The sequence below is a fragment of the Streptomyces sp. NPDC046939 genome (genome assembly GCF_040644575.1).
Lineage (GTDB): Bacteria > Actinomycetota > Actinomycetes > Streptomycetales > Streptomycetaceae > Streptomyces.
In genome coordinates this window covers 55,051-110,949 of record NZ_JBEYWV010000002.1, presented here as the reverse complement: position 1 = coordinate 110,949, position 55,899 = coordinate 55,051, and the positions used below count along the sequence as shown (strand labels likewise).

Annotated in this window: 53 protein-coding genes and 1 pseudogene (2 of these 54 cut by a window edge); 29 read left to right on the top strand and 25 right to left on the bottom strand. The window is 72.9% G+C overall.

Annotation, left to right across the window (positions count from 1 at the left end; genetic code table 11):
• The 4 genes from ABZ877_RS02785 to ABZ877_RS02770 form a co-directional block, all read left to right on the top strand.
• On the top strand, positions 1–2,354 hold the 3' portion of the coding sequence (locus tag ABZ877_RS02785; RefSeq protein WP_361063206.1) for an ABC transporter permease. It extends 211 nt beyond the left edge of the window; the window shows 2,354 of its 2,565 coding nt (coding positions 212–2,565); its start codon lies beyond the left edge, outside the window; the stop codon is at positions 2,352–2,354.
• Positions 2,355–2,434: 80 nt separating this feature from the next.
• Positions 2,435–2,959 carry a GNAT family N-acetyltransferase gene (locus ABZ877_RS02780; RefSeq protein WP_361063204.1) on the top strand — a complete coding sequence of 175 codons (525 nt, stop codon included), beginning with the start codon at positions 2,435–2,437 and terminating at the stop codon, positions 2,957–2,959.
• A 185-nt stretch (positions 2,960–3,144) separates the two neighbouring features.
• A complete protein-coding gene (locus ABZ877_RS02775; protein WP_361063201.1) occupies positions 3,145–4,479 on the top strand; it encodes a hemolysin family protein in 1,335 nt (444 codons plus the stop codon).
• The gene (locus ABZ877_RS02770; protein WP_361063199.1) at positions 4,476–5,489 is read left to right on the top strand and encodes a hemolysin family protein; all 1,014 of its coding nucleotides are present in this window, start codon (positions 4,476–4,478) and stop codon (positions 5,487–5,489) included. Before ABZ877_RS02775 ends, ABZ877_RS02770 begins: the two co-directional genes overlap by 4 nt.
• Before the next feature lie 18 nt (positions 5,490–5,507).
• Here ABZ877_RS02770 and ABZ877_RS02765 read toward each other — a convergent pair whose 3' ends face one another.
• Positions 5,508–5,759: a holin gene (locus ABZ877_RS02765; RefSeq protein WP_361063196.1), complete on the bottom strand. Its 252-nt coding sequence runs from the start codon at positions 5,757–5,759 to the stop codon at positions 5,508–5,510.
• A 170-nt stretch (positions 5,760–5,929) separates the two neighbouring features.
• On the opposite strand from ABZ877_RS02765, the gene ABZ877_RS02760 reads away from it, so the two are divergent.
• The 3 genes from ABZ877_RS02760 to mug all read left to right on the top strand — a co-directional run bounded on the left by ABZ877_RS02760 (position 5,930) and on the right by mug (position 8,837).
• Positions 5,930–6,706, top strand: a complete 777-nt coding sequence (locus ABZ877_RS02760) for an SGNH/GDSL hydrolase family protein (protein ID WP_361063192.1) — start codon at positions 5,930–5,932, stop codon at positions 6,704–6,706.
• Positions 6,707–6,840: 134 nt separating this feature from the next.
• Positions 6,841–8,289, top strand: a complete 1,449-nt coding sequence (gene purB, locus ABZ877_RS02755) for an adenylosuccinate lyase (RefSeq protein ID WP_361063189.1) — start codon at positions 6,841–6,843, stop codon at positions 8,287–8,289.
• Positions 8,286–8,837, top strand: coding sequence for a G/U mismatch-specific DNA glycosylase (mug, locus tag ABZ877_RS02750; RefSeq protein WP_361063859.1), 552 nt, complete (start codon positions 8,286–8,288; stop codon positions 8,835–8,837). The genes purB and mug overlap by 4 nt, the downstream gene beginning before the upstream one ends.
• Positions 8,838–8,846: 9 nt before the next feature.
• Here the strand turns inward: mug and ABZ877_RS02745 are convergent, their stop codons facing one another.
• The 4 genes from ABZ877_RS02745 to ABZ877_RS02730 form a co-directional block, all read right to left on the bottom strand.
• Entirely contained in the window at positions 8,847–9,650 is an 804-nt protein-coding gene (locus tag ABZ877_RS02745) for an SAM-dependent methyltransferase (RefSeq protein WP_361063186.1), read from the bottom strand.
• Between the two features lie 141 nt (positions 9,651–9,791).
• Positions 9,792–10,211: a hypothetical protein gene (locus tag ABZ877_RS02740; RefSeq protein ID WP_361063183.1), complete on the bottom strand. Its 420-nt coding sequence runs from the start codon at positions 10,209–10,211 to the stop codon at positions 9,792–9,794.
• Positions 10,212–10,292: 81 nt separating this feature from the next.
• On the bottom strand, positions 10,293–11,027 hold the full coding sequence (locus tag ABZ877_RS02735; RefSeq protein WP_361063856.1) for an ABC transporter permease: 735 nt from the start codon (positions 11,025–11,027) through the stop codon (positions 10,293–10,295).
• 69 nt (positions 11,028–11,096) lie between these two features.
• A complete protein-coding gene (locus ABZ877_RS02730) occupies positions 11,097–12,023 on the bottom strand; it encodes an ATP-binding cassette domain-containing protein (RefSeq protein WP_361063180.1) in 927 nt (308 codons plus the stop codon).
• A gap of 107 nt (positions 12,024–12,130) precedes the next feature.
• Between ABZ877_RS02730 and ABZ877_RS02725 the strand changes: the two genes are divergently transcribed.
• The 3 genes from ABZ877_RS02725 (at position 12,131) to ABZ877_RS02715 (ending at position 15,331) form a co-directional block, all read left to right on the top strand.
• Complete coding sequence (locus tag ABZ877_RS02725; protein ID WP_361063177.1) at positions 12,131–13,348, top strand: histidine kinase; 1,218 nt, start codon at positions 12,131–12,133, stop codon at positions 13,346–13,348.
• Between the two features lie 48 nt (positions 13,349–13,396).
• A complete protein-coding gene (locus ABZ877_RS02720; protein WP_361063174.1) occupies positions 13,397–14,047 on the top strand; it encodes a response regulator transcription factor in 651 nt (216 codons plus the stop codon).
• A 129-nt stretch (positions 14,048–14,176) separates the two neighbouring features.
• The gene (locus ABZ877_RS02715) at positions 14,177–15,331 is read left to right on the top strand and encodes an ROK family transcriptional regulator (RefSeq protein ID WP_361063171.1); all 1,155 of its coding nucleotides are present in this window, start codon (positions 14,177–14,179) and stop codon (positions 15,329–15,331) included.
• A 344-nt stretch (positions 15,332–15,675) separates the two neighbouring features.
• Here ABZ877_RS02715 and ABZ877_RS02710 read toward each other — a convergent pair whose 3' ends face one another.
• Together ABZ877_RS02710 and sigJ are read right to left on the bottom strand one after the other, a co-directional pair.
• Complete coding sequence (locus ABZ877_RS02710) at positions 15,676–16,437, bottom strand: GntR family transcriptional regulator (RefSeq protein ID WP_361063168.1); 762 nt, start codon at positions 16,435–16,437, stop codon at positions 15,676–15,678.
• Between the two features lie 251 nt (positions 16,438–16,688).
• A complete protein-coding gene (gene sigJ, locus ABZ877_RS02705; protein WP_361063165.1) occupies positions 16,689–17,570 on the bottom strand; it encodes an RNA polymerase sigma factor SigJ in 882 nt (293 codons plus the stop codon).
• A gap of 217 nt (positions 17,571–17,787) precedes the next feature.
• Between sigJ and ABZ877_RS02700 the strand changes: the two genes are divergently transcribed.
• Positions 17,788–18,618 carry an alpha/beta fold hydrolase gene (locus ABZ877_RS02700; RefSeq protein ID WP_361063162.1) on the top strand — a complete coding sequence of 277 codons (831 nt, stop codon included), beginning with the start codon at positions 17,788–17,790 and terminating at the stop codon, positions 18,616–18,618.
• Positions 18,619–18,654: 36 nt separating this feature from the next.
• Here ABZ877_RS02700 and ABZ877_RS02695 read toward each other — a convergent pair.
• Positions 18,655–19,491: pseudogene (locus ABZ877_RS02695) on the bottom strand (DMT family transporter); the annotation flags it as partial.
• 96 nt (positions 19,492–19,587) lie between these two features.
• On the opposite strand from ABZ877_RS02695, the gene ABZ877_RS02690 reads away from it, so the two are divergent.
• The 3 genes from ABZ877_RS02690 (at position 19,588) to ABZ877_RS02680 (ending at position 24,004) form a co-directional block, all read left to right on the top strand.
• Entirely contained in the window at positions 19,588–21,012 is a 1,425-nt protein-coding gene (locus ABZ877_RS02690) for a PLP-dependent aminotransferase family protein (RefSeq protein ID WP_361063159.1), read from the top strand.
• Positions 21,013–21,070: 58 nt separating this feature from the next.
• Positions 21,071–22,654 carry an alkaline phosphatase D family protein gene (locus ABZ877_RS02685; protein ID WP_361063156.1) on the top strand — a complete coding sequence of 528 codons (1,584 nt, stop codon included), beginning with the start codon at positions 21,071–21,073 and terminating at the stop codon, positions 22,652–22,654.
• Between the two features lie 108 nt (positions 22,655–22,762).
• Entirely contained in the window at positions 22,763–24,004 is a 1,242-nt protein-coding gene (locus ABZ877_RS02680) for a GNAT family N-acetyltransferase (RefSeq protein WP_361063153.1), read from the top strand.
• Here the strand turns inward: ABZ877_RS02680 and ABZ877_RS02675 are convergent.
• A complete protein-coding gene (locus ABZ877_RS02675) occupies positions 23,937–25,154 on the bottom strand; it encodes a PLP-dependent transferase (RefSeq protein ID WP_361063150.1) in 1,218 nt (405 codons plus the stop codon). The two genes, ABZ877_RS02680 and ABZ877_RS02675, sit on opposite strands and share 68 nt — an antisense overlap.
• Positions 25,155–25,213: 59 nt before the next feature.
• Here ABZ877_RS02675 and ABZ877_RS02670 point away from each other — a divergent pair, with 59 nt between their 5' ends.
• The 3 genes from ABZ877_RS02670 to ABZ877_RS02660 all read left to right on the top strand — a co-directional run bounded on the left by ABZ877_RS02670 (position 25,214) and on the right by ABZ877_RS02660 (position 28,299).
• Positions 25,214–25,702: an Lrp/AsnC family transcriptional regulator gene (locus tag ABZ877_RS02670; protein ID WP_361063147.1), complete on the top strand. Its 489-nt coding sequence runs from the start codon at positions 25,214–25,216 to the stop codon at positions 25,700–25,702.
• 19 nt (positions 25,703–25,721) lie between these two features.
• Positions 25,722–27,422 carry a DUF885 domain-containing protein gene (locus ABZ877_RS02665; protein ID WP_361063144.1) on the top strand — a complete coding sequence of 567 codons (1,701 nt, stop codon included), beginning with the start codon at positions 25,722–25,724 and terminating at the stop codon, positions 27,420–27,422.
• 76 nt (positions 27,423–27,498) lie between these two features.
• Positions 27,499–28,299 carry an ATP-grasp domain-containing protein gene (locus ABZ877_RS02660; protein WP_361063141.1) on the top strand — a complete coding sequence of 267 codons (801 nt, stop codon included), beginning with the start codon at positions 27,499–27,501 and terminating at the stop codon, positions 28,297–28,299.
• 9 nt (positions 28,300–28,308) lie between these two features.
• On the opposite strand, the gene ABZ877_RS02655 is transcribed toward ABZ877_RS02660, so the two are convergent.
• Positions 28,309–28,797 carry a rhodanese-like domain-containing protein gene (locus tag ABZ877_RS02655; RefSeq protein ID WP_361063138.1) on the bottom strand — a complete coding sequence of 163 codons (489 nt, stop codon included), beginning with the start codon at positions 28,795–28,797 and terminating at the stop codon, positions 28,309–28,311.
• Positions 28,798–28,946: 149 nt separating this feature from the next.
• Between ABZ877_RS02655 and ABZ877_RS02650 the strand changes: the two genes are divergently transcribed.
• Positions 28,947–29,414, top strand: a complete 468-nt coding sequence (locus tag ABZ877_RS02650; RefSeq protein ID WP_361063135.1) for an Lrp/AsnC family transcriptional regulator — start codon at positions 28,947–28,949, stop codon at positions 29,412–29,414.
• Positions 29,415–29,419: 5 nt separating this feature from the next.
• On the opposite strand, the gene ABZ877_RS02645 is transcribed toward ABZ877_RS02650, so the two are convergent.
• The 6 genes from ABZ877_RS02645 to ABZ877_RS02620 all read right to left on the bottom strand — a co-directional run bounded on the left by ABZ877_RS02645 (position 29,420) and on the right by ABZ877_RS02620 (position 37,714).
• Positions 29,420–29,755: a hypothetical protein gene (locus ABZ877_RS02645; protein WP_361063132.1), complete on the bottom strand. Its 336-nt coding sequence runs from the start codon at positions 29,753–29,755 to the stop codon at positions 29,420–29,422.
• A gap of 28 nt (positions 29,756–29,783) precedes the next feature.
• Positions 29,784–32,816: an SMC family ATPase gene (locus ABZ877_RS02640; RefSeq protein ID WP_361063129.1), complete on the bottom strand. Its 3,033-nt coding sequence runs from the start codon at positions 32,814–32,816 to the stop codon at positions 29,784–29,786.
• Entirely contained in the window at positions 32,813–33,976 is a 1,164-nt protein-coding gene (locus ABZ877_RS02635) for an exonuclease SbcCD subunit D (RefSeq protein WP_361063126.1), read from the bottom strand. Before ABZ877_RS02635 ends, ABZ877_RS02640 begins: the two co-directional genes overlap by 4 nt.
• An 86-nt stretch (positions 33,977–34,062) precedes the next feature.
• Positions 34,063–35,364, bottom strand: coding sequence for a ThuA domain-containing protein (locus tag ABZ877_RS02630; protein WP_361063123.1), 1,302 nt, complete (start codon positions 35,362–35,364; stop codon positions 34,063–34,065).
• Between the two features lie 93 nt (positions 35,365–35,457).
• Positions 35,458–36,840, bottom strand: coding sequence for a ricin-type beta-trefoil lectin domain protein (locus ABZ877_RS02625; protein ID WP_361063120.1), 1,383 nt, complete (start codon positions 36,838–36,840; stop codon positions 35,458–35,460).
• Positions 36,841–37,093: 253 nt separating this feature from the next.
• The gene (locus tag ABZ877_RS02620; RefSeq protein WP_361063117.1) at positions 37,094–37,714 is read right to left on the bottom strand and encodes a YigZ family protein; all 621 of its coding nucleotides are present in this window, start codon (positions 37,712–37,714) and stop codon (positions 37,094–37,096) included.
• Between the two features lie 128 nt (positions 37,715–37,842).
• Between ABZ877_RS02620 and ABZ877_RS02615 the strand changes: the two genes are divergently transcribed.
• From ABZ877_RS02615 to ABZ877_RS02585, 7 genes are all read left to right on the top strand, one after another.
• On the top strand, positions 37,843–39,807 hold the full coding sequence (locus ABZ877_RS02615; RefSeq protein ID WP_361063114.1) for an amino acid transporter: 1,965 nt from the start codon (positions 37,843–37,845) through the stop codon (positions 39,805–39,807).
• Between the two features lie 117 nt (positions 39,808–39,924).
• The gene (locus ABZ877_RS02610) at positions 39,925–40,332 is read left to right on the top strand and encodes a CoA-binding protein (protein ID WP_361063111.1); all 408 of its coding nucleotides are present in this window, start codon (positions 39,925–39,927) and stop codon (positions 40,330–40,332) included.
• Positions 40,333–40,424: 92 nt separating this feature from the next.
• Positions 40,425–41,687, top strand: coding sequence for a DUF4145 domain-containing protein (locus ABZ877_RS02605; protein WP_361063108.1), 1,263 nt, complete (start codon positions 40,425–40,427; stop codon positions 41,685–41,687).
• The gene (locus ABZ877_RS02600) at positions 41,684–42,538 is read left to right on the top strand and encodes a carbohydrate kinase family protein (RefSeq protein ID WP_361063105.1); all 855 of its coding nucleotides are present in this window, start codon (positions 41,684–41,686) and stop codon (positions 42,536–42,538) included. The genes ABZ877_RS02605 and ABZ877_RS02600 overlap by 4 nt, the downstream gene beginning before the upstream one ends.
• A complete protein-coding gene (locus ABZ877_RS02595) occupies positions 42,535–43,161 on the top strand; it encodes a 2'-5' RNA ligase family protein (RefSeq protein WP_361063102.1) in 627 nt (208 codons plus the stop codon). Before ABZ877_RS02600 ends, ABZ877_RS02595 begins: the two co-directional genes overlap by 4 nt.
• Positions 43,158–43,949 carry an inositol monophosphatase family protein gene (locus ABZ877_RS02590; protein ID WP_361063099.1) on the top strand — a complete coding sequence of 264 codons (792 nt, stop codon included), beginning with the start codon at positions 43,158–43,160 and terminating at the stop codon, positions 43,947–43,949. The genes ABZ877_RS02595 and ABZ877_RS02590 overlap by 4 nt, the downstream gene beginning before the upstream one ends.
• Positions 43,950–43,958: 9 nt before the next feature.
• Positions 43,959–45,209, top strand: coding sequence for a hypothetical protein (locus ABZ877_RS02585; protein WP_361063096.1), 1,251 nt, complete (start codon positions 43,959–43,961; stop codon positions 45,207–45,209).
• 3 nt (positions 45,210–45,212) lie between these two features.
• On the opposite strand, the gene ABZ877_RS02580 is transcribed toward ABZ877_RS02585, so the two are convergent.
• The 3 genes from ABZ877_RS02580 to ABZ877_RS02570 form a co-directional block, all read right to left on the bottom strand.
• Positions 45,213–46,112: an NAD(P)-dependent oxidoreductase gene (locus ABZ877_RS02580; protein ID WP_361063093.1), complete on the bottom strand. Its 900-nt coding sequence runs from the start codon at positions 46,110–46,112 to the stop codon at positions 45,213–45,215.
• Positions 46,113–46,256: 144 nt separating this feature from the next.
• Positions 46,257–46,817: a YbaK/EbsC family protein gene (locus tag ABZ877_RS02575; protein WP_361063090.1), complete on the bottom strand. Its 561-nt coding sequence runs from the start codon at positions 46,815–46,817 to the stop codon at positions 46,257–46,259.
• Positions 46,818–46,894: 77 nt separating this feature from the next.
• Positions 46,895–47,467: an XRE family transcriptional regulator gene (locus ABZ877_RS02570; protein ID WP_361063087.1), complete on the bottom strand. Its 573-nt coding sequence runs from the start codon at positions 47,465–47,467 to the stop codon at positions 46,895–46,897.
• 93 nt (positions 47,468–47,560) lie between these two features.
• On the opposite strand from ABZ877_RS02570, the gene ABZ877_RS02565 reads away from it, so the two are divergent.
• Complete coding sequence (locus ABZ877_RS02565) at positions 47,561–48,442, top strand: EamA family transporter (protein ID WP_361063085.1); 882 nt, start codon at positions 47,561–47,563, stop codon at positions 48,440–48,442.
• Between the two features lie 307 nt (positions 48,443–48,749).
• On the opposite strand, the gene ABZ877_RS02560 is transcribed toward ABZ877_RS02565, so the two are convergent.
• Positions 48,750–49,991, bottom strand: a complete 1,242-nt coding sequence (locus ABZ877_RS02560; protein WP_361063853.1) for an MFS transporter — start codon at positions 49,989–49,991, stop codon at positions 48,750–48,752.
• A gap of 131 nt (positions 49,992–50,122) precedes the next feature.
• Positions 50,123–50,863, bottom strand: a complete 741-nt coding sequence (locus ABZ877_RS02555) for an acyltransferase (protein WP_361063081.1) — start codon at positions 50,861–50,863, stop codon at positions 50,123–50,125.
• Between the two features lie 118 nt (positions 50,864–50,981).
• Here ABZ877_RS02555 and ABZ877_RS02550 point away from each other — a divergent pair, with 118 nt between their 5' ends.
• Positions 50,982–51,518, top strand: coding sequence for a gamma carbonic anhydrase family protein (locus ABZ877_RS02550; protein WP_361063078.1), 537 nt, complete (start codon positions 50,982–50,984; stop codon positions 51,516–51,518).
• 16 nt (positions 51,519–51,534) lie between these two features.
• Here the strand turns inward: ABZ877_RS02550 and ABZ877_RS02545 are convergent, their stop codons facing one another.
• The 3 genes from ABZ877_RS02545 to ABZ877_RS02535 all read right to left on the bottom strand — a co-directional run bounded on the left by ABZ877_RS02545 (position 51,535) and on the right by ABZ877_RS02535 (position 53,106).
• Complete coding sequence (locus ABZ877_RS02545) at positions 51,535–52,185, bottom strand: DedA family protein (protein ID WP_361063075.1); 651 nt, start codon at positions 52,183–52,185, stop codon at positions 51,535–51,537.
• Positions 52,186–52,410: 225 nt separating this feature from the next.
• Positions 52,411–52,584: an antitoxin gene (locus ABZ877_RS02540; protein WP_361063072.1), complete on the bottom strand. Its 174-nt coding sequence runs from the start codon at positions 52,582–52,584 to the stop codon at positions 52,411–52,413.
• 69 nt (positions 52,585–52,653) lie between these two features.
• A complete protein-coding gene (locus ABZ877_RS02535) occupies positions 52,654–53,106 on the bottom strand; it encodes a DUF4442 domain-containing protein (RefSeq protein ID WP_361063068.1) in 453 nt (150 codons plus the stop codon).
• Between the two features lie 120 nt (positions 53,107–53,226).
• Here ABZ877_RS02535 and ABZ877_RS02530 point away from each other — a divergent pair, with 120 nt between their 5' ends.
• Entirely contained in the window at positions 53,227–54,324 is a 1,098-nt protein-coding gene (locus ABZ877_RS02530; protein ID WP_361063065.1) for a hypothetical protein, read from the top strand.
• 96 nt (positions 54,325–54,420) lie between these two features.
• Positions 54,421–55,770, top strand: a complete 1,350-nt coding sequence (locus tag ABZ877_RS02525; RefSeq protein ID WP_361063062.1) for an MFS transporter — start codon at positions 54,421–54,423, stop codon at positions 55,768–55,770.
• Here ABZ877_RS02525 and ABZ877_RS02520 read toward each other — a convergent pair.
• Positions 55,757–55,899, bottom strand: the 3' end of a protein-coding gene (locus ABZ877_RS02520; RefSeq protein WP_361063850.1) for a fused MFS/spermidine synthase. Its footprint extends 649 nt past the window's final position; 143 of the gene's 792 nt are visible here — the last part of the coding sequence; its start codon lies beyond the right edge, outside the window — the gene reads right to left on this strand; the stop codon is at positions 55,757–55,759. The two genes, ABZ877_RS02525 and ABZ877_RS02520, sit on opposite strands and share 14 nt — an antisense overlap.

Sequence of the window (55,899 nt, the reverse complement as noted above, 5' to 3'; positions counted from 1 at the left end):
GCGAGGTGCGGACTTTGCCCGCCTCCCTCGCCGTCCGGCTCAGGACCGTCGACGGGGTCGCCGCCACGCACATCGACGCCGAGGCCGAGAACGTCACGGTCGTCGACCGGCACCACGACTCCGTCGGGTCGACCACCGGCGCCCCGACCATCGCCACCAACTGGGAACCCACGAACCGCAGCCCCGTCCGGCTGACATCGGGGCACGAACCCCGGGGCGACGGGCAGGCGCTGCTCGACGCGGACACCGCCGACAAGAAGCACGTACGCATCGGGGACACCCTCACGGTCATGGCACGGCCCGGCTCGTTCACGGTCCGGATCGTCGGCATCGCGACGTTCCGCACCACCAACCCCGGCGCCGCCCTCGTGTTCCTGAACACCCGCACCGCGCAGCGCCATCTGCTCGGCGGGGTCGGACGGGCGACGAGCATCTCGCTCGACGCGGCGGACGGTGTCAGCGACACACGGCTCAAACACAACGTCGTGCAACGGCTCGGATCGTCGTACGAGGTGAAGACGGCGGACGAGGACGCCAAGTCGTCCGCCGAGGATCTCGGGAGCTTCCTCGACATCGTCAAATACGTGATGTTGTCCTTCGCCGGGGTCGCCGTCCTCGTGGGTGTGTTCCTCATCGTCAACACGTTCTCCATGCTGATCGCTCAGCGCACACGTGAACTGGGGCTGCTGCGGGCGCTCGGTGCGGACCGGCGGCAGGTGCGGCGTTCCGTCCTGACGGAGGCGGTGCTGCTCGGCCTGGTCAGTTCGGCGGTCGGTCTGGGCGTCGGGGTGGGGCTCGCCGCGGGGCTCATCCGGCTCATGAGCGTCTTCGGGATGAACCTCAAAGGTACGGAGATGGTGGTCGGGTGGGGGACACCCGTCGCCGCGTTCGCGGTGGGGGTCGGGGTCACGTTCGTGGCCGCGTACCTGCCGTCGCGGCGGGCGTCCCGGGTCTCCCCCATGGCGGCGCTCGCCGATGCCGAGATCGCCGGGGTGGGGCGGCCGTTGCGGGTGCGCGCGCTCGTCGGTCTGCTGGTCGGCGCGGCGGGCGCGGCCGCGCTCGTCGGCTGTGCGACGGCGACCGGCACCGGTACGGCCGGCTCGTTCCTGGCGCTCGGCATCGTGCTGACGCTGCTCGCCACGGTGGTCGCCGGGCCGCTGCTCGTGCGGCCCGTGATCCGGGTGCTCGGCGCCGCGTTCCCCGCCGTGTTCGGCTCGGTCGGCCGGATGAGCCAGCGCAACGCGCTGCGCAACCCGCGCCGCACCGGGGCCACGGCGGGCGCCCTCATGGTGGGCCTCGCGCTGGTCGCGGGCATGTCGGTGGCCAGCGCCTCGATGAGCAAGTCGTTCGACGAGCAGATCGACAAGACGCTCGGCGCCGACTTCACCGTGCAGAACGCCAACTTCACGCCGTTCCCGCAGGAGGTCACCGAGAAGGTCAAGGAGACCGAGGGCGTCGGCCTCGTCGTACGGCAGCGGTTCACCCCCATCGCGGTGCACATGCCGGACGGCACACGTGTCGAGACGACGGCCGCTGGGTATGAGCCGCGGCTCGATGACGTGGCACACGTGACATATGCGCGGGGAGACACGGCCGCGGCGCTCGCGCCGCGCCACCTCGCGCTGCAGAAGAAGTACGCCGACGACCACGGGGCGCGGGTCGGCAGCGTGCTGCGGGCCGAGCTGCCCGGCGGACGTCGTGCCGCGTTCACCGTGGGCGCCCTCACCGACCAGGAGGGCAGTGGCTTCGGCATGCGGGGCGGCTTCTTCATGGGGCTCGCCACGCTGGAGCGGTACGTGCCCGGCGGGCAGGACTCGGCGGTGTACGTGAACGCGGCGCCCGGCACCTCGCCGGACACGCTGCGCGCGAACCTGGAGAAGACGCTCGACGGGTATCCGCAGGTGCAGGTCCGCGACCTGGCCGACTACAAGAAGCTCGTGCACGATCAGATCGCGGTGCTGCTCTACCTGGTGTACGCGCTGCTCGGCCTGGCGATCGTCATCGCGGTCCTCGGCGTCGTCAACACGCTGGCCCTGTCCGTCGTCGAGCGGACCCGGGAGATCGGGCTGCTGCGGGCGATCGGGCTCGCGCGGCGGCAGTTGCGGCGCATGATCCGGCTCGAATCGGTGGTGATCGCCGTGTTCGGCGCGATCCTCGGGCTCGCCCTGGGCCTTGTGTGGGGCGTGGCCGCACATCAGGTGCTCGCGCTCGAAGGCATGAAGGCGCTGGCGATCCCCTGGACGACGATCGTGGCCGTGGTCGTCGGCTCGGTCCTGGTCGGGCTCGCGGCGGCGCTGCTGCCCGCGTTGCGGGCGTCGCGGATGAACGTACTGGCGGCGATCGCCCACGAATAGCTCCGCGTGGTTGCGGGGAAGGGGGAGTCCGGCATGTGAAATGGGCGGCACCCCCGGGCGGGCGGTGGTGGGATCGGACCATGAGCGATCTTGAGAACGACCCGTGCGGGACCGGGCCCGGCGAAGCCCATGAGGGCTCCCCCGCGGGCGACGCCCGTCACGCCGCCCCCGCCCGCCTCCGTATCCGCATCCGGACCGCCTCTCCCGCTGATCTCGACGCCGTGCTCGCCTTCTGGAAGGCCGCCGCCGAGGGGACGAGCATCAGCGACGACCGCGCGGGCGTGGAGCGCCTCGTCGCACGTGATCCGGAGGCGCTGCTCCTTGCCGAGGGGGCCCATGGGGAGCTGGTGGGGACGGTCATCGCCGGGTTCGACGGGTGGCGGTGCCATCTGTACCGGCTCGCCGTCCGGCCGGACGCCCGCAGGCAGGGCATCGGCTCGGCGCTGCTCGCCGCCGCCGAGGAGCGGTTCGTGGCGCTGGGCGGGCGGCGCGGCGACGCGATGGTGCTCGACCGCAACGAGCGGGCCCACGCGGCGTGGGCAGCCGCCGGGTACGCGCCCGAGCCGCAGTGGAGCCGCTGGGTGAAACCGCTGGTCAGGGAGTGACAGCCGGACACATGACGTCCGCACTTTGCCGATCCTTTACTATGGAGGCTCCACCCCGACTTCTGCGAAAGGTGTGAGCGTCCGCCCATGGGCGAGCCCCCTAGTACCCGGTCCCATCCCCAGCGCGGTCCCCGCGAGCGCGCGTCACTCCCGGTCCTGGCCGATCATGGGACGGAGGTGACCCGATGACCGAAGTGCTCCTGCTCGCCGTCGCAGTGCTGCTCTCGCTGGCCTGCGGCGCCTTCGTCGCGGCGGAGTTCTCGCTCACCACCGTCCAGCGCGGCGACCTCGAGATGGCCGTCGAACGGGGTGAGCGAGGCGCCACCGGCGCGCTCAAGGCCGTACGGAACCTGACGTTCCAGCTGTCCGGCGCCCAGCTCGGCATCACCGTCACCAACCTGGTGGTCGGCATGCTCGCCGAGCCGTCCATCGCCAAGCTCATCGCGGGGCCGCTCGAAGCGATCGGCATCCCCCGCTCGGCGTCCACGTCCGTGGCGCTCGTGCTCGGCACCGCCCTGTCGACCGTCTTCCTGATGGTCGTCGGCGAGCTGGTGCCGAAGAACTGGGCGATCTCCTCGCCGCTGGCCGTGGCCAAGCGGGTGGCGACGCCGCAGCGCTGGTTCAGCGCGGTGTTCCGCCCGTTCATCACGCACCTGAACAACACGGCGAACCGGCTCGTCCGCCGCTTCGGCATCGAGCCGACCGAGGAGCTGGCCTCCGCGCGCGGCCCACAGGAGTTGATGGCGCTCGCCCGGCACTCCGCCAAGGAGGGCGCCCTGGAGGCCGACACCGCCGAGCTGTTCGTCCGTACGCTCAACCTGGCCGACCTGACCGCCGAGAACGTGATGACGCCCCGCGTCCAGGTCATGGCCCTCGACACGCAGGCCACCTGCGAGGACGTGGCGAACGCGACCCGGGCCACCGGCCTGTCCCGCTTCCCCGTCTACCGCGGCAACCTCGACTCCGTCGTCGGTGTCGCGCACATCAAGGACGTCCTGGCCGTGCCCGCCGAGCAGCGGCCCCGCAAGCGCGTCACCGAGCTGCTGCGCGAGCCGCTGCTCGTCCCGGAGACGCTGACCGTGGACCGGCTGCTCGACCGGCTCTCCGGCAAGCGCACGATGGCCGTCGTCATCGACGAGTACGGCGGCACCGCGGGCGTCGCGACCCTGGAGGACATCGTCGAGGAGGTCGTCGGCGAGGTCCGCGACGAGCACGACCCGCACGAGACCCCTGACATCGCCCCGGCCGGCACCGACGAGAACGGCCGCACGCTGTACTCGGCCGACGGCGCCGCCCGTACCGACCAGCTCGCGCGCGTGGGGCTGCGGGTGCCGGACGGCCCGTACGAGACGCTGGCCGGGCTCGTCGCCGCCGAACTGGGCCGGATCCCGGACGTCGGCGACAGCGTCGAGGTCGCCGGCTGGCGGCTCGACGTCGTGGACGCGCAGGGCCACCGCGCCGCCCGCGTCCTGCTGCACGCACCGCTCACCACGACCACACACGAGGAGGAGGCCCGATGACCGCCGTCCAGTTGCTGATCGGCCTGGCGACCCTGGTCGTCAACGCCTTCTTCGTCGGCGCCGAGTTCGCGCTGATCTCCGTACGCCGCAGCCAGATCGAACCGTACGCGGAGAACGGCGACCGGCGCGCGCGCAGCGTCCTGTGGGGCCTGCAGCACGTGTCGGCCCTGCTCGCCGCGGCCCAGCTCGGCATCACCCTGTGCACCCTGGTGCTCGGCATCGTCGCCGAGCCCGCCATCGCGCACCTCCTTGAGCCGCTGTTCGACGCGGTCGGTGTGCCGCACGGCCTGGTCCACCCGATCTCGTTCGTGATCGCGCTGACCGTGGCGACGTATCTGCACATGCTGCTCGGCGAGATGGTGCCGAAGAACATCGCCCTTGCCGAGCCCGTGCGCTCCGCCTTGCTGCTCGGTCCGCCGCTCGTGGCCCTTGCGCGGGCGCTGCGCCCGGTCATCTTCACCATCAACGCCTTCGCGAACACGATCCTGAAGCTGTTGCGCGTGGAGACGAAGGACGAGGTCACGGCCACGTTCTCGGACGACGAGCTGGCCCGTATGGTCAAGGACGCCTCCGAGGCGGGCCTGATCGACGACCGTGCGCAGGAGCGTCTGCACGACGCGCTCGAACTGGGCCGGCGCCCCATCAAGGACGTCGTCCTTCCGCTGGAGAAGGTCGTCTACGCGCGCGTGGGCGTCACCCCCGAGCAGTTGGAGGAGCTGTCGGCGACGTCGGGCTTCTCCCGGTTCCCCGTCGTGGACGAGGGGCGGCGCATCGTCGGCTATCTGCACGTCAAGGACGCGCTCGACGCGATGCCGCGCGATCTGCCGTTCCGGGTCCCCGACATGCGCCCCATCGCGCGCGTGCGGGAGACGACGCCGCTGGACGACGTGCTGACCGCCATGCGCGGCAGCCGTACGCACGTGGCGGCGGTCCTCGGCGCGGACGGCCGGCTCGCCGGGATGGTGACCATGGAGGACGTGCTGCGGGAGCTGTTCGGCCAGACCGCGTGACCCCTGACGCGGCGCCGTTCACCGGCGATGCGCGTGTGCCCCGTCCTCGGTGGGTGTCTCCAGGATCCCGGGGCCGCGCGCGCCGACCTCCGCCGTGCCGACCGCGGTGAGGATCGCGAGGACGGTGGCGAGGCCCGCGGTGCCCAGCGCCGCGGGCCAGTCGACGTCGAGCAGGTTCGTCGCCCCGGCGACGAGGACGGCGGCCAGCGCCTGCGCGAAGGTGCGGATGGCGCGTTCGGCGGTGGCCTTCCAGAAGGCTGCGGTCCACATGGTGTGCTCCCCCGTGCGACGACATGGCTGACGCGGCGGCGTACGGGCGGGTGCGCGGCGCATCGCCGCCCGGCCGGCACACCGCCGCTCTCCCGGCATACAGCCGTCGGGGGCCGCTGCCCAGACCTCCCGCGCGGGCGCCGGAGCACCGGGATACGATTTCCGACGCCATGCAGACGAACCCCCACTACACCAGCCTTGTCGCGGTCGGCGACTCCTTCACCGAGGGCATGTCGGACCTGCTTCCGGACGGCTCCTACCGCGGCTGGGCGGACCTGCTGGCCGCCCGGATGGCGGCGCGGACGCCCGGCTTCCGGTACGCGAACCTCGCCGTGCGCGGCAAGCTCATCAAGCAGATCGTCGACGAGCAGGTCGACGTGGCCGCCGCGATGAACGCGGACGTGGTGACGCTGGTCGGCGGCCTCAACGACACCTTGCGGCCCAAGTGCGACATGGTCCGGGTACGGGACCTGCTCACGGAGGCCGTCGAGAAGCTCGCCCCCTCCTGCCGGCAGCTCGTCCTGATGCGCAGCCCGGGACGCAACGGCCCCGTCCTCGAACGGTTCCGCCCGCGCATGGAGGAGCTGTTCGCCTGCGTCGACGAGCTGGCGGCGAAGCACGGCGCGCTCGTCATCGACCTGTACGGGGTTCCGGTCCTGGCCGATCAGCGCATGTGGGACGTGGACCGGCTGCACCCGACGGCGGAGGGCCACCGGCGCATCGCCGAGGCGGTGTGGCAGGGCCTCGGCTACGAGCCCGAGTCGGAGTGGCGCACCCCGCTGGAGGCCGCGGTACTGCCGGGCTGGCTGGCCCGGCGCGTCGCCGACGCCCGCTTCGCCAAGCAGCACCTGGTCCCCTGGATCGGCCGCAGGCTGACGGGCCGCTCCTCCGGCGACGGCCGCCCGCCGAAGCGACCGGAGCTTGCGCCGTGGGAGCTGCGCGACTAGGCACCGCCGCGGAAGGGATCGTACGTACAGACGCGTGCAGGCCGCCTGACCTGTATGTTCCTCCATGTTCTGGACGTTCCTCCAGGAACCGGCCGGTTCTGAGCCTGTAGGGACGGCCGGTAAACTCCGTACACGTGACTGCGCCTGCCAAGCCCCGTATCCCGAACGTTCTCGCCGGACGCTATGCCTCCGCCGAGCTCGCCACCCTCTGGTCGCCGGAGGAGAAGGTGAAGCTGGAGCGGCGGCTCTGGCTCGCCGTGCTGAAGGCCCAGAAGGACCTCGGGATCGAGGTGCCGGACGCCGCGATCGCCGACTACGAGCGGGTGCTCGACCAGGTCGACCTCGCCTCGATCGCCGAGCGCGAGAAGGTCACCCGGCACGACGTGAAGGCCCGGATCGAGGAGTTCAACGCGCTCGCCGGGCACGAGCAGGTCCACAAGGGCATGACCTCCCGCGACCTGACGGAGAACGTGGAGCAGTTGCAGATCCGGCTCTCCCTGGAGCTGGTCCGCGACCGCACCGTGGCCGTCCTCGCCCGCCTCGCCAAGCTGGCCGGCGAGTACGGCGAGCTGGTCATGGCGGGCCGCTCGCACAATGTCGCCGCGCAGGCCACCACCCTCGGCAAGCGCTTCGCGACCGCCACCGACGAACTCCTCGTCGCCTACGGCCGCGTCGAGGAGCTGCTGGCCCGCTACCCGCTGCGCGGCATCAAGGGCCCGGTCGGCACCGCGCAGGACATGCTCGACCTGCTCGGCGGCTCCGCCGAGGGTACGGACAAGCTCGCGGAGCTGGAGCAGCGGATCGCCGCCCACCTGGGCTTCTCGCAGGCGTTCACCTCGGTCGGCCAGGTCTACCCGCGCTCGCTCGACTACGAGGTCGTCACCGCGCTCGTGCAGCTGGCCGCGGCGCCGTCGTCGCTCGCGAAGACGATCCGGCTGATGGCCGGGCACGAGCTGGTCACCGAGGGCTTCAAGCCTGGCCAGGTCGGCTCGTCGGCGATGCCGCACAAGATGAACACCCGCTCCTGCGAGCGCGTCAACGGCCTCATGGTCATCCTGCGCGGCTACGCGTCGATGACCGGCGAGCTGGCGGGCGACCAGTGGAACGAGGGCGACGTCTCCTGCTCCGTGGTGCGCCGCGTCGCGCTCCCCGACGCGTTCTTCGCGCTCGACGGGCTCCTGGAGACGTTCCTGACGGTGCTCGACGAGTTCGGCGCGTTCCCCGCCGTCGTCGCCCGTGAGCTCGACCGCTACCTGCCGTTCCTCGCCACCACCAAGGTGCTCATGGCGTCGGTGCGCGCCGGGGTGGGCCGCGAGGAGGCCCACGAGGCGATCAAGGAGAACGCGGTCGCCTCCGCCCTCGCCATGCGCGAGCAGGGCACCGAGCGCAACGAGCTGCTCGACAAGCTGGCCGCCGATTCCCGCATCCCGCTGGACCGGGCACAGCTCGACGCCCTGATGGCGGACAAGCTGTCGTTCACGGGCGCCGCCGCCGGCCAGGTCGCGCAGGTCGTGGCGCGTGTCGAGGAGATCGTCAAGCAGTACCCGGAGGCCGCCGGTTACACGCCCGGGGCGATCCTCTGACCCGGCCGACCCCCGCGGAGCTCGAGGCCGCTCGCGACCGTCTGGTGCCGGACGTCGCCGCGAGCGGCCTCTCCGTGCTGTTCTGCGGGATCAACCCGGGTCTGATGTCGGCGGCGCTCGGGCAGCACTTCGCACGCCCCGGGAACCGCTTCTGGCCCGTGCTCCACCTGTCGGGGTTCACGCCGCGCCGCCTGCGCCCCGACGAGCAGGAGGAGTTGCTGTCGTACGGGCTCGGCATCACGAACGTCGTGGCGCGGGCCACGGCGCGCGCCGACGAGCTGAGCCCCGAGGAGTACCGGGAGGGCGGCCGCATCCTCGAGGAGAAGGTGGCCCGGCTGCGGCCCCGCTGGCTCGCGGTCGTCGGCGTGACCGCGTACCGGTCGGCCTTTGCCGAGCCCAAGGCGAAGATCGGCCCGCAGGAGCGCAGGATCGGCGGCGCCCGGGTGTGGGCGCTGCCGAACCCCAGCGGACTGAACGCGCATTACACGACGCGGACCATGGCGGAGGAGTTCGCCCGGTTGCGCGAGGCGGCGTCCTCCGCCCCGTAGACGGCCCGGTCAGGGCTTGCGGGCCACGACCCCGTACTGGGCGACCAGCGGGCCCTCCTCGTCCTCCCTGGTGCGCCAGCGCGCGCAGGAGACGAGGCCCGGTTCGAGGATCTCAAGCCCGTCGACGAAGGCGGCGATCTCGGCGCCGGTGCGGGCGGTGATCGGGGGCGTCGCGTTCTCGTTCCAGAACTTCATCGCCGCCTCGTTGCCCTCGCCGCCCAGCTCCAGGGTGGGGTGGGTGAGCGCGACGTAGCTCCCGGACGGGACCGCGTCGATGAGCTGGCGCACGAGGGAGGTGGCTTCCTCGGTGTCGGTGACGAAGTTCAGGATGCCGAGGAGCATCACCGCGACGGGCTTGTCGAAGTCGAGCGTCTCGGACGCGGCCTTGACGATGGCGCGCGGGTCGCGCGCGTCCGCGTCGACGTAGTTGGTGGCGCCCTCGTCCGAGCTGGTCAGCAGGGCGCGGGCGTGCGTGAGCACGATCGGGTCGTTGTCGACGTAGACGACGCGGGCGTCGGGGGCGATGCGCTGGGCGACCTCGTGCGTGTTGTTCGCGGTGGGCAGGCCCGTCCCGATGTCCAGGAACTGCCGGATGCCCGCCTCGCCCGCGAGGAACGTGACGGCCCGCCCCAGGAAGGCGCGGTCGGCGCGGGCGACCTCCCCGATGCTCGGGTACATGGACGTGACCATGGTCCCCACCTGCTCGTCCACCTCGTAGTGGTCCTTGCCGCCCAGCCAGAAGTTCCACACGCGCGCGTTGTGGGCGATGTGGCTGGCGATCCGGTCCCCGGGCTGCGCGCCGTCGTCGCTCATGTGCTCTCCATTGGGTGTCGGGCGGCCCGAGGGGGCCGGGCATGACTCACGTGTCCGAAACGGCCCAGAAAGACCGCAGGGCCTCAAGGTGTTCTAGGTGTTCAAGATCTCATGGTGGCACGTGAGTTCGGTACATCGCGACTACGGCGGGGCCACGTCCGTGACCACCGCGAGGAGTTGGTACGGCTGGTCGTCGCCCTGGTGGGAGACGGCGAGGGCCACCCAGCGCTCGCCGACGTTCCACAGATGCAGGTCCTGGGCGCAGGCGCTGAGCCAGCCCCAGGGCTCGGGTATCTCCTCCCCCTGCTCCACCCCCCGTATGTGCACGCTCCACAGGCTCAGCCGGTACGGCTCGCCCCAACGGCCGGTGAGCAGCGCGGTCAGACCGTCGCGGTCGGCGTCCGCCTGGGCCTCCGCGAGGTCGCGCGCGCCGCCGCGCTCGGTGAGTCCGGCCATGACGAACCCGGGGCCGCCCCAGCCCGTGACGGACCCGCCGTGGTCGTCCGGGAAGGGGGCCGCCCACAACTGGTCGATCGTCGCGAGTTGCTCCGCGATGTTCATACCTCCCAGTAAAGCGGCCCCCACTGACAACGGGCCGACGGGCCGTCAGACCCCGTTCGTCTTAACGGGTCCACCGGCCGCTCAGGCGTCCCTGCGGCGCACCGCCCACCACCCGGCGAGCTGTGCCACGGCAGCCCACAGCGCTGTGACGGCCAGCCCCGTCCACGGGCCGAGGGAGCCCACCGGGTGCTGCCGCAGCACCTGTTGGCCGGCGCGGTCCGGCAGGAAGTCGGCGGCGACCGCCGCCACGTCGCCGACCACGAACGACACGATCAGCAGCAGCGGGATGAGAATGCTGAGCACCGCGACCGCGCTGCGCAGCACGGCCGTCAGCCCTGCCGCGAACAGCGCCATCAGCGCGAGGTACACCCCGCCGCCGACACAGGCCCGCAGCGCGCCGGGGTCGCCGAGGTGCACCGCTTCGGGCCCCATGAACGCCTGCCCGGCGAGGAACGCGCCGAAGGTCGTCGCCGTGCCGACGATCAGCCCGCAGCAGCCGATCACCGCCGACTTCGCCCCGTAAAACAGCGTCCGGTCCGGCACCGCCGCGAGGGACACCCGCAACGCCCCGTCGAGGTACTCGCTGGAGACCGCCGTGGCGCCGAAGGCGAGGGCGGCGATCTGGCCGAAGTTGAGGGCGTAGAACGCGCCGAAGAGCAGGTCGTCACCGGGTTCGGCCTCGGCGCGGCCGACGGTCGCGGACACGAGGACCGTGATGGCGACGGTGACGGCGAAGACGGCGAGGAGCGAGCCGAGGACCCCCCGCAGGGTCCGGATCTTGAGCCACTCGGAGCGCACGACAGCGCTCACGGACATGGAGGTCATCGGGGACGTCGGGAACGTCGGGGACGTGGGGAACGTGGGAGTCGTCGAGGACATGGCTGGTCAGACCTCCTGAACGGGGGTGGCGGCGGCGAATTCGGTGTCCGTGGCCGTCAGCGCGAGATAGGCGTCCTCCAAGGACGCGGTTTCGTCGGCCAGTTCCAGTACGGGAAGGCGCTCGGCCGCCGCGAGGGCGCCCACGTCGGCGGCGGTCGCCCCGGTGACCGTGCAGCGGCCGTCGTCGCCGGGCGTCAGTGTGTGCCCCGCGCGCGCGAGGACCGCGCGCAGCCGGTCCGGCTCGCTGGTGCGCACGCGCACGCGTTGAGTGCCGTGCGCGGCGATGAAGTCCCGCATCGACGCGTCGGCGAGCAGCCGCCCCCGGCCCAGGACGACGAGGTGGTCGGCGAAGGTGGCGGTCTCGTTCATGAGGTGGCTGGAGACGAGCACGGTGCGTCCCGCGCGCGCGAGGTCGCGCATCAACGTGCGGATCCAGACGATGCCCTCGGGGTCGAGCCCGTTGGACGGCTCGTCGAGCAGCACCACCTCCGGGTCGCCGAGCAGCGCCGCCGCGATGCCGAGCCGCTGCCGCATCCCGAGCGAGTACGTCTTCACACGGCGCCCGGCGACCGCCGCGATGCCGACCTGTTCGAGCACGTCGTCGACGCGGCGTACGGGGATGCGGTGGGCGGCGGCGAGCACGCGGAGGTGGTCGCGCGCGGTGCGGGCGCCGTGGGCGGCCTGCGGATCGAGCAACGCGCCCACCATGCGCAGCGGTTCGGCGTACGAGGTGTACGGGCGGCCCCCGATGAGGACGCGCCCGGAGGTGGGGCGGGCGAGGCCGAGGGCGAGGCGCAGGGTGGTGGACTTGCCCGCGCCGTTCGGTCCGAGGAATCCGGTGACGCGGCCGGGCCCGACCCGGAAGGACAGGCCGTCCACGGCGCGCGTGGCACCGTACTCCTTGGTGAGGTCCTGGACGTCGATGCTGGTCATGGCAGCAGCCTGGCCGGTCGCGCGGGCCGGGGCCTCCCCCGCCCGTGGGGATCGTCTCCCCCGTGCGGGGGAGCCGTCGGCGCCGGGCCTGCTGGCACGATGACCGCATGCCCGGCCTTTTCGCACCCCTGACCCGTACGGTCACGTACACCCGCTGGCTGCATCTGCTGTGCGCCGCCGTCCTCGCCTTCGTGTGCGGCGCCGTCTACCCGGGCCTCACCTCGCCGTCCCTGCGCGACTGGGTGCTGATCTACGTCGTTCCCGTACCGCTGCTCGTCCTGGCGGCCATGGTGCCGGTGATGCGCCGCGCGGAAGGGCTGCAGGCGCGGCTGATGCTGTTTCCCGGCGGCCACGCGCGCGTGGCGGGCGACGGCGGGGAGGGCGACGTCTCGGTCGCCCCGTCGGCGTCGTGGCGGGACCGGGCGAGGACGGCGGTGTGGCTGGTGCTGCGGCTCTTCTCGGGCCTCACCGTGGCGCTGGTGAGCGGGCAACTGATGGCTCTGCTGCTTGAACTGGCGGGCGGGGCGGCGGGGCAGCCGGTCGGCACGGTCTCACCGCTGCGGCCGCCGTCATCGGCCGTGGGGTGCGGGCTGCTCGTCCCTGTCGTCCTGCTCGTCCTGTTGTACGTGGTGGTGGGCGCGGGACAGGTGACCGCGCGGGCCGCCCGGCTGCTGCTCGGCCCGTCCGCGGCCGAGCGCCTGGCCGCCCTGGAGGAGCGCACCGAACGGCTCCTGGAGCGCAATCGCATCGCGCGGGAGCTGCACGACTCCCTGGGGCACGCGCTGACGGTCGCGGTCGTGCAGGCGGGCGCGGCGCGGGCGGCGGGCGACCCGGCCTTCACCGACCGGGCCCTCGCCGCCATCGAGGAGACCGGCCGGGCCGCCCTGGAGGACCTGGAACGGGTCCTCGTCGTCCTGCGCGAGGCCGAGCAGCCGGTGCGGGGGCGGCCCACGCTGCGCGAGGCGGACCGGCTGCTCGACTCGGCGCGGGCGTCGGGGGCGACCGTGGACGTCACCGTGGAAGGCCCCCTGGACTCGGTGCCGGAGCCGGTCTTGCGGGAGGGCTACCGCATCCTCCAGGAGGGGCTCACGAACGTGCTGCGGCACTGCGGCACCGTCCCCGTGCGGATCGCGCTCACCGTCGCCGACGGACGGCTCAGCCTCGACGTGCGCAACACCCTGCCGACGGGGGCGCCGCCCGCGACCGGTGGCGCGGGGCACGGGCTGCGCGGGGTGCGGGAGCGGGCGGCGCTGCTCGGCGGGCGGGCGCGCACGGGACCGGTCGGCGACGAGTGGCGGGTCCACGTCGAGCTGCCCGTGGCCTGATCCACCCGCCCGGACCGGCCCGCACCACGGTGTCCTACGCTGAGCCGCGTGCCGCTCACCGTGCTCCTCGTCGACGACGAACCCCTGGTCCGCGCCGGTCTGCGCGCCGTCCTGGAGGCGCAGCCCGACATCGAGGTGGTCGGCGAGGCCGCCGACGGCGCGGCCGTGGTCCCGCTCGTGCGCGAGCTGAGCCCCGACGTCGTCGCCATGGACGTACGGATGCCGCTGCTGGACGGGATCGAGGCCACGCGCGCGGTGCTGCGCGCCGTGGAGCGGCCGCCGAAGATCGTCGTCATCACCACCTTCGAGAACGACGAGTACGTGTACGGGGCGCTGCGCGCGGGCGCCGACGGGTTCCTCCTGAAGCGGGCGCGGCCCGCCGAGATCGTGCACGCGGTGCGGCTCGTCGCGGCGGGCGAGTCGCTCCTCTTCCCGGCGGCGCTGCGCAGCCTTGCCGCCGAGTACGGCAACGCGTCGGCGCGCGCCACGATGGAGCGGGCCGCGCTGACCGAGCGGGAGGCGGCCGTGCTGCGGCGCATGGCGCGGGGTCTGTCGAACGCGGAGATCGCCGCGGATCTCGTGGTCGGCACCGAGACGGTCAAGTCGCACGTCAGCGCCGTGCTCGCCAAACTGGGGGCACGTGATCGCACCCAAGCGGTGATCGCCGCCTACGAGTCGGGTTTCGTCGCGCCCAAGTGAGGCGGTGTCGTCCGTTTTGCGGGTGCCCGTGTGAGCATTCGTCGCCACATGAGTGCACCCGACTCTCGCCGGTGCCGGGCGCGGCGAGTACGATCCGGCGAACACGCGCGACTGCTGGGAGGACGGACGTTGGGGCAACTGACCGGCGGGGATCCCTCTCTGCTCAGGCGGATCAACTCCACGGTGGTGCTGCACGCGCTGCGCTCCACGGAGTTCGCGACGCTCACGGAGATAACCCGGGTGACGGGGCTGTCCCGGCCGACCGTGGAAGGGGTCGTCGAGGGGCTCATCGAGGCCGGGCTCGTCGTGGAGACCGCCGTCGAGGAGCCCGGCGCGCGGCGCCAGGGGCGGCCCGCGCGGAAGTTCCGCTTCCGGGCCGAGGCCGGGCATCTGCTCGGGCTCGAGATCGGCCCGCACCGGGTCGCCGCGGTGCTCTCCGCGCTCGACGGGCGGGTCATCGGCTCGGCGTCCAAGGAGGTCGACGAGGCCGCGCCCGCGGACGACCGCATCGAGCGGCTGCGCGGGACCGTCGCCGATCTGCTGCGGCGGGCCGGCGTGGCGCGCAGCTCCCTGCGGGCGGTCGGTGTGGGCAGCCCCGGCATCGTCGAGGCCGACGGGACGGTGCGGCTCGGTACGGCGCTGCCCGGGTGGACCGGGCTGCCGCTCGGGGAACGGCTGCGGCGCTCCTTCCGCTGCCCGGTGATCGTGGAGAACGACGCCAACACGGCGGCCGTCGCCGAGCACTGGCAAGGGGCGGGGGTCGACTCCGACGACATGGTGTTCGTCCTCGCCGGGCTCTCCCCCGGGGCCGGGGCGTTGATCGGCGGGCGGCTGCACCGGGGGTACGGGGGCGCCGCCGGGGAGATCGGGGCGCTGCACCTGCTCGGGCGCGGGGTGCGGCCCGAGACTCTGCTCTCGACCACCGACGAGCCCCTGCATCCGCTGGACGAGCAAGCCGTGGCCGAGGTGTTCGCGCTGGCCCGCAAGGGGGACGAGCGGGCCCAGGCCGCGATGGAGCGGTTCATTCAGCGGCTCGTGCACGATGTCGCGGCGCTTGTGCTCGCGCTCGATCCGGAGCTTGTCGTCGTCGGGGGGTGGGCCGCGGGGCTCGACGGGGTTCTGGACCCGCTCCGGCGCGAGCTGGAACGGTACTGTCTGCGGCCGCCTCGGGTCGCTCTGTCGTTGCTCGGGGAGGCGGCTGTGGCGACCGGGGCGTTGCGGCTTGCTCTGGATCATGTGGAGGCGCAGCTGTTTGCGATGGAGGGGGCGGTTTCAGCGCGCTGAGCGGGGCGGTGTCTGTGACGCGGGGCTGCTCGTGCGGTTGCCCCGCGCGCTTGGCGCCTGCGTGACAGCCCGGCCGTCGCCGTACGCGGCCTTGCGTTGAGCGTGGCTGAGCGCGCAGTTCCCCGCGCCCCTGGGCGGCTACGTGACAGCCTCGCCATCGCCGTTGGCCGCCTTCTGTTGTACGTGGCTGAGCGCGCAGTTCCCCGCGCCCCCTGGGCGCCTACGTGGCAGCCCCGCCATCGCCGTACGCGGCCTTCCGTCGTACGTGGTTGCTCGCGCAGTTCCCCGCGCCCCTGGGCGGGGCTGGCTGCCTGCCCCGATTGTGCTCGTGCCCCCCTGCCGGGTCAGGACGCCTGGGTTGTCGGGGTGTGGTTGATCTCTACCTCGGGGGTGTCGCCGAAGGTCAGGCGGCAGGTGTCTGCTCGGTACGTGGCCACCGAGACCGCCGCCGTTTCGCCCTGGCTGAAGTAGCGGGTGGTGACGACGAGGACGGGGGCGCCGGGGAGGCGGTCGAGTTCCTTGGCGTCGTCCGCGCGGGCCGAGCCGAGTTCGACCGCGCGGTCCTGGCCGTCGAGGCCGAAGCGCTGGAGCTCGCGCAGCACGGCACGCGCGCGTGCGGCGCCGGACGGGGCGTCTATGGCGGTGAGGTCCGGCACGGAGGCCGACGGGACGTAGAGCAGCTCGGCGGCGACCGGCTGGCCGTGCGAGACGCGCGTACGGCGCAGGACGTGCACGGTCTCGCCGGGGGCCGTGCCGAGCGTCTCGGCGACCGCGGCCGGCGGCACCGCGGGGGTGCAGTCGACGGCCTGCCACGCGTCCCCGCTGGCGCCGGGCCAGTCCTGGTCGGTGGAGGCGACGGCGACGCCCACGCGGGGCGGCGCGACGGTGGTGCCGACGCCACGGCGGCGCTGGAGGCGTCCTTCGAGTTCAAGCTGTTCGAGCGCCTGGCGGAGCGTGGCGCGGGCGACGCCGAAGCGGGCCGCGAGTTCCCGCTCGTTCGGCAGGATCTCCCCGACGGCGAACTCCGAGTCGAGCGCCTCGCTGAGCACGGTCTTGAGGTGCCAGTACTTCGGCTCCGGTGCCGCTTCCAACTGCGTGGTCCCCACCCTGTCCTCCGCAACAGCCGTGTCCCGGCGGCTTTTTAGCGCCCTTGTTTATTAAAGGTTCCTGCACTAACTCTGCGAGAGTAGGGCCGCCTCCGAACTTGGTCAAGACCAATCCTCGGTCGGTTACCGTCCGCATGGGGGCTCTGCCGCAGAGCGTTCATGGAGGGCCGCATGCCGTTCACGCGGTGTTCGCACGGCATGCGGGAGGCCCGCCGGTCGCTCTCACCAGGCGGGTCGCGTCATCGGAGTGCCTACAGAAGCGTCTGCAGCTTGTCCGGGTTGCGCACGATGTACACGTACTGGACCTTGCCGTCCACGATGCCCAGCTGGAAGGCCGCGTCGATCTTCCCCTCGTCGAGCGCGAGCAGCCCGAGCCGCCCGTTGATCTCGGTGAGGCGGAACTCGAACCCGCCGCCGCCCCGGCGCGCGGCGCCCGCCACGAACCGGCCCACCTTGTCGGCGGTCTCGATGACGCGCACCGGCGCCTTCGACTTGCCGCCGCTGTCGCCGACGAGGCGCACGTCGGGGGCGAGCAGCGCCATGAGCCCGTCGAGGTCGCCCTCGGTGGCGGCGGCGAGGAAGCGTTCGGTGAGGTCGCGCTGTTGCGCGGGGTCGACGTCGAAGCGGGGCCGCCGCTCCTCGACGTGCTTGCGCGCGCGTGCGGCGAGCTGGCGCACCGCGGCCTCGCCGCGCTCCAGGGTCGCCGCGATCTCCGCGAACGGCAGCCCGAACGCCTCCCGGAGCACGAACACGGCGCGCTCCAGCGGCGAGAGCGACTCCAGGACGACGAGGACGGCGAGCGACACGGTGTCGGCGAGCACGGCCTGCTCGGCGGTGTCGGGGACGGTCGGCCCGAAGTCGGTGACGAGCGGCTCGGGGAGCCAGGGGCCCACGTAGGACTCGCGGCGGGCCTGGACCTGGCGGAGCCGGTCGACGGCGAGGCGGGTGGTGATGCGGACGAGGTAGGCGCGTGGTTCGCGGACGGCGGCGCGGTCGGCCTGGGACCAGCGCAGCCACGCGTCCTGGACGACGTCCTCGGCGTCGGCGACGCGGCCCAGCATGCGGTAGGCCACGCCCATCAGGACGGGGCGGTGTTCCTGGAAGACGTCGATCGCGGTGTCGGTGGCGGCCACACCCCCATCCCAACCCGGCGGACCGCGCCCTGTCCAGGCGATACGCCCACGTGTGAGCGTTCTCCCTCCCGAACTGCCCCTGCCCACGCGTGAACCGGCCCTCGCGGCTCTTGAACTGGCTCCTACTGAGCGGTAATTGTTGTTGACAAGGTGTCTACGCGAGAGGGTCGGGACCGTCGGAACCGTCGGTCCAGGACGGGGACAGGGAGCGAGCGACATGGCGGCACAGGCGTCCTTCAGCATCGACGGGCCCGGCGGCCCGCGCACGGTGACCGTCGCGTACGAGCGTGTGGGCACCGGTGAACCGCTGCTCCTGCTGCACGGCATCGGCCACCACTGGCAGGCGTGGCGGCCCGTCCTCGACATCCTGGCCACCGAGCGGGACGTGATCGCCGTCGATCTGCCGGGGTTCGGCACCTCCCCCGGGCTGCCCGACGGGTTCACCTACGACCGGACGTCCGTGGCGCCGGTCCTGGGCGGGTTCTGCCGTGCGCTCGGCATCGACCGGCCCCACGTCGCGGGCAACTCGCTCGGCGGCCTGCTCGCCCTGGAGATGGGGCGCGAGAAGCTCGCCCGGTCCGTGACCGCGCTCTCCCCCGCCGGGTTCTGGACCGAGGCCGAGCGCCGCTACGCCTTCGCGACGCTGCTGACGATGCGCCAGGGCGCTCGGAGGCTGCCGGTGCCGCTGGTCGAGCGGTTGTCCCGGTCGGCGGCCGGGCGCGCGGCGCTCACCGGGACCATCTACGCGCGGCCCGGCCGCCGTTCACCGGAGGCCGTGGTCGCCGAGACGCTCGCGCTGCGCCACGCGACCGGGTTCCGCCAGACCCTCGACGCGGGCCGTGACGTGCTCTTCCGCGACGACATCCCGGAGATCCCGGTCACCGTCGCCTGGGGCACGCGTGACCGCATTCTGTTGCGGCGGCAGGGCGTCCGCGCCAAGCGGGTCCTCCCCGGCGCCCGTCTGGTCAGGCTGCCCGGCTGCGGCCACGTCCCGATGAACGACGACCCGGCGCTCGTCGCCCGCGTCATCCTGGACACCAGCCGCTGACCGTCGGCCGAACGCCCCCGAGCCCAGGGCGACGCCCGCGCCCACGAGCGCGCTGCCGACGCCCTGGGCGGTCCCGTACGCGCCCGAACCGACCAGCGGCGCGGTGCAGGCGGCGGCGACCGGGATGAGCCCGGAGAAGAGCGTGGCGCGCTCCGCGCCGATCCGCTGCAGGCCCATGTACCAGCTGACGAAGCCGATCACGGTGACGATCACGGCCTGCCACATCAGGGCGGCGGCCTCCTGCCCGTCGGGCATGCGCAGCCAGGCCGCGCCGTAGAGGACCACGCCCACGAGGGCCGCCTCCACCGCGGCGATCCCGCAGACCACGCAGGCCAGGAGCCGGGGGCCGAGCGGGCGCAGCACGGGGACGGCGAGCAGGGCGAAGCCGACCTCGCCCGCGAGGGCGCACACCGAGAACGCGATGCCGACAGCGTCCGTCCGCCCCCACCCTTGCACCGTGAACGCCCCGGCCGCGACGAGCAGCGCCCCGTACAGGACGGTCCGCTGCGGCCGCCGTCCGGCCGCGAGCGGCACCATGACGGCGACGAGCACGGGCGCGCACCCGACGAAGACGCCGGGCACCGCCGGTTCCGCGGTCCGTTCCGCCGCCAGGATCGCGAGGTTGAAGCCGACCATGCCGACCGCCGCGAGGAGGGCGAGCCGTGCCCACTGGCGCGGCGCGAGCCGGCGCAGCGGGCCCGTGCCGCCCCGGCCGGTCAACGGTACGAGGAGCAGGCAGGCGAGCCCGTAGCGCAGGAACTGGCCGCCCGCGTACGGATAGTCGCCCAGGAGGCTGTTGGCGGTGAAGGAGCCGCCGACCAGGACGCAGGCGAACGCGGCGAGCAGGGAGCCCTTGAGGGACGAGGTGTTCATGGCGTCGACGCTAGGGGCGGCGGTGGTCCGGTGGGAGGTCCACTCGGGGGCCGGTGTAGGGGACCAATCGCGGCTTCCCGGTTAGGGTCCCTGCGTATGACGTCGCCGCCCGGTCCGCCCTCCGCCGCCTGGGAGTTGCTACTGCCCGCCGCTTCCGCGCCGCCACGCGCGCGTGGGCGTTCGTTGCGGGAGGCGCTGCGCGCGGCGGTGCGGTCGGGGCGGCTCGCGCCGGGGACGCGGTTGCCGTCGAGCCGGGAGCTGGCGAAGGACCTCGGGGTCTCGCGCGGCCTGGTCACCGAGGCGTACGAGCAACTGACCGCCGAGGGGTATCTGCGCAGCGGGCGCGGTGCGGGGACCTGGGTGGGCGAGGTGGTCAGGGCCGCCGCTCCCGCCGCCCGGGACCTGGCGCCGCGCCCCGCCGCCGACGTGCGGGCCGACTTCGTGGCGGGCAGCCCCGACCTGTCGCTGTTCCCGCGCTCTGCGTGGGCGGCGGCGCAGCGCGGCGTGCTCGCCGAGCTACCGCACCCGGACCTCGGCTACCCGGACCCGCGCGGCCTGCCCCGGCTCCGTACGGCCCTCGCCGAGCTGCTCGCCCGGCGGCGCGGGGTGGTGACGGACCCGGAGCGGATCATCGTCTGCTCCGGGGTGACGCAGGCGGTCACCCTGCTCGGGATCGTGCTCCACGCGCGCGGGCAGGGCGCCGTCGGCGTGGAGGGGCCCGGCAGTCCGCAGTACGAGGAGCTGTTCGCGACGGCCGGGCCGCGTGCGGTGCGGCTGCCCCTGGACGACGAGGGGCTCGCCCTGGGCCCCCTGCGGGAGTCCGGGGTGCGGGCGGTGGTCACGACGCCGTCGCACCACTTCCCGTCCGGCATCGCCTACTCGGCGGCGCGCCGCGCCCGGCTCCTCGACTGGGCGCGGGAGGTGGACGGTCTGATCGTCGAGGACGACTACGACGGGGACTTCCGCTACGACCGCGCTCCCGTCGGCGCGCTGCAAGGTCTCGACCCGGACCACGTCGCGTACACGGGTTCGGTCAGCAAGGCGCTGGTTCCCGGCCTCCGGCTGGGCTGGCTGGTGGTGCCCGGCGGGCTCGTCGAGGAGATCGTGGCGCGCAAGCGGTACATGGACCTCGGCAACCCCGCGCTGGACCAGGCCGTCCTCGCCCGCTTCATCGAGCGCGGCGACCACGACCGGCACCTGCGCCGCTGCCAGCGCGCGTACAAGGAGCGGCGGGACGCGCTGGTGGCTGCCCTGGCGGAGCACGTGCCCGGTACCGAGATCACCGGGATCGCCGCCGGTCTGCACGCCATCGCCACGCTGCCCGCGCGCTGCGGCTCCTCCGAGGACGCGCTCGTCGCCCGTCTCGCGGCGTCCGGCGTGGCGGTGCGCCCGCTGGGCCACTACGGCGGCGGCGCACCCGGCGACCGGGTCTCCCTCGTCCTCGGGTACGCGCATCTGACCCCGGCCCGCATCGCCGAGGGCGTACGCCTTCTGGCGCGCGCCGCCGACGGCCCTGAATAGTGAACGACCGGCCCGGCCCTCCGCCGGCGCCGTCGTCGCGACCGTCACTGGAGGCGCCATGTCACACCGTCCGCCCCGTCCCCTGCCCGGCCGCCGCGCGGTGCTGCGGGGCTCCCTCGCCGCGTCGGCGGGGCTCGCCCTGCCCTCGGCGGGCGGCGTGGCGGCCCCGGCGTTCGCCCTGTCGGGCCGCCCCCGGGCCGAGTGGGGCGTGCAGAGCGGGGACGTCGGCGCACACGCGGGGCTCGTGTGGGTGCGCTCCGACCGGCCCGCGCGGATGATCGTGGAGACATCGGCCACCGAGTCGTTCAAGCGGGTCACCAGATGGCGCGGCCCGCTCCTCGGCCCGGACACCGACTTCACCGGTACGACCAGGCTGCGCGGCCTGCCGCCCGGCGAGCAGATCCACTACCGGGTGCTGCTCGCCGACCCCGACGATCCGCGCCGTACGAGCGCCCCGGTGCCGGGGACGTTCCGCACCGCGCGCGTGGGGCGCGGGAACGGGGTCCGGTTCCTGTGGTCCGGGGACATCGCGGGCCAGGGCTGGGGCATCAACCCCGACCGGGGCGGCTTCCGCGTCTACGAGGACATGCGCGCCCTGGACCCGGACTTCTTCCTGTGCAGCGGCGACAACATCTACGCGGACGGGCCGATCCAGGCGAGCGTGACGCTGCCCGACGGGAGTGTCTGGCGCAATGTGACGACCGAGGAGAAGTCGAAGGTCGCCGAGACCCTTGCGGAGTTCCGGGGCGCCTTCCGCTACAACCTGCTCGACGACAACGTCCGCCGGTTCAACGCGCAGGTCCCCGTCATCACGCAGTGGGACGACCACGAGGTGCACAACAACTGGTACCCGGGCCAGATCCTGGCCGACGCCCGTTACACCGAGAAGCGCACGGACGTGCTCGCGGCCCGGTCGCTGCGCGCGTTCAGCGAGTACTTCCCGGTCTCGACGCTGCCGCCGGGCGACGCGGACGGCCGGGTGTACCGGGTGCTGCGCCAGGGGCCGCTGCTCGACGTATTCGTCCTGGACATGCGCACGTACCGCAACGCCAACTCGCCGAACCGGCAGCCCGACGACACCACCGGCATCCTCGGTGCCGCACAACTGGCGTGGCTCAAGCGCGAGCTGTCGCGTTCGCGCGCGGTGTGGAAGGTGATCGCCTCGGACATGCCGCTCGGCCTGGTCGTGGCCGACGGAGCCGTGAACTACGAGGCCGTCGCCCAGGGCGACCCGGGCGCGCCGCTCGGCCGGGAGCTGCAGATCGCCGAGCTCCTGCGCCACATCAAGCACCGGCGGATCACCGGCACCCTGTGGCTCACGACCGACGTGCACTACACCTCGGCGCAGCACTACGAGCCCGAGCGGGCCGCGTTCCAGGACTTCGCGCCGTTCTGGGAGTTCGTCTCGGGCCCGCTGGCGGCCGGTGGCTTCCCGGCGGCGAAGCTCGACGGGACGTTCGGTCCTCAACAGGTGTTCATCAAGGCGCCGACCCGCGCGAACACCTCACCGGCCGAGACGCCGCCGTACTTCGGCGAGGTCGACATCGACGGCGGCAGCGGGGAGTTGACCGTACGCCTGCGGCAGGAGGGCGGCGCTGTACTGTTCTCCCGGACGCTCCAGCCGGGCCGCGTGGGTCAGTGATCCGGGGCCGACTCCGTAAAACGGGCATAGTCGCTCTTTACCCATCGGTCACAGACCGTTCGCGGTGACGCAACACCGCTCCTCCACAGTGGACACATGAGGCGAGACATGTCTGATGTGACCCGAGTGACCGAGAACGACCTGCACGACCGCTCCCCCCGGAGGCGCGGCGCCCTGCTTGAGCGGGCCGCCCATTGGTGGTCACGCCGCCAGGGGCACGCGCCCCCGGCCGAGCCCGATCCCGCCGGCGCCTCCCCTAATCCGGCCCCGAACGCCCTGTGGCGCATGCGGACCACCGTCCGCGACGAGCCCGGCACCCTCGCCGCCCTGTGCACGTCCCTGGCCGAGCGCCGCGTCGACATCCTGAGCCTGCAGACGCACCCGCTCGCCGACGGCACGATGGACGAGTTCCTGCTGCGCGCCCCGCAGGAGCTGCCCGCCGCCGAGCTGACCCGGGCCGCCGAGGAGGCCGGTGGCACCGCCACCTGGATCGAGCGCGCCGACGCCCACGACCTGGTGGACGCCCCCACCCGCATCCTGGGCCTCGCCACCCGCACGGCCCTGGACGCCGCCGAACTGCCGCTCGCGCTGCGCCAGTTGCTCGGCCGGTGCACGATCAAGTCGCTGCCCGCCGCGTCCGCGGCCCGCGACGCGCACCCGGCCGAGGGCGGCTTCGAGGAGACGGTGATGCGGCTGCGGACGCCGGAGGGCGGGACCCTCACGGTGGAGCGGCCGTACCTGCCGTTCACGCCGACCGAGTTCGCGCGGGCCCGCGCCCTCGTCGATCTCGACGCGCGCCTCGGCCCGCGCGTGCCGGGCGGCAAGGACGTCCTCACCCTGCCGGAGGGCAACGACATCACCCTGAGCCGCGCCGACTCCACCGACCTGGCGGCGGCGAAGGCGATGCACGAGCGCTGCTCGCCGCGGACGCTGAGCAAGCGGTACCACGGCCCGGTCGGCGACGCGGACCGCTACCTCGACCACCTGCTCAGCCCCCGCTACGGCCGCACGCTCGCCGCGCGGACCGCCTCCGGGCGCGTCGTCGCCCTCGGCCACCTCCTGTGGGACGGCGACGAGACCGAGATCGCGCTGCTCGTCGAGGACGACTGGCAGCGCCGCGGCATCGGCGCCCAACTGCTTCGCCGACTCGTGGCACTGGCGCGCGAGGCGGACTGCCACAGCGTGTACGCGGTCACGCAGGCGTCCAACACCGGCATGGTGGCGGCGATGCGCGGGCTCGGTCTGCCCCTCGACTACCAGATCGAGGAGGGCACGCTGGTGATCACCGCGCGGCTCGCGGAGACAGTGACGGCGTCCCCGGTCCCGTACGAAGGGGCCGAACAGCGCTGAGCCTTCGGCCCGGTGACCCCGCGCCGAGGGCCTGGTCGAGATCGGCCCACAGGTCCTCGGCGTCCTCCAGGCCGACCGACAGGCGGAGCAGCTTGTCGTCGACGCCCGCGGCCCTGCGGTCGTCGGCGTCGACGACGCGGTGGCTGATCGAGGCCGGGTGCTGGATGAGCGAGTCGACGCTGCCGAGGCTCACCGCGGGCGTGATCAGGCCGACGCCCGCGATCACCGCGTGCGGGTCGCCCGCGACCTCGAAGGCGATCATCGCGCCGCCGATCCGCGGGTAGTGGACGCGGGTGACGCGCGGGTCGGCGGCGAGCCGCCGGGCCAGTTCGGCGGCGGTCGCGGAGGCCGCGCGGACCCGCACCGGCAGCGTCGCGAGGCCGCGAAGCAGCAGATATCCGGCGAGTGGGTGCAGGACCCCGCCGGTCGCGAACCGCACCTTGCGCAGCTCGCGCGCGAACAACTCGTCGCAGGCCACCACACCGCCGAGGACGTCCCCGTGGCCGCCCAGGTACTTGGTGGCGCTGTGCAGCACGAGCCGCGCACCGGACTCCAGGGGCCGTTGCAGCACGGGCGTCGCGAAGGTGTTGTCCACGAGCAGCGGTATCGAGCCGCAGGCGTGGACGAGGGCCCGTAGATCCACCTCGGCGAGGGTCGGGTTGGCCGGGGACTCCACCATCACCAGACCGGTGTCGGGCCGGATCGCGTCCGCGACGCCCGCCGGGTCGGTCCAGGTCACCTCCGAGCCCAGGGCACCCGCGGTGAGGAGATGGTCGCTGCACCCGTAGAGCGGGCGGATGGCCACGACGTGGCGCAGGCCCGCCGCGATCCGGGCGAGGAGGACGGCGGTCAGCGCCGCCATGCCGCTCGCGAACGCGACCGCGGTGTCGCTCCCCTCCAGGCGGGCGAGGGCCGTCTCGAAGCGGGCGACGGTCGGGTTGCCGAGGCGGCCGTAGACCGGCGGCCCGTCGTCGACGACGCCGTGCGCGGCGAACAGGTCGACGCGGGCGGCCTCCGCCCGGCTGTCGGCGGACGGGTACGTGGTGGACAGGTCGATGGGCGCGGCGTGCAGGCCGAGGGCGGCGAGGTCTTCGCGCCCCGCGTGCACGGCCTCGGTGGCGAGGGCCCGTGGGCGGAGGGTGTCGTCCATGGGGAGAGACTGAACAACGGGCGGGGTGCGCGGGCCAACTCCCGTGCTACGTTCGGCCGATGACCGATTCCGTCGTACTCGATCCGGTCGACCTGGAGATCCTGCGGCTCCTGCAGAACGATGCGCGTACCACCTACCGGGACCTCGCCGCGCAGGTCGGCGTCGCGCCCTCGACCTGCCTGGACCGGGTCGCGCGGCTGCGCCGCTCGGGCGTCATCCTCGGGCACGTGCTGCGCCTCGACCCGGCCAGACTGGGGCGCGGGCTCCAGGCGCTCCTCTCGGTGCAGGTGCGGCCGCACCGCAGGGAGCTGGTCGGCCCGTTCGTGGAGCGGATCCGGGCGCTGCCCGAGGCCCGTACGGTCTTCCACCTGACCGGGCCCGACGACTACCTCGTGCACGTCGCCGTGCGGGACATGGCGGACCTGCAACGGCTCGTCCTCGACGAGTTCACGGCGCGGCGCGAGGTCGCGCGCGTCGAGACCCGGCTCATCTTCCAGCAGTGGGAGTGCGGACCGCTGCTGCCGCCCGAGGGCGACGCCGCCCTCTGACCCGTAGAAGGATGGACGCATGCCAGCCACCCCGAACGACCAGCACACCCGCCCCCCGCTGCCCCGGCAGGTCGCCGACGCCTACGTCGACGCCTACGTGGTCCTCGACCCCGTCGAGGGCACGTACCTCGGTGACCGCGCGTCCCACAGCCGCCTGCCCGACCTCTCCCCCGCGGGCGGCGAGGCCGTGGCACGACTGGCGCGCGAGACCCTTGCCCGGCTCGACGAGGCGGAGCGTGTCCCCGGCGCCGACAGCGACGTGGAGCGGCGGTGCGCGCGGCTCCTGCGCGAGCGGCTGACCGCCGAGCTCGCCGTGCACGACGCGGAGGAGCCGCTGCGGGCCGTCAGCAACCTCGGCTCGCCCGTCCACGGTGTGCGCGAGGCCTTCACCGTCACGCCGGCCGAGACCGTGGAGGACTGGGCGGCGATCGCCGAGCGGCTGCGGGCGGTGCCCGCCGCGTTCGCCGGGTACCGCGAGACGCTCGGCCTCGGCCTGGAACGCAAGCTGCACGGCGCGCCGCGCCCCACCGCCACCTTCGTCGAACAGCTCACCGAGTGGGCGGGGACCGGGCGCGGCTGGTTCGAGGAGTTCGCCGCCGCCGGGCCCGAGGCGCTGCGCGACGAGCTGACCGGGGCGGCGCGCGCCGCCGACGCGGCCACGGTCGAGCTGCGCGACTGGATGCGGGACGTGTACGCGCCCGCGATCGAGGGCTCCCCCGACGTCGTCGGCCGCGAGCGGTACGCCCGCTGGTCGCGCTACTACAACGGCGCGGACCTCGACCTCGACGAGGCGTACGCGTACGGCTGGAGCGAGTTCCACCGCCTGCTCGGCGAGATGCGCGCCGAGGCGGAGAAGATCCTGCCCGGCGCGGCCACGCCGTGGGTCGCCCTCGCCCACCTCGACGAGCACGGACGCCACATCGAGGGCGTCGACGAGGTCCGCGCCTGGCTCCAGGGCGTCATGGACGAGGCCATCGAGGCGCTCGACGGCACCCACTTCGAACTCGCCGAGCGCGTCCGCAAGGTGGAGTCCTGCATCGCGCCGCCCGGCAGCGCCGCCGCGCCCTACTACACGGCGCCCTCGGTCGACTTCTCCCGGCCCGGCCGCACCTGGCTGCCCACCATGGGCGCGACCCGCTTCCCCGTCTACGACCTGCTCTCCACCTGGTACCACGAGGGCGTTCCCGGCCACCATCTGCAACTGGCGCAGTGGGCGCACGTCGCCGACGACCTCTCCCGCTACCAGGCCACGCTCGGCGGCGTCTCCGCCAACGCCGAGGGCTGGGCGCTGTACGCGGAGCGGCTCATGGACGAACTCGGCTTCCTCACCGACGCCGAGGCGCGGATCGGCTACCTCGACGCGCAGATGATGCGCGCGGTCCGCGTCATCATCGACATCGGCATGCACCTGGAGCTCCGCATCCCGGCGGACTCCCCGTTCCACCCCGGTGAACGCTGGACCCCCGCCCTGGCCCAGGAGTTCTTCGGCGCCCACAGCAGCCGCCCCGCCGACTTCGTGGAGAGCGAACTGACCCGCTACCTCTCCATCCCCGGCCAGGCCATCGGCTACAAGCTGGGCGAACGGGCGTGGCTGCGCGGCCGGGCCAACGCGCAGGCCCGGCACGGTGACGCGTTCGACGCGAAGGCGTGGCACATGGCGGCGCTCTCGCAGGGCTCGCTGGGCCTCGACGACCTGGTGGACGAGTTGTCCAAGCTGTAGAGCGGCCGTCGGGGCGGCGCGCGCCGGGCGGGAAAACCGGTGGCCCGTGCCGCCCCCGTCCCGTCATCCTCACCGCATGACTCCGCCACCCCGCACCCTCCTGCTCTCGCCGCGCACCACCGCGACCGGGCAGGCCCTTGCCGCCGCCGCCAGGGGGCGCGGGCTGCGCGTGGAGACGTACGCGACATGGCGGACGCCGGACGCATGGCGCTCCCTCCCGGGAGCGAGCCTGTACGCCGGTCCGCTCTTCGCGGACGCGGTCGGACGGGAAGTGGGGATCGGTCTCCTCGAGGCCGATCCCGGCTGGCTTGCGGCGCTGCCCCGCGCGCTCACCCGCCGCGACATCGCGCTGACGACGGTCGCCGACGCCAGGGCCCTGCGACGGCCCGCCTTCGTGAAGCCGCCGAACGACAAGAGCTTCCCGGCGCGCGTCTACCCGGACGGCAGCCGCCTGCCGGGCCCGGACGCCGTAGACGACACGACCCCCGTCCTCGTCAGCGACATCGTGGCGTTCGACGTGGAGTACCGCCTGTTCCTGCTCGACGGCGCGGTGCACACGGCAAGCCGGTACGCGCGACGGGGCGCCCTGGACGTGGCGCCGCTGCACGAGGACCCCCTGCGTGCCGAGGTCCTCGACTTCGCGGCGCGCCTGCCGTACGCGGAGCTGCCGAGCGCGATCGTCGTGGACGTGGGCCGGCTGGCCGGGAGCGACGGCGGCTGCTGGGCGGTCGTCGAGGCCAACGCGGCCTGGGCCAGCGGGCATTACGCCGCCGACGCCGACCGGGTCCTCGACGTGGTCCTGCGGGCGGCGCGGCCGGTCGGCTCCTTCGGGGACCGTGACGCACGCTTCCTGCGGGCGTCACCGCACCGCGTGTGACTCGGCCGGTCAGCAGCCGCAGTCGTCCGCGCCGACGGGGGCCGTCAGCGGGTCGGCGGCGACGCGGGCCGGGCCCTCCCACGTCTCGTACGGGAAGCCCTCGCGGGCCCAGTACTCGAATCCGCCGAGCATCTCCTTGACCTGGAAGCCCAGTTGGGCGAGGGCGAGGGCGGCGCGGGAGGCGCCGTTGCAGGCCGGGCCCCAGCAGTACGTCACCACGGGGACGGACTTGTCCAGGAGCTGTTCGGCCTGCTCGGCGACGAGCGCGCCCGGCAGGTGGGTCGCGCCCGGGACGTGGCCCTGGTCCCAGGACGCGGTGGAGCGCACGTCGACGAGGGTGAAGCCGGGGTCGCCGTCGGCCGCGAGCGCGGCGGCGACGTCGGACACGTCGGCGTGGAAGGCGAGGTGGGCGGTGAAGTAGGCAACTGCCGCGGCGGGCGAGGCGGGGGCGTCCCGCAGGACCGGGTGGGGCGCGGCCGGGGCCGGGGTGGTGGTCATGGGACCTTCCCTGTCTCTGTCTCTGTCTCTGTCCGGATGGGCTTGTTTCTGCTGGCCAGAAAAATGTATGGCGGCCACTTCCGGTTCTGAAGGGGCGATCCCCGGCGTCCTGTTTGATCTGCCGGGGATCGGGGTGCTATTTGTGCCGCATGACCGTCGATTCCACAGAAGAGCCCGCCTACCTGCCGGACGCCACCGACTGGCGCGTCCTGGAGGTCCTCCAGCGCGACGGCCGCGTCAGCTACGCCGAGTTGGCGCGCGCCGTGTCCATGTCGGCGAGCGCCGTCACCGAACGGGTGCGGCGCTTGGAGGAGGCCGGGGTCATCGCGGGGTACACGGCGGTCGTGGTGCCGGAGCGGCTGGGACTGCCGATCCTCGCGTACGTGCGGCTGCGCTACCCGAACGGCAACTACAAGCCGTTCCACGACCTGGTCGAGGTGACACCCGAGATCCTGGAGGCCCATCACGTCACCGGCGACGACTGCTTCGTGGTCAAGGTCGCGGCGCGCTCCATGCCGCACCTGGAGGAGGTCTCGGGCAAGCTCGGCACGCTGGGCTCGGTGACGACGAGCGTGGTGTACTCCTCGCCGCTTCCTCGCCGGGCCATCGGGAAGTGAGCCGGTCATGGGTGCGCCGCGGGCGGTCCCTGCGCCGTCTCCGCCGCGAGGGCCCGCCGTGCGAGGATGCGGGCGCGCTCCCAGGCGGGCTGCATCGCCAGGGCCTCGCGGGTCCACAGATCCGGGGCGCGGCCGTCGGCGGTCATCGCGGCGAGGTGTGCGTCGACCGCGCGCAGGAGCGGAAGCGTCTCCGGACGCAGCCGGCCCTCGGCCGACAGCCGTTCGGCGAACCGGTACATGTCGTCGTACCGCAGCGCGATCTCGTCCACGCCGACGCCGAACCGCTCCGTCCAGGCCCGCTGCTCCGGCGCATCGGCCGCGAGCAGATCGAGTGCGGCCAACAGACTCCCGCGCGCGCCCAGCGCGCCGCTAGTCGACACGTGCCCCGTGCTGCCGTACCACCGACCCCGAGCGTCCCTTCACGATCTCCAGTTGCGCGTGGACCCGGCGGCGCAGGTCGCCCACGTGGCTGACGATGCCCACGCTGCGGTCGCGTTCGCGCAGGGCGTCCAGGACGTCGAGGACCTCGTCGAGGGTCTGGTCGTCGAGGCTGCCGAAGCCCTCGTCGATGAAGAGGGTGTCGAGGCGGACGCCGCCCGCCTCGTCCGTGACGACGTCCGCGAGGCCGAGGGCGAGGGCGAGGGAGGCGAAGAACGTCTCGCCGCCCGAAAGTGTCGCCGTGTCGCGTTCGCGGCCCGTCCACGCGTCGACGACGTGGAGGCCGAGCCCGGAGCGGCCGCGCCCGGTGAGGGAGTCGGAGTGGACCAGGGTGTAGCGCCCGGACGACATGCGGCGCAGGCGGGCCGTCGCCGCCGCCGCGACCTGTTCGAGGCGGGCGGCGAGGACGTAGGACTCCAGGCGCATCTTGCGCTCGTTGTCGGCGGAGGTGCCGGCCGCGAGGGAGGCGAGCCGGGCGATGCGGTTGTAGGTGGCGCGCAGCGGGCCGAGGCGGCGGGCCTCGGTGGCGGCGCGCCGGGAGAGCCGGTCGAGTTCGTCGCAGCGGCGTGCGGCGGCGTCCCGCGCGGAACCGGCTGCCCGTACGCGCGCGTCGGCGGCCTCGGCGGCGGCGCGGGCGGCGGGCACGTCGGCGGCGGGTGCGCGGGAGGCCGTGACGGTCTCCTCCTCGGCGAGGATCGCGCGGACCGCCGCCTGCTCCGACTGCCAGGCGTCCAGGCGGCGTTGCAGTTCCCGGTGCTCCGCGTCGTCGACCAGCGCGGCGGCGGCGTCCTGCGGCGTGTCGAACCCGGCGCGGAACGCCGCGTCGGCGAGGCGCGCGTCCGCGTCCTTGAGGCGGGTCGCCGTGGACTCGACGGCGCGCGCGGCGTCGGCCGCCTCGGTGAGCAGGTGGGCGTGCCGCTCCAGTTGCGCCGCACGCTCCTCGACGGTCACGGCGCCGCCGCGCACCTCCTCCAACTCCTCTGCCAGTGCGGCCTGTTCACGCTCCAGCGATTCGCGCGTGGAGGCGCGGGCCGCGGTGCGCGTCGCGGCTTCCTGGCGGTCCGTGAGCCGCCGCCCGTGCTCGTTCTCGGCGCGGGCGAGCGTCTCGCGGGCGGCGTGCAGCCCGGACGCGGCGGTACGCGCCTCGGCGTGTCGCGCCTCAAGATCCCGGACGGCCGCGGCGAGTTCCTCCGCCGAGCCGTCCCCGGCCGCCGCCTTCGCAGCGGCCAGTTCTTCCCGTACAGAGCCCAGGGCGCGCTCCGTGTCGCCACGGCGGGCCTCGGCCGTCCGGTAGGCGGTGAGGGCGCGCTCCTCGGCGGCGCGGTCGACGTGCTGCTCGGACTTGCGCATCGGCGCGGGGTGTTCGGTCGCCCCGCACACGGTGCAGGGCGCGCCGTCGACAAGCCCCTCGGCGAGTTCGGCGGCCACGTCGCGCAGGCGCTGTTCCTTGAGGCCGAGCCAGTGCTCGTGCGCGGCGGCGGCCTCCTCGCGGGCCGCCAGCATGACGGCGGCGGCCTCCTCCGCGCGGGCGGCGAGCCGGTCGCGTTCGACGGCGGCGCGGGCCTGCCGGCGCGCGGGCTCCAGTTGCCCGGCGAGGTGCTCGGCACGGGTCGCCGCCTCCTGGGCGTCGTCGACCCGGCTCTGGAGCGCGGCCCGGCGTGTGTCCCAGGCGGCGAGCCACGCCTCGGCCTCGTGGAGGAGGTCGGTGTCGGCGCGCTCCTCACGGTCGAGTCCGGCCCGCTCCTGGGCGACCTCGGCGAGTCTGCGCTCGGCGCGCCGCGCGGAGGCGAGCCCGCCCAGCTCCAGGGCGACACGCCGGGCGGCGTCGGTGAGCGCGTCGGGCGGGGCCGCCGTGTCGAGGGCGCCCACGCTCTCCGGTTCCGCCCGCAGCGCGGCCCGTGCCCGCTCCTCCCGTACCAGCGCGGCCCGGTGCTCGCCCTCCGCCGCCTCGCGGAGGGACAGCGCCGGGGCGACCGCCTCCGCCTTCCGGGCCCGCTCCATCCGCCGCTCGACGGCCCGGTGTTCGTCCGCCCGGTCCGCGAGCGCGGCGGCCCGCGCCTCGGCCTCCGCGTGGCGGCGCTGGAGCCGCTCCGTCTCGGTGGCCTCCACCAGTGCGCGCTGCGCCGCCGCGCGCGCCGACTCGGCCGCGTGCAGGGCGAGATGCGTGTGCGTGTAGTGCTCACGGGCGGTGGAGCGGGCGGTCGCCGCCCAGGCGAGGACGGCGTCCGCGAGTCCGGGGTCGCCGGGCGCCGCGTCCACGGGCGGGAGTTCCACGATGCCGCCTGCGGCCTGCTGCATCCGGTGCGCGTCGGCGAGCAGTTCGGCGTCGCCCGCCTCGACCTGCCGCTGGGCCCCGCGCCGGTCGTCGGCGAGCCGCTGTTCGACGGCGGCGAACCGGTGCGTGTCGAAGAGCCGGCCGAGGAGCTTGCCGCGCGCCTCCGCGTCGGCGCGCAGGAACCGCGCGAAGTCGCCCTGCGGCAGGAGCACGACCTGGCAGAACTGGTCCTTGCTCATGCCGAGGAGCTGTGTGATCTCCTCGCCGATCTCCTGGTGGGAGCGGCTGAGGTCCTTCCACTCCCCCGTCACGGCGTCGTGCTCGCGCAGCCAGCTCTGCGCCTTCTCCGTCGTGAACCCGGTGCCGCGCTTCTTCGGCCGGGCGAACGGCGGCTGCCGGGTCAGCTCCAGACGGCGTCCGGCGACGGTCAGTTCGAGGGCGACCTCGGTGCGTACGCCGGGTTCGGCGTGGTCGCTGCGGAGATTCTGGCCCTGGCCGCTCCCGGTCTGGCGGGCGCCGGGCACGGACCCGTACAGGGCGTAGCAGACCGCGTCGAGGACGGAGGTCTTGCCCGCGCCGGTCGGGCCGTGCAGGAGGAACAGTCCGGCCGAGGACAGTGCGTCGAAGTCGATCTCCTGGGCGCCGCCGAAGGGCCCGAACGCGGTGACGCGCAGCGTGTGCAGTCTCACCGGGCGACCTCGCGCACCACGTCGTCCGTGCGTACGGCGTCGAACGCGGCGCGCAGCACCACGCGCTCCTCGTCGTCGGGCCCGGCGCCCCGGACATGCTGCACGAAGTCCTCCGCGATCTCGTGGTCGTCGCGCCCCTTGAGGCGCTCGGCGTAGGTGGCGTCGGGCCGCGTCCCGGTGCGGCGCGGGTCGAAGAGGAGGCTGAGCGTGTGCGGGAAGCGTTCGATGAGGCGGGCCATCGGGTCGTCGGGCCGGATCTCGTCGGTGAGCGTCGCCTCGACCCAGGACTCCTCGTGGGCGGTGAGGTCCGGGTCGGCGAGGAGATCGTCGAGGTCGCCGCGGATGCGGGCGAGCGGCCGGGGGACGGGGCAGTCGATGCGCTCGGCCGTGACGCCGCCCTCCTCGTCCAGGTCGACGAGCCACATGCTCTTACGGTGATCGGCCTCGGAGAAGGAGTACGGGAGCGGCGAGCCGGAGTAGCGGACACGCTGGGAGATGACCTGGCTGCCGTGGAGGTGGCCCAGCGCCACGTAGTCGACGCCGTCGAAGACCCCGGCCGGGACCGCCGCGACGCCGCCCACCGTGATGTCCCGCTCGCTGTCGCTGGGCGTCCCGCCGGTGACGAAGGCGTGCGCGAGGACGACGGAGCGGGTGCCGGGCGCGCGCCCTGCGAGGTCGTCGCGGACCCGCTCCATGGCGGCGCCGAGCACCTGCTCGTGCCCGGCCTTGTCGACCTTGAACTCGCCCTTCACCAGCGCCGGTTCGAGGTACGGCAGGCCGTAGAAGGCGACGTCGCCGTGGGCGTCGGCCAGGACGACCGGTTCGCCGCAGCGGCCCGGTTCCGTACGGAGGTGGATGCCGGCGCGGCCGATGAGCCCCGCGCCGACGCCGAGGCGGCGCGCCGAGTCGTGGTTCCCGGAGATCATCACCGTGGGCACGCCGAGGTCGGCGAGGCGGTGCAGCGCGTCGTCGTACAGCTCGACGGCGGCGAGCGGCGGGACCGCGCGGTCGTACACGTCGCCCGCCACGACCACCGCGTCGACCTCGCGCTCACGCGCGACGGTGACGAGGTGGCCGATGAACGCGGCCTGGGCGTCGAGCATGCTCACGCGGTGGAACGCGCGGCCCAGATGCCAGTCGGACGTGTGCAGCAGCCTCATGGCACACGAGGCTATCCGCTGGTTCTGACATCCCGTGCGGAACGTCCTGAACAGGAGTCCCGCACGTGATGTCGGTCACCGGATCGTCATGCGGCGCTCAGCGTGAAGCTCTGCGCCGCCGAGCCGTCGCAGGCCCGCTGTGTGAGCTGCGCGCTGTTCGTCGCCGCGCCCGGCGCCGTGAGGCACTTGCCGCTGTGCCGCGCGGTGAGGCGGTAGCGCCCGGCGGCTTCCCTCACCGGGAGCCACTGCTGGTTCTGCCCGCCTCCGTACGCCCACAACTGCAGCGGTGCGCCATCGGCGACGGAGACATCGGTCACGTCGATGACCTGCTGCGGAGCGGGTCGCACCCCGATCCGCCGGTAGCCGCCGTCCGTCGGGGCGAGCCGGAACTGCTGCGCCTGGGTGCCGTTGCAGGCGTACTGCTGGACGGCGGTCCCGTCGGCCGTGGCGGCGGCGCGGGCATCGACGCACGTACCGTTGCCGACATTCCTCAGGGAGTACCAGGACGTCCCGTCGATCGAGTCGTCCGGCGGGGTGGTGCCGCCGCCACCGCCGAGCCACTTCAGTCCGTCGAGCAGGAAGCGGTTCTGGGTGGCGCTGGCGAACGTCGACGACGTACGGGTGTTGGTGTCGTAGTTCATCGCGTTGTGGCCGAAGTTCGCGTAGAGCATCTTGTACTTCGTGTTGGTCCACAGGATCGGGTAGTAGCCGCTGTACCAGGACTGGTCCGGGTCGGTGCCCAGCGGGAAGCTGCTCGGGTCGACCGAGGCGAGGATCTTGATGTCCGGGTTCTGCCGCAGGTCGCGGGACCATGCGTACCACTCGCTGACCGACGAGGTGAACGTGGCGGGCAGGCCCGTGGTGGAGGGGTGCGTGCGGTCCTCGACCTTGAGGGTGGCGGAGGTCGGCCCCCAGGTGTTGGACCTGAAGTCGCCGCTGCCGAGGAACTGGTCGTGGTACCAGGACCAGCTCGCCGCGTCCGTGGTGAACGCGGAGACGTGGAAGCCCATCCAGGCGCCGCCGCCGCGCATGTACTGCTCGAACCCGGCGCGCTGGGCGGCGGTCTGCGGCAGGTCGTCGAGGAAGAGGACGACCTGGTAGGCGTTGACGCCGCCGTTGGCGAGGAGGTTCCAGTCCTTGCTGGCGGTGTAGGTGAAGCCGCCTGCGGCGCTCTGCTTCGGGAACCAGTCGTTGGCCTCCTTGTCGAAGTCGATGTGCGCCGCGTCCCAGGTGCCGCTGTAGAGGCCCAGCACCTTGAAGGGTGCGGCGGCCTGGGTGCCGCCCGGCTGCGCGGCGGCGGCCGGGGGCGCGGCGAGGCCGAGCAGGGCCGCGAGCACGACCAGCACCACCCTCACGTGCCGATACATCACCTTTTCATCCCCTTCCATCACATTCACGCTTTACGGGTAACTGGCCAGGTAGACGACGTTGTTGCACAGAGCTCTCCTGTGAACCTGTGAGGGTGCGGCGTGAGGGGGTGGTCAGCCGGTGTACTTGGCGAAGATGCCGGTGAACTGCCAGGTGCTCTGGCTCACGCCCGAGCAGGTGTCGTCGTTCGGGTAACCGGCCGGGCAGGGCCGGTCGCGGTTGGCCGACCAGAACGTCAGGCGCGCGAGGTGGTGCTGTTGCGCGTAGCCGAGGATGGTCTGGAAGTCGGCGGGGGTGACGGTCTCGCCGACGTCGGTGATCCCGTTCATGGACGAGATGCCCATGTCCCGGTAGGCCTGGTCGTCGCTGTAGCCGTACGCGTTCTTGAGGGCGTTCTTGAGACCTTCGGCGGCGCGCGTCGTCAAGGTGCCCATGTTCTGTCCGGCGCCGCCGAAGTCGAACGGCATGATCGTCCAACTGTCGACGGTGAGACCGGAGTTCGCGGCCCGGTTGATGAGGCTCGTGTCGGGCCCGGAGGTGTCGGTGCCGATGGTGACGATCACCTTGATGCCGGGGTTGTTCGCCTTGACCGTCTTCAGCGCGTCGACGGTCCGCTGCTGCACGGTCGGGTTGCTGTAGGCGTCGGCTTCGAGGTCGATGTCGATGGCCTTGAGCCCGTATGCGTCGATGACCTTCTGGTAGGCGCCCGCGAGCGCGGCGGCGCTGGAGCAGGAGCTCTCCAGCTTGTTGCCGCTGTAGCCGCCGAAGGAGGGGATGACGTCACCGCCATTGGCCCGCACCGTGTTGATCGTTTGCTGGTCGACGCCGCCGGTGAGCGGCCGGCCGCCGTCCCACTGCGGGTTGCAGGTGCCGTTGCTGAGCACAAAGGCGAGGGTGAACCACTTGACGCCGGTCGCGTTCATGATCGTGACCGGGTTCGGCGGGCTGCCCCAGCCGTTGTAGAGGTACGGGGCGACGGCCATCGGCGCGGCGGGGGCCGTGCCGCCACCGGTGGGCACCGTCCACTTCTGGTTGGCGGCGCCGGTACAGCTCCAGAGCTGGACGGGGGTGCCGTTCGCCGAGGTGTTGCCGGTGACGTCGGCGCACTTGCCGGACTGCCGGCCGACGAGGTCACGGGCGGCCGTGACGGTCCACTTCTGGTTGTCGGTGCCCGCGCAGTCCCACAACTGGAGCCGGGCTCCGTTCGCGGTCGCGTTGTCCTTGACGTCGAGGCACTTGCCGAGCGCGCGGACCGTGTCGTCGGTGCCGACGGTCCACTGCTGGGCGGCGGTGCCGTTGCAGTCGTGGAGCTGGACGGCGGTGCCGTTGGCGGAGTTGGCCCCGGCCACGTCGAGGCACTTCCCGGCGAGGCCGGTGATGGTGCCGGTGGCGGCGGAGGCGGGGGTCGCGGAGAGCGCGCCCACCGAGACGGTGAGGAGCGCGGCGGCGAGAGCGCCGTGTATCACGGTCGAGCGGGCACGGGGAGATCTGGACATGGGGGGTTCACAGCCCTTCACGGGAAGCCGTTGGGGGGAGCCCGCCGTTCACGTAGATGAACAGAGGGCGCATTCATGAAGCTGTGGCGAACCGGAACCTAAAGGTCTGCACCACAAGCGTCAAGAGATGAACCCGAGAAACCCCCAACGGCGTCCGGAAGTGCGGCAGTTCGTCAGGAGTTGAACGCACAAGAAACGCGCAAGGGACGCAGGCGCCCAGGGCACCCAACGTCCCAAGCGGGCGAGATGCGCCCTAGCCGTACGCCTCCCCGCCCAGCTCGAACCCGGCGGTGCCCGCGCTCACGTCGGCGAGCCACGCCCGGAACCGCTCCACGTCCCCCTCGGGCAGCCCAATCTCGATCGTGACCTTCTCCGCGTACCGGACGTCGCGCACCGCGCGGCCCGTGGCCCGCAGGTCGTTCTCCATCTTTCCGGCGCGGGCGTGATCCACCGTCACCGTGGCGAGGCGGAACCGGCGGCGCGTCACCGTGCCGAGCGCGTCGAGGGCCTCCCCCACCACCCCGCCGTACGCCCGGATGAGCCCGCCCGCGCCCAGCTTCACTCCGCCGAAGTACCGGGTGACGACCGCGACGACGTAGCGCATCTCACGGCGCGTCAGCATCTGGAGCATCGGCACGCCCGCCGTGCCGCCCGGCTCGCCGTCGTCGCTCGCCTTCTGCACGGAGGCGTCGGCGCCGATGACGTAGGCGTAGCAGTTGTGGTTGGCGGTGGGGTGCTCCTTGCGGACGCGGGCGACGAAGGCCTGGGCCTCCTCCTCCGTCGCGGCGGGCGCGAGCGCGCACAGGAACCGGGAGCGGCTGATCTCTGTCTCGTGCACGCCCTCACGGGCCACGGTGCGGTACTCGTCCTGCATCACCCCAGCGTATGCGCAGGTACGACCGCATTCGCCCCCGCCCGATGTGCGGGCGACGATGTGGTGGATACTCGCACGTCGCCGCCCCGGCGGCAGAGATCGCTCCCCGACACAGAAAGCACCGTCACATGACCACCGGCACCCAGACCGAGCGCCCGGCGCCGCACACCCCGCGCTGGCGCGCCTGGCTCCTGGAGGGGCTGACCGACCGGACGGCCCGCCACCAGGGCCCGCACGCACACGCGCCCGCGGAGCACGAGGGACACACGTGGTGGCGGGTCATGTGTCTGACAGGTGTGGACTACTTCTCCACACTCGGCTACCAGCCGGGCATCGCCGCCCTGGCGGCCGGTCTGCTGTCCCCGCTCGCGACGCTCGTCCTGATCGCCCTCACCCTCCTCGGCGCGCTGCCGGTCTACCGCAGGGTCGCCAAGGAGTCGCCGCACGGCGAGGGCTCCATCGCGATGCTGGAGCGGCTCCTGCCCTGGTGGGCGGGGAAGCTGTTCGTGCTGGTCCTGCTCGGTTTCGCCGCCACCGACTTCATGATCACCATCACGTTGTCGGGGGCGGACGCGGCGGCGCACGTGGTGGAGAACCCGTTCGCGCCCGCCGCGCTGCACGGCGCCAACACATGGATCACCCTCGTGCTCCTCGCGGCGCTCGGCGCGGTGTTCCTGAAGGGCTTTCAGGAGGCGATCCGGGTCGCGGTCGTCCTCGTGGCCGCCTATCTGACCCTGAACGTCGTCGTGCTCGCCACGGCCGCCGCACACGTCGCGACCGCGCCGGTGAAGATCGGCAACTGGTGGGACGCGATGACGGCCGAGCACTCCTCGCCGTTCGTGATGGTCGGCGTCGCGCTGCTCGTCTTCCCGAAGCTGGCGCTCGGCATGTCCGGCTTCGAGACGGGCGTGGCGGTGATGCCGCAGGTCAGGGGCGACGAATCGGACACGTTCGAGAAGCCGGCGGGCCGGATCCGCGACACCCGCAAGCTGCTCACCACGGCCGCGCTGATCATGAGCGGCTTCCTGCTCCTGTCGAGCCTCGCCACGACCATCCTCATCCCGCAGAAGGAGTTCGAGGCGGGCGGTTCGGCGAACGGGCGCGCGCTCGCCTACCTCGCTCACACGTATCTCGGTGAGGGTTTCGGCACGGTCTACGACGTGTCGACCATCTGCATCCTGTGGTTCGCGGGCGCCTCCGCGATGGCGGGCCTGCTCAACCTCGTCCCCCGCTACCTGCCGCGCTACGGCATGGCCCCGGAGTGGACGCGGGCCGTGCGCCCCCTGGTCCTCACCTTCATGGCGGCGGCGATCGCCATCACCCTGTGGTTCAACGCCAACGTCGACGACCAGTCCGGCGCCTACGCCACAGGCGTTCTCGTCCTGATGCTGTCCGCGTCGTTCGCCTCCACGGTCGCCGTGCACCGGCACGGCCACCGCCGGGCGACGGTCGGCTTCGGCACGATCACCGCCGTCTTCGCGTACACCCTGGTCACGAACGTCGTGGAACGCCCCGACGGCATCAAGATCGCCGCCATCTTCATCGTGGCGATCCTGCTCTCCTCCTTCGCCTCGCGCGTGCACCGCGCCTTCGAGCTGCGCGCGGGCGCGGTCGCCTACGACGACGCCGCCACCCGGATCGTCGACGAGGCGGCGGCGCACGGCCCGCTCCGGATCATCGCGAACGAGCCGCAGGAGCACAGCACCGCCGCGTACCGCGACAAGGAGCACGCCCAGCGCGAGGACACCCATATCCCCGAGGGCGCCCCGGTGCTCTTCCTGGAGGTGTTCGTGCAGGACTCCTCCGACTTCACCGAGGACCTGACCGTGCACGGCGACGAGAAGCACGGGGTGCGCCGTCTGCGTGTGCACGGCCCCGGCGTCCCCAACACGGTGGCGGCGGTCCTCATGGACCTGCGGGACCGTACGGGCGAGGTCCCGCACGCCTACTTCAACTGGACCGAGGGCCACCCCGTCAGCCACCTGCTGCGCTTCCTGGTCTTCGGCGACGGCGAGGTGGCACCGGTCACGCGCGAGGTGCTGCGCAGGGCGGAACCGGACCCGGCCCGCAGGCCGCGCGTGCACGTGGGCTGAGGCGCACCCGGGGGGGTTCAGTCGGTGCGTCAATGCCCGCGCACAGGAATCCCCGGCGAACCCGCCCGGTTGACGGACAGGACAGGGAGTTTCGCGTCACGGCGGTAGGGAGCCAGCATGTACGCCGATCAAGCCACCATCCGGAAGATCCTCACCGAGTCCGGCGACACGTGGGCGGTCGTCGGCCTCTCCTCCAACCAGGCGCGCGCCGCGTACGGGGTCGCCGCCGTCCTGCAGCGCTTCGGCAAGCGGATCGTCCCCGTCCACCCGAAGGCGGAGACGGTCCACGGCGAACAGGGCTACCCCTCGCTCGACGCCGTCCCCTTCCCGGTCGACGTGGTCGACGTCTTCGTCAACAGCGACCTCGCGGGCCCCGTCGCCGACGAGGCCGTCTCCATCGGCGCCAAGGCGGTCTGGTTCCAGCTCGGCGTGGTCGACGAGGAGGCGTACGACCGCACGCGGGCGGCGGGCCTGGACATGGTGATGGACCGCTGCCCGGCGATCGAGATCCCGCGCCTCGGCTGACCGGCAGCATCCTTGCGGGTAAAAGCAACCCCCTCTGTCGGGCGCGCTTGGTAGCGTGCCCGCAACAGCTTGGGGGGTGCTGACATCACGTCATGGGCAACGAGGGGGAGCCGCTCCGGCTGTACAAGAAGGCGCTCGGGTACGCGCAGCGGGATCCTGAGGTCTTCCTCAGTACCGCGCGAAGGGCGGCCGAGGCGATCCTCATGGACGTAGCCGTACGGCAGGCCATCGGCTCCAAACCGACCCTCGAAGCCCTGCTGACCGTGCTCGGGACCAGCGCCGTCGTGCCGCCGAAGGTCGTCCTCGCGGTCCGCACCATCCAGAACTACGGCAACTTCGGCAGCCACGCGCACGGAGCGGACGGAGGTGAGATCTCCGCGGAGGACATCCAGCCGTGCCTCCAAGCCCTGACCCAGTTGGCCTCCTGGTACGCGAAGGAGACCGCGTCGCAGGCCGATGACGCCAGCAGGAACTGGCTGGCCGCCACGCCTCGCAGCCGGTGCACGACCCGCCTCGCGGACTCCACGCTCATAGTGGTCAAGGCGGTCCTGCTCGGCAGCGGCTTCGACCTGCTCGTGGAGCGTCGCGGCCACCGCGTCTCCCATCTCCAGCTCCCCTGGTCGGACAGCCTGGTGACGAGCGTGGCCGAGCGCATCCTCGACGTGGCTGTCTACAACGAGCAGCGCGTCCTGCGGATGGCCGAGCATGACGAAGCGGTCCGCTCCCACGTCGTCACCGTGGGCCGCGTCGGCTACTCGATGGGCGGCCACCACTTCTACCTCCTCGCGGCCCGCGCCGGCCGCTGGGGCGGTGTCACGGCCGAGGAGTTCCTGGCGGACCCGTCCGGCGCGCAGATCGCCGTGCCCCGGCAGAGCGACATGTTCGGCAACATCCTGTCGGCCCTGTCCACGGACGAGGCCGGGCTGCGGGACCTGGGCGTGCAGATCGTCGACGTACCGCACCATCTCGGTCTGGAGCTGTTCCAGCTCAACCCGGACATCCTCGCCGTGGGCGGGCAGAACCTGCGGATGCACGCCCGCGACGACGACCGGTACTTCGAACTGCTCGACTCGACAGCTCTGCCGCCGGCCGCCCAACGCCAGTTGCGGGCGGCCGCGTCCAATGTCCTCATCGCCAACAAGTCCTGGCTGCGAGAGGTGGAGATGGACGCCGACGAACTCCACCACGACCTGATGCGGACCTTCCACGGCCTGGCGTCCGACACCGACCGCTTCGAGGCGCTCGTGCGTGACCTCGTCGCCCACGCCAGTTTCCCGATCGACAACACGCCGGAGAGCCGGGAACGGCTGGTGCGGCACGTGCTCTTCGAGAGCTACCGGCTGGGGGAACCGTGACGGCTCCGCGCGTGCTCGTCGTCGGCGCGACCAACTTCGACATCATCATCCGCTCCGAGCGGCTGCCCGCCGAGCACGAGAAGCTCCGCGGCGGTGACTACGCTGCGGCCCCCGGCGGTTCGGCCGCCAACACGGCCATGGGCCTCGTCCGCGAAGGCTGCATGGTCCGCCTTGTGTCCGCGGTCGGCGGCGACCTGCCGGGCAGGCTCTGCCTGGACGAGTTGAGGGCGGGCGGCGTCGACACCTCCCTCGTCCGTACGGACACCGCGAACCGCACCGGAATGGCGGTCGTCTTCTCCGACTCCGACGGCAAACGCATGATGACGTTCGCGGGGGCGGACCGGGCCCAGGCGTTCGACGCCGTCACCGCGGACGACTTGCGGGACACGGACCACGTCCACCTTGTCGGTGAAGTGAGCCCCTCGCTGGTGCGGCTCCTCGGCCTCGCCGAGGACGCCGGGTGCTCCGTATCCGTCGAGTGGAACGGGCGCGACATGACGCCCCTCGGGCCGGGCCCCGCACTCCACTTCATGAACGCGGACGAGGCAGCGCGCCTGCCCTGCGTCGCCGGGAGCGATCCACGGACGACGGCGCGCGCGCTCTCGGCGTCGCTCGGGCGCCACGTGGTGGTCACGATGGGCGCGCACGGCGCCGTGTGGGCGACGCCCGACGGGACACTCTTCCACGAGGACACACGCCCCCTGGAGCCTGTGGACCGGACCGGCGGCGGGGACGCGTTCGACGCCGGCGTCATCGCCGCATGGCTCAGCGGCGCGGCCCCCGTAGCCTGTCTGCGCAGAGGACTCGACGCCGCATCGCACGTGATCATGAAGATTGGAGCACATCCATGACCAGGTGGCTGGGCGTAGCCCTGCTCCCCCGCGCCGACCATCTCCGGGCCGCGATCGATATACAGCGCGCCCTGGGCGCCGACCACGGGCTGCAGCCGCCCCTCACGCCGGACGGCAACCTGCCCCATGTGACCGTGTTCCAGGGGCCGTTCACCGACACCCTCGATCCGGCGCGAGACCTGGGGCGCATCGGAGCAGCCCTCAGCCTGCCCGCCGAGATCCACCTCGGGTTTACCGGCATCCACTACCAGCCGACGGGCTGGGTGTTCCTCGGCCTCACGCGGCCGTCCGTCCTCGACAAGCTCCAGGAGGAGACGCTCGCCGTCCTCACGCCGCACCTCGACCAGGCGGCGTTCGACACCTCCAAGGACACGTCGCGCTACACCGAGGCCGAACGGTCCAGCTACGCCCGCTACGGCTACCGCTACACCGGTGAGGCCTACGCCCCGCACATCACGTTGGGGCGCACCGACGAGCAGGCCGCCCGGACCATCGTCGACACCGCGCCCACGCGCGCGGAGGTCGGCGCGGACTGGGTCTTCGACCGGCTGAGCTTCTACGTCATGGGGGAGAACGGCGCCCACGCCCGCATCCTTGCGAAAAGGCCGTTGGACGCTTCGTGAACCGGAACCACCCGCTGCTTCCTGTGGCCGAGGAAGCCGCGACGACCGCGGCGCGATGGCTCGACCGTAAGGGCCGTCGCCTCTCGGCGAGGCGGTACAAGGCGTCGGGCGAGGAAGTCACCGACGCCGATGTCGGCGTCCAGACGCTGGTGACGGAGTTTCTGCGGGCGCGGACCCCGGACATCCCGCTGGTCGGCGAGGAGTCGGTCCAGGAGGGCGAGGCGGGGACCGACGGACGGGTACCCTCCCGCTGCTGGCTCCTCGATCCGATCGACGGGACGATGAACTTCACCCGCGGCGCACCGTTCTACTCCGTCTCCCTCGCGCTGGTGGAGGACGGAACGCCCGTTCTGGGCGTCATCAACGCGCCAGCGTTGAAGCGTCATTGGACCACGAGCGGCCCCTGCGCGCAGGACGGAACGCCTTCTGACGTCGGACACCTGCCGAACGCCGTCGTCGGGGTCACCGGCACGAGTTCCGGCGACCCCGGAACCACCCACGCCTTCCTCGGCCGACTGCACACCGACGCCTACCGCGTCCGTATGCAGGGCGCCATGAGCATGGACCTGGTCGGCGTCGCCGAGGGGTGGCTGGACGCCTGCGTGTGCCTCGGCCCGCAACCGTGGGACGTGGCCGCGGGCATCGCCCTCGTGGCGAGCCGGGGCGGGACCGTCCTCGGAGCGGACGGGGATGCGTTCACCTGGAACTCCCCTCTTCTGGTGGCCGGACCGAGGGAGCTGGCGCGCGAACTGATCGACCATTGGACGGCCACGGATGCGACCACCTGAGGAGGGCGCGTGCGCCTGCGCCGCGGTTCGGCCTGTGTGATCTACGAGGTCCGGCTGGCGAGATCCCCGTCCTGGAGTCCCGGCCCCCTCCCCGTGCGACTGCCGCGGCGACCGGACGTCGCCGGCCGGGAGCTGCGCCTCACATACTTCGAGTCGCGGCTGCAAGAGGTGCTCTACGGGGTCGATGGCCGGCCGGTGCGCTGGCACCGTCCCTTCCCCACGCCGGTGCCGCTCGCCGGGGCCCGCGTCCTCGGCGTCGAGATCCTGCGCATGCCGCTCGTGCGCGACGGGCTCGGCCTCGCCGTCCTCCACGTCGACCTGACCGACCCGGACTCACTGGGGTCGAGCCCGGTCCCTGCCCTGGAGCGGCTCTGTCGCCTCGCCACCTCGGGCGCACCGAGCGAGACGGACGGCGACGCGTTGCAGGCCCTGCTCCCGGCGGGGACGCGACTCGAGCGGACGAGCACGCGTGCCCGGACCCTGGCGCACGTGACGTTCGAGGGGCGGCCCGAGCCGATCATGTCCGCCCCCTACGCCGAATGGACGGCCGTGGACCAGTGGCTGTGGCTCCTGGCCTCGGCCTGCTCCGAGGAGCGCTTCGCCCCCGATCCCGAGGACCCTGCCGTCGCCTCGGGCACAGTGATCTTCTCCGCGGACTGGCGGTCCCTCGTCCTGCGGGAGGGCGCCGCCTTCGTGGGCATGACCGCCGACCCCGGCGACGACGGCTTCCACGCGCTCGCCGAGGCCCACGTACACAGCATCTACCTCGACGCCCTCCTCGTCGGCGCCATGCAGTTGTACGCGCTCAACGAGGTCGCGAACGCGGTGGCGAACACCCCCGCCGCGAAGCTCGACGCCGACACCCTCGCCGCGCTCGAGCACCGGCTCATGAACGTCCGGCGACGCCTGTGGTCCAGCCACATCACCGTGCGCGGCAAGGGCAACGAAGTGCTCCGGCAGTTCCAGGAGCAGCACGCGCTGCAGGCCCTGCTCGACAACATCATCAGCGAACTCGCCGACGCGGCGCGCCTCGTGGAGGCCATGACCAATCGCAGCGTCAATGCGGCTCTAGGCCTGCTGACCATCCTGGGCCTGCCGATCGGCGTCGCCTTCTCCGCCGCAGCCGTCTGGGGAGATCCCGGCCCCCGCCTCTTCCTCGTATCGGCCCTGGGCGCCGTGGCCGGTGCGGTGGTGATGGTCGCCGCCTTCCGCCCGGCGCGGCAGATGCTGCGGGCGTTGTTGCGGCGCGGGCGCGGGTGAGGCTCAAAGGGTGTGCGGCGTGTCCTTCTCGTCGAACGAGGCGAAGTACGCCGCCGCCATGTCCTCCTCCCCGTGCCCCTGTTCGGCCGCGCGGGTCAGGCGGGCCTCGCTCGCTTCTGCCACGTCGAGGCGGACGCCGTGCCTGCGGCCCGCCTCGACGATGAGGCGGGCGTCCTTCGCGGCGGTGGCGACGGCGAACTGCGGCGGGGTGAGGCGGTCCTCCAGGACGAGGCCCGCCTTGAGGCGCAGGTAGGGGAGGTCGAGGCCGCCGCCCGCGATGGCGTCGAAGAAGTGCTGCGGGTCGACGCCGAGGCCCTTGGAGAGGGCGAGAACCTCGCCGGCCGCGTTGGTGGCGGCCAGGACCCAGCTGTTGGCCACGAGCTTGAGGCGGGTCGCGGAGCCCGCCGCGCCGTCCTCGCCGGTCCACACCGTGCGGGCGCCGACCGCGTCGAAGACGGGCGTCACCGCGTCCCGGTACGCGCTCGGGCCCGCCGCGAGGACGAGCAGGTCGCCGGATTCGGCGGGCTGGCGGGTGCCGAGGACCGGCGCGTCGAAGAAGACGAGGCCGTGGGCGGTGGCGAAGTCGGCCAGGTCGCTCAGTCCGTCCAGGCCCGCCGTGGTCGACTGCATCCACGCGGTGCCCGGGCGCAGCCCGTCGGCGGCCTGGCGCATGACCTCCAGGGCGGCGGGCCCGTCGTAGAGCATCGTCAGGACGACGTCGGCGCCCGCGACCGCCTCGGCCGGGGTGCCGGCGACGTGCACGCCGTCCGCCGTCAGGGGTTCGGCCTTGTCGCGGCTGCGGTTCCAGGCGCGGACGGTGTGCCCGGCGCGCGCGATGTTCCGCGCCATCCCCGCGCCCATGATCCCGGTGCCCAGGACGCTCACGGTCAGGTCGTCGCTCATCTCTTCGTCCACTCCCTCGTCGGCCGACGGTCCGTCAGGGCGAGCTTAGGCTCGACCACCGATCCGGTGCGGGCGACGACCCGTTCCTGGCGTGGCTGCCGCTGTGCGGGCGGGGGACGCCGGGCGCACCATCTGCGCACACCTCTACGCGGCGACCCCGAGCCCGTCGAGCACCACGGCGTTCGGCAGCTCGGCGAGCGCCTTGCCGGGGACGATCAGCTTGCCCCTGCGGGTGCCGCTGCCGATGAGGACGTACGGGAGGTCGGTGACGGCCGCGTCCACCAGGACCGGCCAGTCGGCGGGGAGCCCGATGGGGGTGATGCCGCCGTACTCCATGCCGGTCGCGCCGACGGCGGTGTCCATCGCGGCGAACGAGGCCTTGCGCGCCCCCAGTTGGCGGCGCACGACGCCGTTGACGTCGACCCGGGTGGTGGAGAGGACGACGCACGCGGCGAGCGTGGTTTCGCCGCCGCGCTTGCCCGCGACGACCACGCAGTTGGCCGAGGTGGTGAGCAGCTCGGGCCCGTAGTGCTCGACGAAGGTGGCGGTGTCGGCCCACTCGGGGTCGGTGTCGACGTGGACCAGCTCCCGCGCGGGCACCGTGCCGCGCCAGTGCCGTACGGCGTCGGCGACGGGCCGGGTGAGCAGGTCCAGGGCGTCGGGGGCGGGGCGGGCGTCGTCGAAGGTGCCGAGGGGTGCGCGCATGGCGGCACGCTAACAGCCGGGGCGGGGACGGGTTCCGCGCGTCTCACGCTGCGAACGACGGCCCCGCTTCCGGCGCCTCAGCGTTCGAACGGGACCGAGACCGCCATGATCATGCGGGCCGGTACGTCGCCGTCGTTGCGGTACTCGTGGTCCACGTTCGCCTCGAAAGTGACGCTCGACCCCTCGGGGACGGTGTGCGCGGCGCCGTCCACGACCAGGGTCAGCTCGCCCTCGGTGACGTGGAGGAGTTCGACGGTGCCGCGCGGGTGCGGGTCGGAGCGGCTGCCGTCGCCGGGCTGGAGGAGCCAGTCCCACATCTCCAGGGGGCCGGGCGCCTCGGTGCCCGCGAGGAGGCGGTGGTAGCTGCCCGCGTCCGTGGACCACAGCCGGACCGCCTGCTCGGCGGGGACGATACGGACCTTGGGGCCCTGCTCGTAGTCGAGCAGGGTGGTGATGCTGATGCCGAGCGCGTCGCCGATCTTGACGACGGTGCCGATGCTCGGGTTGGTGCGGGCCTGCTCGATCTGGATGAGCATGCCGCGGCTGACGCCGGCCCGGGTGGCGAGCACGTCCAGGGTGAAGCCGCGCTCGGTCCGCCAGTGTTTGACGTTGCGGGCGAGGGACTGGGTCAGGAGGTCGAGGTCCGACACATTCCGTCCAATATGATGGATGACAGAGTTCAATGCATTGAACTACGGTGTGGTGCACCAAAGTGTTCAGCAAACTGTACTGCGAGGTCGTCAGTGGAAGCACAGTCCGCGCTCTTCGCCCTGGCCACGAGCGTGCTGTGGGGTCTGGCCGATTTCGGCGGCGGGCTGCTCACGCGACGCACGCCGGCGCTGACGGTCGTGGTCGTCTCGCAGTCCATCGCGGTGGTGGTGCTCGGCGCGATCGTCGTCGCGACGGGCGGATGGAGCGAGGCCGGGCCGCAGCTCTGGTTCGCCGTCGGCGCGGGCCTGGTGGGTCCGGTCGCCATGCTCGCCTTCTACAAGGCGCTGGCGCTCGGGCCGATGGGCGTCGTCTCCCCGCTCGGCTCGGTCGGCGTCGCCGTACCGGTCGGCGTCGGCCTGATCCTCGGGGAGCGCCCCGGGCTGCTCCAGGTCGCGGGCATCCTCGTAGCCGTGGCGGGGATCGTCCTGGCGGGCGGACCGCAGTTGCGGGGCGCCCCGGTCCAGCGCCAGGCGGTGCTGCTCACGCTCGTGGCCGCGTTCGGCTTCGGCGCGGTGATGGCCCTGATCTCGGAGGCGTCCACCACGCTGACCGGCCTCTTCCTCGCCCTGTTCGTGCAGCGCGTGACGAACGTGGCGGCGGGCGGCGCGGCCCTCTACGTCTCCGCCAAGCGCGGGGCGCCGGTGCTCCCGGCCGCATCCGAGGGCGGCGCCCGCCTGATCCGGCGCTCGCTCCCCGCGCTGGCCTTCGTCGGCCTGGCCGACGTCGCCGCCAACGGCACGTACTCGCTGGCCGCGCAGTCGGGCCCGGTGACAGTGGCGGCGGTCCTGGCCTCCCTCTACCCGGTGATCACGGCCCTGGCGGCACGCGGCTTCCTGTCGGAGCGCTTGCGCGGGGCCCAGGCGGCGGGAGCGGGCCTGGCCCTGCTCGGAACGGTGCTGCTGGCGGCGGGGTGAGCGGGGCCGGCCCCGGGAGCGGCCCCGGTCACGGCGCCCCGGTCCGGTCGCGACGACGCCGGGCGCGTCCCGCCCGCCACCGAGCGAGCGGCTTGAACGCGGATCAGTTACGGAACCGGTGCCCGGGCGAGCAGCCCAGGCACAGGCCAGATGCGATAGCGGCGCTGGCGCGAGCGACTTGGGCGCGGGTCAGATGCGGCAACGGCGCCCGCGCCAGCAGGCCCGGGCCAAAAACGGAAACGACGCCCGCGCCAGCACCCCAGCCCCGGTCAAATGCACGACACCCGCGCCAGTAGCCCAGGGCCGGTCAAATGCGGTAGCGGCGCAGGGCCGGTATTGCCAGGGCCAGTGACAGCATCAGGACCACGACCAGGAGGCCGCCCCCGGTGACCGCCGTGCGGGGGCCGAAGGCTGAGCCCGAGGCGCCGTGGAGGACGTCGGCGAGGCGCGGGCCGCCTGCGACGACGACGGTGAAGACACCTTGCATCCGGCCGCGCATCTCGTCGGTGGCCGCGGAGAGCAGGATCGCGCCGCGGAAGACCATCGAGACCATGTCCGCGATCCCGGCCACGGCGAGGAAGACGACCGCGAGCCACAGGTTGCGGCTCAGCCCGAACCCGGCGATGGCCGCGCCCCACGCCACGACCGCGCCGATCACCATCCACCCGTGCCGCCGCGCCCGCGAGAACGTGCCGGAGAACAGGCCGCCGACCACCGCCCCGATCGGGATGGCGGCGAACAGCAGGCCCAGGGCGAGCCCTTCCCCGTACGGGGCGTACGTCTCGGCGGCGAGCTCGGGGAACAGGGCGCGCGGCATGCCGAAGACCATCGCGATGATGTCGGCCAGGAACGAGAGCAGCAGGACCTTGCGCGCGGAGATGTAGCGGAAGCCCTCGGCTATCTCGCGCACGCCCGCGCGGCGCTTCGCCGTCGCGTCCAGGGGCGGCAGCGCCGGGAGCCGGTAGACCGCCCACACGGTGACGCACAGCGCGAGCGCGTCGATCAGATACAGCTCGGGCAGGCCGATGACCGGGATGAGGACACCGGCCAGGAGCGGGCCGACGACCTGGCCGGTCTGCATGACGGTCGAGCCGAGCGCGTTGGCGGCGGCCAGTTGCCCCTCGGGCACGAGCCGGGCGATGGAGGCGTTGCGCGCGGGGGCGTTGAGGCCCCAGAACGCCTGTTGCAGCGCGAGCAGCACCATGAGCACGCCGACCGAGTCGAGCCCGATGAGGGCCTGGACCCAGAAGAGCACCGACGTGACGGCGATGCCGCAGTTGGTGATCAGCAGGAGCTTGCGCCGGTCCATGGTGTCGGCGACCGCGCCACCCCACAGGGCGAACACGATGAGCGGGAGGAGCCCCGCCATGCTCGCGGCGCCGACCCACGCGGACGAGCCGGTGATGTCGAAGATCTGCTTGGGCACGGCGACGGCGGTGAGCTGGCTGCCCACGGCCGTGACGATGGTCGACGACCACAGCCGGCGGTAGGCGGGGATGCGCAGGGGACGCGTGTCCATGGCGAAGCGGCGCCATCCGCGCCGCTCCACCCCGGCCTCCCGCTGTCCGCCGCCGGTGCCGGTACCGCTGTCGCTGTCGGTGCTGCTCTCGCTGGTGTCCACGGAGTTCCTGGTTGCTCGTTACATCTTTCGAATCCAGGGTTCACTATCGCACCACACGGTTACGGCTCCTCGAGGTCGGCCAGAGCCAGCAACTGCTCCGGCGTCACCCCGGACGGGATCGGGCGCGGCGCGGGGGTGCGCAGGGGCGGCTGCCAGCCCGTCTCCGCGTCCCAGCTCCGGACGATCCGCGCGGGCGCCCCGGCCACCACCGCGTGGTCCGGCACCTCGCCGCGCACCACGGCCCCGGCCGCGACGACCACGTTCCGGCCGATCCGGGCGCCCGGCAGGATCACCGCGCCGGTGCCGATCCAGCAGCCGGGCCCGATCTCCACCGGCTCCATGCGGGGCCACTGCCGCCCGATGGGCTCGTGCGGGTCGTCGTAGGAGTGATTGGTGGAGGTGATGTAGACGTACGGGCCCATGTACACGTCGCGGCCGATGGTGACCGTCGTGTCCGCGATGACGTGGCTGCCGCGTCCGACGACGACACCGTCACCGAGGGTCAGGATGGGGTCGGGCCCGAGGTCGAGGTCGGGCATGAGCCCGGCGGTCAGCGTGACCTGCTCGCCGATGATGCAGTGGGCCCCGAGCCGGATCCAGGGTTCCCCGAACACGGTCCCTTGCGGGAAGGCCAGCTTCGTCCCGTGCCCGATCGCGCCGAACCGGTGCCCGCCGGGGCGCTCCGCGGTGACCGCGCCCGCGCGCTGCGCCCAGCGCCAGCCCGCCTGGACGGCGCGGTGGGCGAGACCGCCCCTGGCGGACCGCCCACGCGGCGAGAACACGTTCCACTGCTTCGGCACGGCGCCACGTTACTCACCCGTACCGTCCGTCCCCACCTCGCCGAGCTGTGATCTTCACCCCACGGGTACGGTTCGCCCAGGCGCGACAGCACACGACGCACACGAGGAGCGGCAGGCGATGGGAAGCACGGGCCACGAGGCACTCGTCACCGGGATCGGCGGGAAGGAACCGGCGGTGGACGCGGAGGCGTTCACGGCGCCGACGTCCGTCGTCATCGGCGAGGTGACGCTGCGCGCGGGCGCGAGCGTCTGGTACGGGGCGGTGCTGCGCGCGGACGCAGGACCCATCGAGATCGGCGCCGACAGCAACATCCAGGACAACTGCACGGTCCATGTCGACCCGGGCTTCCCGGTGACGGTCGGCGAGCGCGTCTCCGTCGGGCACAACGCGGTCCTGCACGGCTGCACCGTCGAGGACGACTGCCTGGTCGGCATGGGCGCGACCGTCCTCAACGGCGCGGTGATCGGCAGGGGCTCCCTGGTCGCGGCGCAGGCGCTGGTCCCGCAGGGCATGGTCGTCCCGCCCGGTTCCCTGGTCGCGGGCGTCCCCGCCAAGGTCCGGCGGGAACTGACCGAGGAGGAGCGCGAGGGCCTCACCCTCAACGGCACGTTCTACGTGGAGCTGGCCAAGGCCCACCGGGCGGCCCACGCCTGACCCTGTCGAGCGGGTGTCACTCCCCGGCCGGGACCGCTTCCGGCTCGGCCGGGGGCTTCTCCGCGGCGACCTTGGCCGCGCGCCGCTTCATGAACAGCATCGAGCCGAGCCCGAACAGGACGGCCAGGCCGAGACCCACGTACGAGAACCGCTTCAGCCAGTCCTCGGCGACGATGCCCAGGTAGTAGATGACGGCGGTCGTGCCGCCGGCCCAGACGATGCCGCCGAGGACGTTGGCGATCAGGAAGCGCCAGTACGGCATGTGCAGGACGCCCGCGAGCGGACCGGCGAAGATGCGGAGCAGCGCGATGAAGCGGCCGACGAAGACGGCCCACATGCCCCACTTGTCGAAGGACCGCTCCGCCGTGGCGATGTGGGCGGGCCCGAAGTGCTTGGGGAACTTGCGGCCCAGCTTGGCGAGGAGCGGCCGGCCGCCCTTGCGCCCGATCGCGTACCCGATGGAGTCGCCGACGACGGCGCCGGCCGTGGCGCAGATGCCGAGGATGACGGGGTTGACCTCGCCGTGCTGCGAGGACAGCAGCGCGGCCGAGACGAGGACGATCTCGCCGGGCAGCGGAATGCCCAGGCTCTCGAGGCCGATGACCCCGGCCACCAGCGCGTAGATCGCGACCGCCGGAATCGTGTCGAGCCATTCCTGGACGTGCAACGCGGTCGCCTCCCGTACCCGAAAAACCGTGTGACCGGCGTGCGCTCCCCCGCGGGCCGCGCACGCCGGGCAGCCTACCTGTTCCCTATGACGCGTCGGAGTCCGGAAAGGTGCATCGGGCCGGCGGTGAGAAAGAGCGGCGAGAAAGAGCGCGGACGTGGCAGAGCCCCGCCGTCTGTTCGGCGGGGCTCTGCGGGCGGGTGGTGCGGGCAGCGAGGGCGCGGCCTACTTCTGCTCGTCGCCGAACTGGTCCCTCAGCCTGTCCTGACCCATGTCGACCTGCTTGCTGTACTTGCCCTGGGTCCTGTCGTCCACGTAGTCACCGGCCTTGTCGACGCCCTTGCCGGCCTGGTCCTCGTGGCCCTTCAACATCTGCTTGAGCTTGTCCATCACGGACATGGTCGGCCTCCTCGGTTCGAGCCGTTGCCTCCAGCATGGGGGCTCACCCGGATCGCCGCATCCGCAGAGCTAGCTGTTGGGGCGCAGGGTCCAGACGACGGTCATCTCGCCCGTGACGGCGCCGTCCTCCCGCTGGATCGCGACGGCCACCGGGAACTCGGGGCGCTCCCCCGCGTCGAGCTGCGCGACCACCTCGGCGGCCGGGCGGCCGAGGGTCGCCGTGGCGGTGACCCGGCCCATGGCCAGTTTCTTGTAGGCGATCTCGGCGCTGACGGCCAGCGGCACGGCCCGCGAGAGCTGGTCCCCGAAGGCGGCGAGGACGACGGCGCCGCTCGCGGACTCGGCGAGCGTGAACATCGCGCCGGCGTGCGGGCCGCCGACGTGGTTGTGGTACTCAGCCTGGTCGGGCAGGGCGACGACCGCCTTCTCCGGGGTGGTCTCCAGGAAGTCGAGGTTCAGGGTCCGGGCCATCGGCACGGTCGCGGCGAGCATCTCGCCGACGGACATCTGGTCTGCGCTCATGACCCGCATGTTACCGGTCGGTAGCAAGCTTGGCCATCCTCTCCGGTGGCGCGAAACCGTTGCACGTCCGGTACCGTGCGCGGACCTCACGCACCCCGGGACCCTCTATCGTTTACGGCCATGTGGCCAGGACAGCAGCCGCCCGGGGGCGAGCAGAACCCGCAGGACCCGAACCAGCCGAACCACCCCGGCAGCCCGCCGGCGCCCAACCCGTACCAGCAGCCCGGCTATCAGCAGCCGAACCCCTATCAGCAGCCGGGGTACCAGCAGCCGAACCCGTACCAGCAGCCGACGCAGCCGGGGTGGAACGCGCCGACGACGCCGATCGGTCCGCCGCAGGCGCCGCACCAGGGCGGCGGCCCGGGCAAGGGCGACAACCGGACGAAGATCGTCGCGATCGTCGCCGCGGCGGCCGTCGTGGTCGCGGCCGGGGTGACCGGCTTCCTGGTCCTCGGCGGGGACAAGGACGACGAGGCCAAGAACGGCAAGGACGGCGACAAGAAGAACCCCGCCGCCTCGCAGTCCGCGAGCCCGTCGCCGAGCGCGTCGGCCTCCGAGACGGGCGGCGGCAACCCGCGCGGCTCCGACGCCGCCGTGCAGCCGGTCGTCGCCGGGTGGCAGCCCGTGGTGAACGCCAAGCACAAGACGGTCTTCGACGTCCCGCCGGACTGGGAGGTCAGCCCCGGCGGCTCGGACCAGATCATCGGGTTCGAGTACGACTACAAGGACAAGAAGGGCAAGAAGCAGCACGGCATGACCACCGTGTCGGCCCCCGCCGAGTTCAAGTCCAAGTGGTGCTCCGACGACTCCGACAAGGACGGGCGCAAGGAGGACACCTCCCTCGCCGGTGCGGGCACGCGTGGTGAGGACGGTGCGAAGAGCGCCGCGCAGGCCGCCGAGAACCGGGTGCCGTGGTGGATCTACGGCGGATACACCGAGCCGGACCTGAAGTCGGTGAAGATGGGCAAGGCGCGGGACTTCACCAACGGCCAGGGCATCAAGGGCAGCCTCATCAAGGCGACCTCGGAGAACACGCCGCAGAAGGGCAAGTGCGCCAGCGACGGCAAGGCGGTCGTCTTCGCCTTCCAGAATGAGTCGGGCGACTTCGTCTCCTTCGACCTGTGGGGGGCCAAGGGCGTCAAGGACGAGCTGGACGACGCGACGATCGACAAGATCCTCGGCTCGGTCCGCTACTACAAGGATCCGACCGTCTCCTGACCCGACCGTCTCCTGGCCTGCCGCCCCCGGCCCTGTGAGCCCCCTGGCCGGGGAAACGGTTTGGCAGATGAGGTGTGCGGCGGCGATAGTCCCTCAGTGACCTCCGCCGCCGCCTCCCCGCCTTCTTCACCTTCCTCGCCTTCTTCGCCTTCCTCGCCCGAGCGTCCGCGCCGTCGCCGCCCCGCGTGGGCCGGGCGGAACTACACGCTCCTCGCCGTCGCCTCGTTCATCACGACGCTCGGCGCGCACGGAGCGCTGATCGCGTCCACGTTCGCGGTCCTGGAGGCAGGCGGCGACGGCGGCGACGTGGGTCTGGTGGCCGCCGCGCGCACCCTCTTCCTCGTGGTGTTCCTGCTGGTCGGCGGCGCGGTCGCGGACCGGTTCCCGCGCCACCACGTGATGGTCGCGGCCAACGCGCTCAACTTCCTGTCTCAAGGCGCCTTCGCGCTCCTCGTGCTCCACGGCGAGCCGCGGCTCTGGCAGATGCTGGCGCTCAGCGCGCTCGGCGGCACGGGGCAGGCGTTCTTCAACCCGGCGGCCGAGGGCATGCTCATGGCGTCGGTCTCCGGGGAGCAGGCGAGCCGCGCCTTCGCCCTGTTCCGCATGGGGATGTCCGGCGCGGCGGTGGGCGGCGCCGCGCTCGGCGGGGCGATGGTCGCGGCGATCGGGCCCGGCTGGGTGCTGGCCTTCGACGCGGCGGCGTTCGCGGTCGCGGGCGGTCTGCGGATGTTCCTGGACGTCGGCCACATCGCGCCGCGCGTCCCGGGCAGCGGGCTGCTCGCGGACATGCGGGACGGCTGGAAGGAGTTCACCGGGCGGCCCTGGCTGTGGACGATCGTCGCCCAGTTCTCGGTGGTCGTCGCGGTGGTGGGCGCGGCCGAGTCGGTGTTCGGGCCGCTGGTCGCGCGCGACGAGCTGGGCGGGGCCGGGCCCTGGGGCATCGCGCTCGGCGCGTTCGGCGTCGGCACGGTCCTCGGCGGGCTGCTGATGATGCGCTGGAAGCCGCGGCGGCTGCTGTTCGCCGCGACGCTGTCGGTGTTCTCGCTCGCCCTGCCCTCGGCCGCGCTGGCGATTCCCGTGCCGCTCGGTGTCCTGATCGCCGTGATGTTCGTCAGCGGCGTCACGATCGAGATCTTCGGCGTCTCCTGGATCACCGCCCTGCACCAGGAGATCCCCGAGGACAAGCTCTCGCGCGTCTCGGCCTACGACTGGTTCGGCTCGGTGGCGATGGTGCCGCTGGCCACGGCGCTCGCGGGCCCCGCCGAGTCGGCGTTCGGCCGCACGCCGTCGTTGTGGGGGTGCGCGGCGCTCGTCGTCCTCGCGACGTCGGCGGTGCTGTTCGTGCCGGACGTACGCAATCTGCGGCGCCGTGTCACGACGGATGTAGTGGCGTCCGGCGTCTCCGGGGACGACGCCGTGAAGGAGTCGGACCTCACCCCACGCTGAACGAGCCGCCCGGTGGCTCCGGTGACGGCACCGCGTCCGCGTCCGTCACGGGCCGCGCGTCGCCGATGAAGCGACGCAATCCGTCGCCGTGCTCGACGCGGGCGGGGAACGCGTCGCAGGCGGTGCGGC

Bases quoted from the DNA above. Each gene is read 5' to 3' on its own strand.
- ABZ877_RS02735 (WP_361063856.1), bottom strand. From the start codon at position 11,027: ATGTCCGTGAGCGCTGTCGTGCGCTCCGAGTGGCTCAAGATCCGGACC.
- ABZ877_RS02605 (WP_361063108.1), top strand. From the start codon at position 40,425: ATGGGCAACGAGGGGGAGCCGCTCCGGCTGTACAAGAAGGCGCTCGGG.
- ABZ877_RS02775 (WP_361063201.1), top strand. From the start codon at position 3,145: ATGACCGAAGTGCTCCTGCTCGCCGTCGCAGTGCTGCTCTCGCTGGCC.
- ABZ877_RS02745 (WP_361063186.1), bottom strand. From the start codon at position 9,650: ATGAGCGACGACGGCGCGCAGCCCGGGGACCGGATCGCCAGCCACATC.
- ABZ877_RS02675 (WP_361063150.1), bottom strand. From the start codon at position 25,154: ATGGACGACACCCTCCGCCCACGGGCCCTCGCCACCGAGGCCGTGCAC.
- ABZ877_RS02630 (WP_361063123.1), bottom strand. From the start codon at position 35,364: ATGGAAGGGGATGAAAAGGTGATGTATCGGCACGTGAGGGTGGTGCTG.
- ABZ877_RS02730 (WP_361063180.1), bottom strand. From the start codon at position 12,023: ATGACCAGCATCGACGTCCAGGACCTCACCAAGGAGTACGGTGCCACG.
- ABZ877_RS02760 (WP_361063192.1), top strand. From the start codon at position 5,930: ATGCAGACGAACCCCCACTACACCAGCCTTGTCGCGGTCGGCGACTCC.
- ABZ877_RS02635 (WP_361063126.1), bottom strand. From the start codon at position 33,976: ATGAGGCTGCTGCACACGTCCGACTGGCATCTGGGCCGCGCGTTCCAC.
- ABZ877_RS02655 (WP_361063138.1), bottom strand. From the start codon at position 28,797: ATGACCACCACCCCGGCCCCGGCCGCGCCCCACCCGGTCCTGCGGGAC.
- ABZ877_RS02780 (WP_361063204.1), top strand. From the start codon at position 2,435: ATGAGCGATCTTGAGAACGACCCGTGCGGGACCGGGCCCGGCGAAGCC.
- ABZ877_RS02765 (WP_361063196.1), bottom strand. From the start codon at position 5,759: ATGTGGACCGCAGCCTTCTGGAAGGCCACCGCCGAACGCGCCATCCGC.
- ABZ877_RS02660 (WP_361063141.1), top strand. From the start codon at position 27,499: ATGACTCCGCCACCCCGCACCCTCCTGCTCTCGCCGCGCACCACCGCG.
- ABZ877_RS02685 (WP_361063156.1), top strand. From the start codon at position 21,071: ATGTCACACCGTCCGCCCCGTCCCCTGCCCGGCCGCCGCGCGGTGCTG.
- ABZ877_RS02615 (WP_361063114.1), top strand. From the start codon at position 37,843: ATGACCACCGGCACCCAGACCGAGCGCCCGGCGCCGCACACCCCGCGC.
- ABZ877_RS02665 (WP_361063144.1), top strand. From the start codon at position 25,722: ATGCCAGCCACCCCGAACGACCAGCACACCCGCCCCCCGCTGCCCCGG.
- ABZ877_RS02700 (WP_361063162.1), top strand. From the start codon at position 17,788: ATGGCGGCACAGGCGTCCTTCAGCATCGACGGGCCCGGCGGCCCGCGC.
- ABZ877_RS02680 (WP_361063153.1), top strand. From the start codon at position 22,763: ATGTCTGATGTGACCCGAGTGACCGAGAACGACCTGCACGACCGCTCC.
- ABZ877_RS02540 (WP_361063072.1), bottom strand. From the start codon at position 52,584: ATGTCCGTGATGGACAAGCTCAAGCAGATGTTGAAGGGCCACGAGGAC.
- ABZ877_RS02740 (WP_361063183.1), bottom strand. From the start codon at position 10,211: ATGAACATCGCGGAGCAACTCGCGACGATCGACCAGTTGTGGGCGGCC.
- ABZ877_RS02725 (WP_361063177.1), top strand. From the start codon at position 12,131: ATGCCCGGCCTTTTCGCACCCCTGACCCGTACGGTCACGTACACCCGC.
- ABZ877_RS02670 (WP_361063147.1), top strand. From the start codon at position 25,214: ATGACCGATTCCGTCGTACTCGATCCGGTCGACCTGGAGATCCTGCGG.
- ABZ877_RS02620 (WP_361063117.1), bottom strand. From the start codon at position 37,714: ATGCAGGACGAGTACCGCACCGTGGCCCGTGAGGGCGTGCACGAGACA.
- ABZ877_RS02550 (WP_361063078.1), top strand. From the start codon at position 50,982: ATGGGAAGCACGGGCCACGAGGCACTCGTCACCGGGATCGGCGGGAAG.
- ABZ877_RS02530 (WP_361063065.1), top strand. From the start codon at position 53,227: ATGTGGCCAGGACAGCAGCCGCCCGGGGGCGAGCAGAACCCGCAGGAC.
- ABZ877_RS02580 (WP_361063093.1), bottom strand. From the start codon at position 46,112: ATGAGCGACGACCTGACCGTGAGCGTCCTGGGCACCGGGATCATGGGC.
- ABZ877_RS02625 (WP_361063120.1), bottom strand. From the start codon at position 36,840: ATGTCCAGATCTCCCCGTGCCCGCTCGACCGTGATACACGGCGCTCTC.
- ABZ877_RS02770 (WP_361063199.1), top strand. From the start codon at position 4,476: ATGACCGCCGTCCAGTTGCTGATCGGCCTGGCGACCCTGGTCGTCAAC.
- ABZ877_RS02575 (WP_361063090.1), bottom strand. From the start codon at position 46,817: ATGCGCGCACCCCTCGGCACCTTCGACGACGCCCGCCCCGCCCCCGAC.
- ABZ877_RS02690 (WP_361063159.1), top strand. From the start codon at position 19,588: ATGACGTCGCCGCCCGGTCCGCCCTCCGCCGCCTGGGAGTTGCTACTG.
- ABZ877_RS02650 (WP_361063135.1), top strand. From the start codon at position 28,947: ATGACCGTCGATTCCACAGAAGAGCCCGCCTACCTGCCGGACGCCACC.
- ABZ877_RS02595 (WP_361063102.1), top strand. From the start codon at position 42,535: ATGACCAGGTGGCTGGGCGTAGCCCTGCTCCCCCGCGCCGACCATCTC.
- ABZ877_RS02535 (WP_361063068.1), bottom strand. From the start codon at position 53,106: ATGAGCGCAGACCAGATGTCCGTCGGCGAGATGCTCGCCGCGACCGTG.
- ABZ877_RS02610 (WP_361063111.1), top strand. From the start codon at position 39,925: ATGTACGCCGATCAAGCCACCATCCGGAAGATCCTCACCGAGTCCGGC.